This is a genomic window from Zwartia sp. (genome assembly GCF_049655405.1).
Taxonomy (GTDB): Bacteria; Pseudomonadota; Gammaproteobacteria; order Burkholderiales; family Burkholderiaceae_B; genus Zwartia.
The window spans coordinates 516893-573244 of sequence record NZ_JBASJR010000013.1 but is presented as its reverse complement, the minus strand read 5'-3'; the positions used below and the strand labels follow the sequence as shown (position 1 = coordinate 573244).

At 52.3% G+C, this 56352-nt stretch carries 58 protein-coding genes (2 of these 58 only partly in view); 42 read left to right on the top strand and 16 right to left on the bottom strand.

Going from position 1 to position 56352, the window contains the following annotated elements; all coding sequences use genetic code 11:
• The 12 genes from hisC to cysM all read left to right on the top strand — a co-directional run.
• Positions 1-829: the 3' portion of a histidinol-phosphate transaminase gene (hisC, locus tag WBJ47_RS14105; protein ID WP_422244294.1), read on the top strand. It extends 302 nt beyond the left edge of the window; the window shows 829 of its 1131 coding nt (coding positions 303-1131); its start codon lies off the left edge, out of view; its stop codon occupies positions 827-829.
• On the top strand, positions 826-1701 hold the full coding sequence (locus WBJ47_RS14100) for a prephenate dehydrogenase (RefSeq protein ID WP_422244249.1): 876 nt from the start codon (positions 826-828) through the stop codon (positions 1699-1701). The genes hisC and WBJ47_RS14100 overlap by 4 nt, the downstream gene beginning before the upstream one ends.
• Entirely contained in the window at positions 1698-3014 is a 1317-nt protein-coding gene (gene aroA, locus WBJ47_RS14095; RefSeq protein WP_422244250.1) for a 3-phosphoshikimate 1-carboxyvinyltransferase, read from the top strand. Before WBJ47_RS14100 ends, aroA begins: the two co-directional genes overlap by 4 nt.
• The gene (cmk, locus tag WBJ47_RS14090) at positions 3011-3670 is read left to right on the top strand and encodes a (d)CMP kinase (protein WP_422244251.1); all 660 of its coding nucleotides are present in this window, start codon (positions 3011-3013) and stop codon (positions 3668-3670) included. Before aroA ends, cmk begins: the two co-directional genes overlap by 4 nt.
• 58 nt (positions 3671-3728) lie before the next feature.
• Positions 3729-5441: a 30S ribosomal protein S1 gene (gene rpsA / locus WBJ47_RS14085; RefSeq protein ID WP_422244252.1), complete on the top strand. Its 1713-nt coding sequence runs from the start codon at positions 3729-3731 to the stop codon at positions 5439-5441.
• Positions 5442-5446: 5 nt separating this feature from the next.
• Positions 5447-5755 carry an integration host factor subunit beta gene (locus WBJ47_RS14080; RefSeq protein ID WP_422244253.1) on the top strand — a complete coding sequence of 103 codons (309 nt, stop codon included), beginning with the start codon at positions 5447-5449 and terminating at the stop codon, positions 5753-5755.
• A gap of 86 nt (positions 5756-5841) precedes the next feature.
• On the top strand, positions 5842-6159 hold the full coding sequence (locus WBJ47_RS14075; RefSeq protein WP_422244254.1) for a lipopolysaccharide assembly protein LapA domain-containing protein: 318 nt from the start codon (positions 5842-5844) through the stop codon (positions 6157-6159).
• 54 nt (positions 6160-6213) lie between these two features.
• Complete coding sequence (lapB, locus tag WBJ47_RS14070; RefSeq protein ID WP_422244255.1) at positions 6214-7437, top strand: lipopolysaccharide assembly protein LapB; 1224 nt, start codon at positions 6214-6216, stop codon at positions 7435-7437.
• Positions 7434-8363 carry a D-glycero-beta-D-manno-heptose-7-phosphate kinase gene (gene rfaE1 / locus WBJ47_RS14065; protein WP_422244256.1) on the top strand — a complete coding sequence of 310 codons (930 nt, stop codon included), beginning with the start codon at positions 7434-7436 and terminating at the stop codon, positions 8361-8363. Before lapB ends, rfaE1 begins: the two co-directional genes overlap by 4 nt.
• A complete protein-coding gene (gene rfaD, locus WBJ47_RS14060; protein ID WP_422244257.1) occupies positions 8360-9352 on the top strand; it encodes an ADP-glyceromanno-heptose 6-epimerase in 993 nt (330 codons plus the stop codon). The genes rfaE1 and rfaD overlap by 4 nt, the downstream gene beginning before the upstream one ends.
• A 158-nt stretch (positions 9353-9510) precedes the next feature.
• Complete coding sequence (locus tag WBJ47_RS14055) at positions 9511-10002, top strand: ComEA family DNA-binding protein (RefSeq protein WP_422244258.1); 492 nt, start codon at positions 9511-9513, stop codon at positions 10000-10002.
• A 51-nt stretch (positions 10003-10053) separates the two neighbouring features.
• Positions 10054-10974 (top strand): cysteine synthase CysM, encoded by a 921-nt coding sequence (gene cysM, locus WBJ47_RS14050; RefSeq protein WP_422244259.1) that lies wholly within the window; start codon positions 10054-10056, stop codon positions 10972-10974.
• Here the strand turns inward: cysM and mltB are convergent.
• Positions 10971-12113: a lytic murein transglycosylase B gene (gene mltB / locus WBJ47_RS14045; protein WP_422244260.1), complete on the bottom strand. Its 1143-nt coding sequence runs from the start codon at positions 12111-12113 to the stop codon at positions 10971-10973. The two genes, cysM and mltB, sit on opposite strands and share 4 nt — an antisense overlap.
• Before the next feature lie 210 nt (positions 12114-12323).
• On the opposite strand from mltB, the gene WBJ47_RS14040 reads away from it, so the two are divergent.
• From WBJ47_RS14040 to WBJ47_RS14030, 3 genes are all read left to right on the top strand, one after another.
• Entirely contained in the window at positions 12324-13073 is a 750-nt protein-coding gene (locus WBJ47_RS14040; protein ID WP_422244261.1) for an electron transfer flavoprotein subunit beta/FixA family protein, read from the top strand.
• 2 nt (positions 13074-13075) lie between these two features.
• Positions 13076-14002 carry an electron transfer flavoprotein subunit alpha/FixB family protein gene (locus tag WBJ47_RS14035; RefSeq protein ID WP_422244263.1) on the top strand — a complete coding sequence of 309 codons (927 nt, stop codon included), beginning with the start codon at positions 13076-13078 and terminating at the stop codon, positions 14000-14002.
• 117 nt (positions 14003-14119) lie between these two features.
• Complete coding sequence (locus WBJ47_RS14030) at positions 14120-15958, top strand: acyl-CoA dehydrogenase (protein WP_422244265.1); 1839 nt, start codon at positions 14120-14122, stop codon at positions 15956-15958.
• On the opposite strand, the gene WBJ47_RS14025 is transcribed toward WBJ47_RS14030, so the two are convergent.
• Positions 15959-17590 (bottom strand): thiamine pyrophosphate-dependent enzyme, encoded by a 1632-nt coding sequence (locus tag WBJ47_RS14025; RefSeq protein ID WP_422244266.1) that lies wholly within the window; start codon positions 17588-17590, stop codon positions 15959-15961.
• Positions 17591-17850: 260 nt separating this feature from the next.
• Here WBJ47_RS14025 and WBJ47_RS14020 point away from each other — a divergent pair, with 260 nt between their 5' ends.
• Positions 17851-18015 carry a hypothetical protein gene (locus WBJ47_RS14020; RefSeq protein WP_422244268.1) on the top strand — a complete coding sequence of 55 codons (165 nt, stop codon included), beginning with the start codon at positions 17851-17853 and terminating at the stop codon, positions 18013-18015.
• Positions 18016-18115: 100 nt separating this feature from the next.
• Here the strand turns inward: WBJ47_RS14020 and WBJ47_RS14015 are convergent, their stop codons facing one another.
• The gene (locus WBJ47_RS14015; RefSeq protein WP_422244270.1) at positions 18116-18988 is read right to left on the bottom strand and encodes an EamA family transporter; all 873 of its coding nucleotides are present in this window, start codon (positions 18986-18988) and stop codon (positions 18116-18118) included.
• A 147-nt stretch (positions 18989-19135) separates the two neighbouring features.
• Between WBJ47_RS14015 and rplS the strand changes: the two genes are divergently transcribed.
• Together rplS and WBJ47_RS14005 are read left to right on the top strand one after the other, a co-directional pair.
• Positions 19136-19513: a 50S ribosomal protein L19 gene (gene rplS / locus WBJ47_RS14010; protein WP_422244272.1), complete on the top strand. Its 378-nt coding sequence runs from the start codon at positions 19136-19138 to the stop codon at positions 19511-19513.
• A gap of 103 nt (positions 19514-19616) precedes the next feature.
• Entirely contained in the window at positions 19617-20345 is a 729-nt protein-coding gene (locus WBJ47_RS14005; protein WP_422244274.1) for a CoA pyrophosphatase, read from the top strand.
• 1 nt (position 20346) lies between these two features.
• Here WBJ47_RS14005 and rsgA read toward each other — a convergent pair whose 3' ends face one another.
• Positions 20347-21246, bottom strand: coding sequence for a ribosome small subunit-dependent GTPase A (gene rsgA / locus WBJ47_RS14000; protein ID WP_422244275.1), 900 nt, complete (start codon positions 21244-21246; stop codon positions 20347-20349).
• Positions 21243-22487, bottom strand: coding sequence for a M48 family metallopeptidase (locus WBJ47_RS13995; protein WP_422244276.1), 1245 nt, complete (start codon positions 22485-22487; stop codon positions 21243-21245). Before WBJ47_RS13995 ends, rsgA begins: the two co-directional genes overlap by 4 nt.
• A gap of 59 nt (positions 22488-22546) precedes the next feature.
• Here WBJ47_RS13995 and orn point away from each other — a divergent pair, with 59 nt between their 5' ends.
• On the top strand, positions 22547-23140 hold the full coding sequence (orn, locus tag WBJ47_RS13990; RefSeq protein WP_422244277.1) for an oligoribonuclease: 594 nt from the start codon (positions 22547-22549) through the stop codon (positions 23138-23140).
• On the opposite strand, the gene WBJ47_RS13985 is transcribed toward orn, so the two are convergent.
• From WBJ47_RS13985 to WBJ47_RS13975, 3 genes are all read right to left on the bottom strand, one after another.
• The gene (locus WBJ47_RS13985; RefSeq protein WP_422244278.1) at positions 23127-24530 is read right to left on the bottom strand and encodes an MATE family efflux transporter; all 1404 of its coding nucleotides are present in this window, start codon (positions 24528-24530) and stop codon (positions 23127-23129) included. The genes orn and WBJ47_RS13985 overlap by 14 nt on opposite strands.
• On the bottom strand, positions 24530-26266 hold the full coding sequence (locus WBJ47_RS13980) for an ArnT family glycosyltransferase (protein WP_422244280.1): 1737 nt from the start codon (positions 26264-26266) through the stop codon (positions 24530-24532). Before WBJ47_RS13980 ends, WBJ47_RS13985 begins: the two co-directional genes overlap by 1 nt.
• 103 nt (positions 26267-26369) lie before the next feature.
• Complete coding sequence (locus WBJ47_RS13975; protein ID WP_422244282.1) at positions 26370-26636, bottom strand: type B 50S ribosomal protein L31; 267 nt, start codon at positions 26634-26636, stop codon at positions 26370-26372.
• Positions 26637-26808: 172 nt separating this feature from the next.
• Here WBJ47_RS13975 and WBJ47_RS13970 point away from each other — a divergent pair, with 172 nt between their 5' ends.
• From WBJ47_RS13970 to pgsA, 7 genes are all read left to right on the top strand, one after another.
• Positions 26809-27582 carry a spermidine synthase gene (locus WBJ47_RS13970; RefSeq protein ID WP_422244284.1) on the top strand — a complete coding sequence of 258 codons (774 nt, stop codon included), beginning with the start codon at positions 26809-26811 and terminating at the stop codon, positions 27580-27582.
• 15 nt (positions 27583-27597) lie between these two features.
• Positions 27598-28569: an ABC transporter substrate-binding protein gene (locus WBJ47_RS13965; RefSeq protein WP_422244286.1), complete on the top strand. Its 972-nt coding sequence runs from the start codon at positions 27598-27600 to the stop codon at positions 28567-28569.
• A gap of 147 nt (positions 28570-28716) precedes the next feature.
• Entirely contained in the window at positions 28717-29481 is a 765-nt protein-coding gene (locus WBJ47_RS13960) for a pyridoxine 5'-phosphate synthase (RefSeq protein ID WP_422244288.1), read from the top strand.
• 12 nt (positions 29482-29493) lie between these two features.
• Positions 29494-29928, top strand: coding sequence for a holo-ACP synthase (acpS, locus tag WBJ47_RS13955; protein WP_422244289.1), 435 nt, complete (start codon positions 29494-29496; stop codon positions 29926-29928).
• The gene (gene nagZ, locus WBJ47_RS13950) at positions 29928-30992 is read left to right on the top strand and encodes a beta-N-acetylhexosaminidase (RefSeq protein WP_422244290.1); all 1065 of its coding nucleotides are present in this window, start codon (positions 29928-29930) and stop codon (positions 30990-30992) included. Before acpS ends, nagZ begins: the two co-directional genes overlap by 1 nt.
• On the top strand, positions 30979-32814 hold the full coding sequence (gene uvrC, locus WBJ47_RS13945) for an excinuclease ABC subunit UvrC (RefSeq protein WP_424585335.1): 1836 nt from the start codon (positions 30979-30981) through the stop codon (positions 32812-32814). Before nagZ ends, uvrC begins: the two co-directional genes overlap by 14 nt.
• Positions 32815-32831: 17 nt before the next feature.
• Positions 32832-33410, top strand: coding sequence for a CDP-diacylglycerol--glycerol-3-phosphate 3-phosphatidyltransferase (gene pgsA / locus WBJ47_RS13940; protein ID WP_422246230.1), 579 nt, complete (start codon positions 32832-32834; stop codon positions 33408-33410).
• 42 nt (positions 33411-33452) lie between these two features.
• On the opposite strand, the gene queF is transcribed toward pgsA, so the two are convergent.
• Positions 33453-34298: an NADPH-dependent 7-cyano-7-deazaguanine reductase QueF gene (gene queF, locus WBJ47_RS13935; protein ID WP_422246231.1), complete on the bottom strand. Its 846-nt coding sequence runs from the start codon at positions 34296-34298 to the stop codon at positions 33453-33455.
• 88 nt (positions 34299-34386) lie between these two features.
• Between queF and WBJ47_RS13930 the strand changes: the two genes are divergently transcribed.
• From WBJ47_RS13930 to WBJ47_RS13890, 9 genes are all read left to right on the top strand, one after another.
• Positions 34387-35358 carry a hypothetical protein gene (locus WBJ47_RS13930; RefSeq protein WP_422246233.1) on the top strand — a complete coding sequence of 324 codons (972 nt, stop codon included), beginning with the start codon at positions 34387-34389 and terminating at the stop codon, positions 35356-35358.
• Positions 35359-35366: 8 nt separating this feature from the next.
• The gene (ccoS, locus tag WBJ47_RS13925; protein ID WP_422246234.1) at positions 35367-35549 is read left to right on the top strand and encodes a cbb3-type cytochrome oxidase assembly protein CcoS; all 183 of its coding nucleotides are present in this window, start codon (positions 35367-35369) and stop codon (positions 35547-35549) included.
• A 105-nt stretch (positions 35550-35654) separates the two neighbouring features.
• A complete protein-coding gene (gene ccoN, locus WBJ47_RS13920; protein ID WP_422246236.1) occupies positions 35655-37124 on the top strand; it encodes a cytochrome-c oxidase, cbb3-type subunit I in 1470 nt (489 codons plus the stop codon).
• 10 nt (positions 37125-37134) lie between these two features.
• A complete protein-coding gene (ccoO, locus tag WBJ47_RS13915; protein WP_422246237.1) occupies positions 37135-37815 on the top strand; it encodes a cytochrome-c oxidase, cbb3-type subunit II in 681 nt (226 codons plus the stop codon).
• A complete protein-coding gene (locus WBJ47_RS13910; protein ID WP_422246238.1) occupies positions 37815-37997 on the top strand; it encodes a cbb3-type cytochrome oxidase subunit 3 in 183 nt (60 codons plus the stop codon). Before ccoO ends, WBJ47_RS13910 begins: the two co-directional genes overlap by 1 nt.
• Positions 37994-38944, top strand: a complete 951-nt coding sequence (ccoP, locus tag WBJ47_RS13905) for a cytochrome-c oxidase, cbb3-type subunit III (RefSeq protein WP_422246239.1) — start codon at positions 37994-37996, stop codon at positions 38942-38944. Before WBJ47_RS13910 ends, ccoP begins: the two co-directional genes overlap by 4 nt.
• Positions 38945-38966: 22 nt before the next feature.
• Positions 38967-40511 carry a cytochrome c oxidase accessory protein CcoG gene (gene ccoG, locus WBJ47_RS13900; protein WP_422246240.1) on the top strand — a complete coding sequence of 515 codons (1545 nt, stop codon included), beginning with the start codon at positions 38967-38969 and terminating at the stop codon, positions 40509-40511.
• Positions 40512-40520: 9 nt separating this feature from the next.
• Positions 40521-40751 (top strand): FixH family protein, encoded by a 231-nt coding sequence (locus WBJ47_RS13895; protein WP_422246241.1) that lies wholly within the window; start codon positions 40521-40523, stop codon positions 40749-40751.
• Positions 40752-40765: 14 nt separating this feature from the next.
• Positions 40766-41011 carry a hypothetical protein gene (locus tag WBJ47_RS13890; protein WP_422246243.1) on the top strand — a complete coding sequence of 82 codons (246 nt, stop codon included), beginning with the start codon at positions 40766-40768 and terminating at the stop codon, positions 41009-41011.
• Positions 41012-41014: 3 nt separating this feature from the next.
• On the opposite strand, the gene WBJ47_RS13885 is transcribed toward WBJ47_RS13890, so the two are convergent.
• Complete coding sequence (locus WBJ47_RS13885) at positions 41015-41476, bottom strand: MaoC family dehydratase (RefSeq protein ID WP_422246244.1); 462 nt, start codon at positions 41474-41476, stop codon at positions 41015-41017.
• Positions 41477-41603: 127 nt separating this feature from the next.
• On the opposite strand from WBJ47_RS13885, the gene WBJ47_RS13880 reads away from it, so the two are divergent.
• Positions 41604-42755: an acyl-CoA dehydrogenase family protein gene (locus tag WBJ47_RS13880; protein WP_422246246.1), complete on the top strand. Its 1152-nt coding sequence runs from the start codon at positions 41604-41606 to the stop codon at positions 42753-42755.
• 5 nt (positions 42756-42760) lie between these two features.
• Positions 42761-43777, top strand: coding sequence for an acyl-CoA dehydrogenase family protein (locus tag WBJ47_RS13875; RefSeq protein ID WP_422246248.1), 1017 nt, complete (start codon positions 42761-42763; stop codon positions 43775-43777).
• Positions 43778-43807: 30 nt separating this feature from the next.
• Here WBJ47_RS13875 and fnr read toward each other — a convergent pair whose 3' ends face one another.
• Positions 43808-44533, bottom strand: a complete 726-nt coding sequence (fnr, locus tag WBJ47_RS13870) for a fumarate/nitrate reduction transcriptional regulator Fnr (RefSeq protein WP_422246249.1) — start codon at positions 44531-44533, stop codon at positions 43808-43810.
• A 237-nt stretch (positions 44534-44770) separates the two neighbouring features.
• On the opposite strand from fnr, the gene clpB reads away from it, so the two are divergent.
• Positions 44771-47365 carry an ATP-dependent chaperone ClpB gene (gene clpB / locus WBJ47_RS13865; protein ID WP_422246250.1) on the top strand — a complete coding sequence of 865 codons (2595 nt, stop codon included), beginning with the start codon at positions 44771-44773 and terminating at the stop codon, positions 47363-47365.
• A 94-nt stretch (positions 47366-47459) separates the two neighbouring features.
• Here clpB and WBJ47_RS13860 read toward each other — a convergent pair whose 3' ends face one another.
• The 5 genes from WBJ47_RS13860 to WBJ47_RS13840 form a co-directional block, all read right to left on the bottom strand.
• The gene (locus tag WBJ47_RS13860; RefSeq protein ID WP_422246252.1) at positions 47460-48476 is read right to left on the bottom strand and encodes an ABC transporter ATP-binding protein; all 1017 of its coding nucleotides are present in this window, start codon (positions 48474-48476) and stop codon (positions 47460-47462) included.
• Entirely contained in the window at positions 48473-49525 is a 1053-nt protein-coding gene (locus WBJ47_RS13855; protein WP_422246254.1) for an ABC transporter ATP-binding protein, read from the bottom strand. The genes WBJ47_RS13860 and WBJ47_RS13855 overlap by 4 nt, the downstream gene beginning before the upstream one ends.
• The gene (locus WBJ47_RS13850; protein WP_422246256.1) at positions 49525-50418 is read right to left on the bottom strand and encodes an ABC transporter permease; all 894 of its coding nucleotides are present in this window, start codon (positions 50416-50418) and stop codon (positions 49525-49527) included. Before WBJ47_RS13850 ends, WBJ47_RS13855 begins: the two co-directional genes overlap by 1 nt.
• 16 nt (positions 50419-50434) lie before the next feature.
• On the bottom strand, positions 50435-51388 hold the full coding sequence (locus tag WBJ47_RS13845; protein WP_424585334.1) for an ABC transporter permease: 954 nt from the start codon (positions 51386-51388) through the stop codon (positions 50435-50437).
• 102 nt (positions 51389-51490) lie between these two features.
• Positions 51491-53167, bottom strand: coding sequence for an ABC transporter substrate-binding protein (locus WBJ47_RS13840; RefSeq protein ID WP_422243229.1), 1677 nt, complete (start codon positions 53165-53167; stop codon positions 51491-51493).
• A 361-nt stretch (positions 53168-53528) separates the two neighbouring features.
• Between WBJ47_RS13840 and WBJ47_RS13835 the strand changes: the two genes are divergently transcribed.
• The 4 genes in view from WBJ47_RS13835 to WBJ47_RS13820 are tightly spaced (at most 42 nt apart) and all read left to right on the top strand, a layout consistent with a single transcriptional unit that may run on beyond the window.
• Positions 53529-54272: an aspartate/glutamate racemase family protein gene (locus WBJ47_RS13835; RefSeq protein ID WP_422243228.1), complete on the top strand. Its 744-nt coding sequence runs from the start codon at positions 53529-53531 to the stop codon at positions 54270-54272.
• Positions 54196-55191: a DMT family transporter gene (locus WBJ47_RS13830; protein ID WP_424585333.1), complete on the top strand. Its 996-nt coding sequence runs from the start codon at positions 54196-54198 to the stop codon at positions 55189-55191. The genes WBJ47_RS13835 and WBJ47_RS13830 overlap by 77 nt, the downstream gene beginning before the upstream one ends.
• Positions 55192-55233: 42 nt before the next feature.
• Positions 55234-56220, top strand: a complete 987-nt coding sequence (locus WBJ47_RS13825; protein ID WP_424585340.1) for a glycosyltransferase family 2 protein — start codon at positions 55234-55236, stop codon at positions 56218-56220.
• 11 nt (positions 56221-56231) lie between these two features.
• Positions 56232-56352 carry the start of a ChbG/HpnK family deacetylase gene (locus WBJ47_RS13820; protein WP_422243226.1) on the top strand. 695 nt of this gene lie beyond the right edge of the window, so 121 of the gene's 816 nt are visible here — the first part of the coding sequence; the start codon lies at positions 56232-56234; its stop codon lies beyond the right edge, outside the window.

The following is a 56352-nucleotide window of genomic DNA, read 5'->3' as shown; positions in this document are numbered from 1 at the left end:
TATTCTCGAATTAGTCGCGTCTGCTTTACTTGAGCCGGGCAGTTCGGTGGTTTACTCACAGTTCGCTTTTGTGGTGTATCGCCTTGCAACACAGGCGCGTGGTGCCGAGCATATTGTGGTGCCAGCCAAGGATCATGGACACGACTTACCGGCCATGCTCGCGGCGATTCAGGACAATACACGCTTAGTGTTTATTGCAAACCCGAACAATCCTACGGGGACTTATTTATCCAATGACTCGATTGAGTCTTTTCTTGCCTCAGTGGCTGAGCGTCATGGCTCGCGCGTGACTGTCGTACTCGATGAGGCCTATAACGAGTTTCTCGAGCCTGAATTGCGCGTCGATAGCGTAGGTTTGGTCAAGCGCTATCCCAACTTGCTCGTGTCGCGTAGTTTCTCTAAAGCCTATGGTTTGGCAGGTTTGCGTGTGGGCTTCGGTGTGGCGCAGCCTGTCTTGACTGATTTGCTGAATCGGGTTCGCCAGCCCTTCAATGTGAATTCTCTCGCTCAAGCCGCTGCGATCGCAGCGCTTGGTGACACGGCGTTCTTAAAAGAAAGCTTTGAAGTGAATCGCGCTGGAAAGGTCCAATTACAAAGCGCGTTTGAAAAGCTCGGACTGACCTATTTGCCGAGCTTCTCCAACTTTGTATTGGTCAAGGTGGGAGATGCGGCACAGGTCAATCTTGAGTTACTCAAGCGTGGTGTCATCGTGCGTCCTGTCAAGGGTGATGGTTTGCCCGAGTGGCTGCGTGTGTCGATTGGGTTGCCTCAGGAAAATCAAAAGTTTATCGAGGCGTTGACAGCAATTATGGAGCAGTTGGCTGCATGAGTGCATTCAAAATTGAGACCGTTGCAGTCATTGGCGTGGGTCTGATCGGAGGCTCGTTTGCGGCTGCTCTCAAACACGCGGGAGTCGTGGGCAAGGTGCTGGGGGCGGGTCGTCGCCCCGAGACCTTGCAAGAGGCCGTGCGTCTCGGTCTGATTGATGAGGTTGTGAGTTTTAAAGAGGCGGCGCAACGCGCGGACTTGATTTTTGTTGCGGCTCCCGTTGGCGCCTTTGAGGCGATTTTCCAGGCACTCGCCCCTTGGCTGGGGCCCAAGACCATCATCACTGATGGCGGTAGCACCAAGCAAAATGTCATCGAAGCGGCACGGGCCGGTTTGCAGGCCCGCGTGGCCCAATTTGTCCCCGGTCATCCGATGGCTGGGTCGCATGAAAAGGGGCCGCAAGCGGCCGACCCTAAGTTATATGTCGGACGGCGGGTCATGCTGACGCCGCTGGTTGAAAACCATCCTCAAGATGTCGAGACTGTTCGAGCGGCTTGGCAAGCGTGCGGCGCCAATGTGGTGTCGATCGAACCTTCTCAGCATGATGGTGTGGTGGCGGCGATTAGTCACTTGCCGCATTGGGTCGCTGCGCTTTTTATGGAATATGTCACGCAAAGTGATGACGCTGCGCTTAAATTGCAGACTGCGGGCTCTGGTTTCAGGGACTTTACACGCGTCGCTCAAGGATCCGCTGAAATGTGGCGCGACATTTTTATCGCAAATCGTCCTGCTATGTTGGCAGAGCTGCAGTCGATGAAAGCTGTGTTCGAGCGGGCTGAACATGCTCTGCGTGAAAACGATGCGGATTGGCTAGAAGACATGCTGGATCATGCCTCTAAAGCGCGGCGGGACTGGCAGGATCAGGGATCATGAGTCGTTTAGCTTTTTTGGATCTTCCTTCCGCTCAACGTGCTCAGGGTACCGTGGCATTGCCGGGTTCAAAAAGTATTTCTAATCGTGTGCTGCTGTTGTCTGCGCTTGCGCAAGGGACGACACGTATCGAAGGCTTGCTGGCATCTGACGATACCGCGGTGATGCTTGCTGCGCTGAAACAGCTCGGGGTGCAGGTGGACACGCACTCGTCTGATTCTGTCAGCGTGACAGGTGTTTCACGTTTCTCTGTCGATGATGCACAGCTTTTTATGGGCAATGCTGGTACGGCCATTCGACCGCTGACAGCCGCGCTTGCGGTGATGGGCGGACATTACACCTTGTCAGGTGTACCAAGAATGCATGAGCGTCCCATCGGTGACTTGGTCGAGGGGCTACGAGAAATGGGCGCCCGCATCAATTATCTGGAACAGCCAGGCTATCCACCTATTGAAATTTTGGCACCTGAGCAGCTTGAAGATCGTGTGCGCGTTCAGGGGTCTGTCTCTAGCCAGTTTCTCACCGCTGTGTTGATGGCCGCCCCGCTCGCGGTAGCGCGCTCTGGTCGCGCCCTCACGGTTGAGGTGATCGGGGAGCTGATATCCAAACCCTACATTGACATCACTTTAAATCTGATGGCGCGCTTTGGTGTGGCGGTTGAGCGACAAGGCTGGCAGCAGTTTGTGATTCACGCAGACGCCGCCTATCGCTCACCCAGCAGTATCTTTGTTGAGGGTGATGCCTCCTCTGCTTCGTATTTTCTTGCGCTGGGTGCAATTGGTGGTGGTCCAGTCAGGGTCGAGGGTGTCGGCGCCCAGAGTATCCAAGGAGACGTTGCCTTTGCTGACGTGATAGAGGCCATGGGTGCGCAAGTGCGTCGCGAAGCTTCTTTGATAGAGGTGACAGGTTTTCATGTTGCCTCTGGTCAGCGGCTGAAGGCGTTTGATACGGATTTCAACTTGATTCCGGATGCGGCCATGACAGCGGCTGCGCTCGCCCTGTTTGCGGATGGTCCTTGTACTTTGCGAAATATCGCAAGTTGGCGTGTCAAAGAAACGGATCGAATCCATGCCATGGAAACAGAATTGCGCAAATTGGGCGCGCGGGTAGAAAGTGGGCCAGACTGGCTGCGGGTCTATCCCGTGGAATCAGGCCAATGGCAAGATGCGGCGATTGATACTTACGATGATCATCGAATTGCCATGTGTTTTTCTCTGGCGGCCTTTGGTCAGTCAAAAGTGCGAATCATGGATCCGGACTGTGTGAGCAAAACATTCCCCACCTATTTTGATGTCTTAAGTGGTTTGTTGACATGAGCTCTCTTGTACCTGTGATTACGATTGATGGACCAACGGCGTCTGGCAAGGGAACCGTGGCCCATCGTGTGGCCGCTGCACTGGGATGGGGCGTGTTGGACAGCGGCGCTTTATATCGCCTGACTGCTTTGGCTGTGCTGCAACAAGCAGTCGACCCAACAGACGCGCAAGCGGTAGCCCAAGTCGCGCAATCCTTGCAGGTTGAGTTTCATCCAAATGGCGTGCTGCTTGCCAATCAAGAGGTCTCAGAACTAATTCGGCAGGAGCAAGTCGGTAATTTAGCGTCCCGTTTGGCCCCCAACCCTATGCTTCGACAGGCTCTATTGGGTCGTCAGAGAGCATTCAGGCAGGGTGCAGGCTTAGTCGCGGATGGCCGCGATATGGGCACGATTGTTTTTCAGGACGCCAACTTAAAGATATTTTTAGTCGCTGACGTGCTGGCGCGCGCGCAGAGACGATGTAAGCAATTGATCGACAAGGGAATTTCTGCTAATCTAGAGGACCTGCTTGCTGATATGCGCGAGCGAGATGCGCGTGATATTGAGCGTGCTGTCGCTCCACTATTGCCTGCACAAGATGCGCACGTGGTTGATTCGTCTCATTTGACGATTGAACAAACTGTGCAAACCATCCTTGACCTGTGGTCAAGGGTTTAACCACTCCACCCGAATAGGGTGTGTTACCGGCTCCAAAGGCCATCTGGATCTTCCGTACATGTCAACTCAACAAACCTCAACCCAAGCCGGCGAAAGTTTTGCCGCGCTGTTTGCAGAAAGTATCGAAAAACAGGACATGAAATCCGGCGAAGTCATTTCCGCCGAAGTCGTCCGTATCGATCACAACTTTGTTGTGGTCAACGCAGGTCTGAAATCAGAAGCTCTGATTCCCCTCGAAGAATTCCTGAACGATCAGGGCGAGCTCGAAGTCAAACCGGGCGACTTTGTGTCGGTCGCGATTGATTCGCTCGAAAACGGCTACGGTGATACCGTACTGTCCCGTGATCGCGCCAAGCGCCTGTCGGCCTGGTTGTCGCTCGAGCAGTCGCTCGACAAGAACGAATTGGTCACTGGTACCATCACAGGCAAGGTCAAGGGCGGTCTGACCGTCATGACTGCAGGCATCCGTGCCTTCTTGCCAGGTTCGTTGGTTGATTTGCGTCCTGTCAAGGACACAACGCCCTTCGAAGGCAAGACCATGGAATTCAAGGTCATCAAGCTTGATCGCAAGCGTAACAACGTTGTGTTGTCACGTCGTGCCGTGCTTGAAGCCAGCATGGGCGAAGAGCGTCAGAAGCTCCTCGAAAACCTCCAGGAAGGTTCGATCGTCAAGGGCGTTGTCAAAAACATCACCGATTACGGCGCGTTCGTGGACCTCGGTGGTATCGATGGCTTGTTGCACATTACAGATATGGCATGGCGTCGTGTGCGTCACCCATCCGAAGTCTTGACAGTTGGTCAAGAAGTCGAAGCCAAAGTCCTCAAGTTCGATCAGGAAAAGAGCCGCGTTTCACTGGGCGTCAAGCAGCTTGGCGAAGATCCATGGGTGGGTCTGGCACGTCGTTACCCACAGGGTACGCGTCTGTTCGGTAAGGTCACAAACCTCACCGACTACGGTTCATTTGTTGAAGTCGAAGCTGGTATCGAAGGTTTGGTTCACGTCTCCGAAATGGACTGGACAAACAAGAACGTTGATCCACGCAAGGTTGTGACACTCGGCGAAGAAGTCGAAGTCATGGTTCTCGAGATCGACGAAGACCGTCGCCGTATCTCCTTGGGTATGAAGCAGTGCCGTCAGAACCCATGGGAAGAGTTTGCCTCTAACTTCAAGCGTGGCGACAAGGTTCGCGGCGCGATCAAGTCAATTACTGACTTTGGTGTGTTCGTTGGCTTGCCAGGTGGCATTGATGGTCTGGTTCACTTGTCTGACTTGTCCTGGACAGAAACAGGCGAAGAAGCGGTTCGCAACTTTAAAAAGGGCGATGAGCTCGACGCAGTGGTTCTGGGCATCGACACAGACAAAGAGCGTATCTCCTTGGGTGTTAAGCAACTCGAAGGCGATCCATTCAACAACTTCGTAGGCACCTACGACAAGGGCGCAGTTGTCCCAGGTACAGTCAAAGCTGTTGAGCCTAAGGGCGCGACAGTGACATTGTCTCATGAGGTTGAGGGTTTCCTCCGCGCCTCAGAGATCGCCACTGGCCGTGTCGAAGACGCAACGACAGCCTTGAATGTTGGCGACAACATCGAAGCCATGATCATCAACGTCGACCGTAAAACACGTCAGATCCAGTTGTCGATCAAAGCGCGTGATACTGCCGAAACTGCTGACACGATGCAGCGTATGACTGAAGCAAGTGCTTCTTCGGGCACCACGAACTTGGGCGCATTGCTCAAGGCTAAGCTCGACCAAGCACGCGACACTGAATAAACCCAGTGACTAAGTCAGAACTCATCGCTGCACTGGCGGCCCGCTACTCTCAGCTGGCCGCTCGTGACACAGACTATGCGGTTAAAACCGTTCTTGATGCAATGACCCAAGCCCTGGCTGAAGGCCAGCGTATCGAGATTCGCGGTTTTGGCAGTTTTTCTTTGTCCGAACGTGCACCACGAGTTGGGCGCAACCCCAAATCCGGCGAACAAGTGCTGGTGCCTGGAAAACAGGTTCCTCACTTTAAGGCGGGTAAGGAGTTGCGCGAGCGTGTAGACTTAAGTGAAGCGCCGGCTGCAGCAATTGCCGGTTAGTTCGAAACCGCCTAAATGGCGGTTTTTTTATGCGCGAGCCACTCTGCGCGCTTACAATCTCCTTTTGTACTTTTGGAGGATCAGCCATGCGCTACTTCGTCTGGGCCTTGCGCCTGATCGTTTTTCTCGCGGTGCTGTTGTTCGCACTCAAAAATACCAATCCGGTGTCAGTGATATTTTTTGACGGCTTGGTGATTCCAAATGTTCCGTTGATCGTTGTCATGCTGTCGACGTTTGTCTTGGGCACGATATTTGGCTTGCTACTGACCGTGCCTCCGGCCTTTAGACGCCGCCGAGAGCTTGCGAGGCTTCGTAAGGAAATTGAAAAACTTCAAGCCGCGGCGAACCCGCAGGCACAAGCAGGACTATCGCCTGATGCCTTGGTACCTTTATCGCCTATTTAATGTGCATTGCGCTTGTGCAGCGCGTTGCTCTAGTTAACTTTCTGGAATATAGCCGTGGATTTTGAAGCCTGGTGGCTGATTTTCTTGCCGTTATTGTTTGCCTTGGGGTGGATGGCGGCTCGTTTTGATATTAAGCAGATGCTGTCCGAAACACGCAACCTGCCAGACTCTTATTTTCGTGGTTTGAATTTTCTTTTAAACGAAGAGCCCGATCGCGCAATCGATGCATTCGTCGAGGTCGCCAAGCTGGATCCTGAGACGACTGAGTTGCATTTTGCACTGGGCAGCTTGTTTCGCAGACGTGGAGAAATGGAGCGTGCAATTCGTGTGCACCAAAGCTTGTTGTTTAGAGAGGACTTGCCAATTGCACAGCGTGATCATGCGCAACACGAGTTAGCCCAGGACTATTTAAAAGCCGGCATGCTGGATCGGGCCGAAGAAGCGTTTGCTGTTCTGAAAGACACAAGTTTTGCACTGCCTGCACTGCGTGCACTGATCCGCATTTACGAATCGGAGCATGATTGGGCACGTGCCATTACAGCTGTCCAAACCCTCAGAAAGCTTGTCGATGAGCCGATGCCCCAACTGGTGCACTATCACTGCGAACAGGCACAAGCATTCTTGGCGGAAAAACCGTCAAATATTGAGCAAGCTCGTGCGGCCCTCGCTCTGGCTGAGCAAGCCGTAGATCAAACGCAGATGAGTGGTCCTACACCTGCTTTTGTTCGGGTGTCCATGCTCAATGCCACTATCGCGGCATCTCAGCAGGATTTGATCCAACAACAGTTCTTCCTTGAGTCCGTTCTGAAGCAAGCTCCCGAATTTGCAGGCTTGGTTGCCGCGGAGCTGTTCAATAACTACATGGCCCAAGGTCAGGCTGCTGAGGGTCTCATGCGTCTTCAGGATCACTATCAACGTCATCCTTCGTTAGACTTGTTTAATGTGGTCTTTAGAGGTTTGCGGGCTCAGCAAGGCGTTGATCAGGCTTGGGCGTTTGCACGACAAGCTCTGCAGTCACATCCTTCTTTGCTTGGTCTGGATCGTTTGCTCGAGGCAGAGCTGGCACAAAAGCCTGCGAACGAACAGACCCCTTCGGAGAGTCCGATTCCAGGTGCGGATCTGACCCTTTTACGTCGACTCATAAATCGGCACACCCAGCGCCTTGATCGTTATGTATGCGGAACATGCGGATTTCAGGCGCGCCGCTATTATTGGCAGTGCCCTGGTTGTAACGCGTGGGAGACATACAAACCGCGCAGATTGGAAGAGTTGGAATGAGTCAATTTCCTAAAGAAGCTATCTCACGGTCACGTGTCCTTGTGGTCGGTGACATCATGCTTGACCGATACTGGTTCGGCGAGGTGGAGCGTATTTCTCCTGAAGCACCCGTGCCAGTGGTTCGAGTGGTCAAGCGTGAAGACCGGTTGGGTGGTGCAGCAAACGTGGCGCGCAACATTGTTGCACTGGGTGCGCACGCAACACTGGCTGGTTTTGTCGGAGAAGATGAGGCGGCCACAAGTGTGCGTCAATTGCTTTCCGAGGCAGGCATTCAGGCCCACATGATTACGGATGTGGCGCATCCCACAACGCTCAAAATGCGTGTGCTGGGTCGACAGCAGCAGTTGTTGCGCATTGATTTTGAGGAAAAGCCAACTGCAACCTTACTTGAGGCCTTACGCGATCAGGTAGAAAAATTGTTGGCTGGACATGATGTACTTGTCCTCTCTGATTACGCGAAAGGAGCTTTAGCTGAAGTCGACGTATTGATTGAGCTTGCTCGAAAAAAGGGTTTGCCGATTTTGGTAGATCCTAAGGGTACGGACTATCGACGTTATCGTGGTGCGAGCTTAGTGACCCCAAACCGAAGCGAGATGCAGCAGGCTGTTGGTGTCTGGAGTTCCGAGCAAGAACTCACCGATCGAGCTCAGGTCTTACGAGAGCAGCTCAGCCTGGATGCCTTGCTCGTGACACGCTCAGAACAGGGCATGACACTTTTCACTGGGCAGGGCCGCGAGCATGTCGAGGCCCAAGCACACGAGGTGTTCGATGTTTCAGGAGCGGGCGACACGGTACTGGCCACTTTGGCGGTGATGCGGGCGGTGGGCATAGATTGGCCTACTGCAATGCGTTGGGCCAATCGGGCGGGTGGTATTGTTGTCGGTAAATTAGGTACGTCCATTGTTACAGCGGGAGAGCTTTCATGATCATCGTTACAGGCGCAGCAGGTTTTATCGGTAGCAACATCGTGCGCGGGCTCAACCGGAGAGGCATCACGAATATTTTGGCAGTGGACGACCTGACAGATGGCGACAAATTCGTCAATCTGGTTGGTGCTCAGATTGCTGATTACATGCACAAGGACGATTTTCGTCGTCGTGTGTTAGAGGGATCATTACCTGCTGTTCGTGCAGTCTTTCACCAAGGCGCGTGCTCTGACACCACTGAGCGCGATGGTCGCTTCATGATGGATAACAACTACCGTGTCACGCTTGAGTTGTTTGAGTATTGCCAAGCGCACAAAGTCTCATTCATGTATGCCTCGTCTGCAGCGGTATACGGTGCAGGACCTGTTTATGTGGAAAGCCTTGAAAACGAGCGTCCACTCAATGTATACGGTTACTCTAAGTTTCTATTTGATCAGGTTGTTCGTGCGCGCAGTGCGTCGTTAACAGCCCAAGTGGTTGGGTTGCGATATTTCAATGTGTATGGTCCCCAGGAGCAGCACAAAGGACGCATGGCCTCTGTGGCATTTCACAATATGAATCAATTCCTCGCTGAGGGTTACGTTCGCTTGTTTGGTGGCTGGGATGGCTACGCCGACGGCGGTCAAATGCGTGACTTCATTTCAGTTCACGATGTGGTCGATGTGAACTTGCACTTCCTTGATCATCCTGAAACCTCCGGTATCTTCAATTGTGGAACGGGACGCGCGCAGCCGTTCAATGATGTGGCCGCTGCAGTCGTGAATGCGATGCGCGCCACACAAGGCAAAACAGCGCTACCACTGGATGATCTCGTCAAACAAGGATTGTTGCGCTACGACAGTTTCCCTGATGATCTAAAAGGGCGATACCAGAGCTATACGCAAGCAGATGTAACAGCATTGCGTCAGGCTGGCTTTACAGCACCGATGCGTGATGTGGAGACTGGTGTGTCCGAGTACGTGCATCAACTGTTTGCGCCGCAAAGCTAAACTTTCTCGATCCCTCCTCGATCCTTGCGTAAACTCCGCATGGATGAATGGTGTTTTTTTGCACCCTTAAGTTCAGTTTGCGCCTCAAGATAGCACTCGAGCAACAGACTCATTCCGAGTCTGTTCAAGTGTGTTCGTCTCTTGGAGCAAATACTTTTATGAACCCCTTTCTTAAAGATCCCGTTGCACAACCTCTGGGTAAGCAGACTGCCGCGCATTGGCGTAAACCTGTTAAACGTCAATGCGTTTCTAGCCTCTCTCGCCATGCCAGTTTAGCCATGATGGCTGCAGGGTTGACGGTTGGAGTGCCTGCGCAAGCGCTCGATGTGAATGCGGCATCCGTGACGCAACTTGAGAGCTTGCGCGGTATTGGCCCACGTACCGCAAAAATGATTGTTCATGAGCGCAGTCGTGCAGGTGCATTTGCCTCCATGGAGGATTTGTCTGACCGTGTAAAGGGGCTGGGAGAGCGTCGCGTCCGAGCGCTCAGTCAAGCGGGTCTTGAGGTCAAGGCCACGTCATCAGGCGTATCAATGACTTCGAACCAAGATGCTCTAGTCATGGATTTGCCCGGAGGCACCCGTCACACAAAACGAAAATCTCAGCCCATTGTTGCGAAACCTGAAATTATTGCCCCTCAGTCTTTCTAAGTAGTTCGTGAGGTGTTTGCAGACAGGTTGATAAACTTTTGGGTATGATCAGTGCATATGAAAACATATCCTTCCGTTGAAAATACCGTTGGCAACACACCTCTCGTGCAGCTCAAGAGATTGCCGGGTTCCATTGCAAATGAGCGCGGCAATATCGTCCTTGGCAAGCTAGAGGGCAACAATCCTGCTGGCTCTGTCAAGGATCGCCCCGCGCTATCGATGATCTTGGGCGCCGAGGCACGAGGTGAAATCAAGCCTGGCGATACGCTCATCGAAGCAACGAGTGGTAATACGGGCATCGCACTCGCGATGACCGCAGCCATGCGTGGCTACAAAATGATTTTGATCATGCCTGATAACCTTTCGGTCGAACGACGCGCGTCGATGGCGGCCTACGGGGCCAAGCTTATTTTGACACCAGCCAATCAGGGAGGCATGGAGCATGCGCGGGATCTGGCTGCGCGTATGCAGTCAGAGGGGCAGGGCAAGGTATTAGATCAGTTTTCAAATCCTGACAATCCGCTCGCGCATTTCAACACCACGGGTCCAGAGTTGTGGGAGCAGACGCAAGGGCGAATTACGCACTTTGTGAGTGCGATGGGTACGACCGGTACCATTATGGGTGTGTCGCGCTATCTTAAAAGTCGTAATCCTGCGATCACTATTGTTGGGGCTCAGCCTGCTGAGGGCTCTCAAATCGCAGGCATTCGTAAATGGCCAGAGGCCTATTTGCCGTCTATCTACGATCCCTCCCTCGTCGATCAGTTTGAGCAGATTGAGCAAAAAGACGCTGAAAATATGGCGCGTCGCTTAGCGGCCGAAGAAGGGATTTGTGCCGGGGTGTCTGCGGCTGGAGCACTCGTTGCAGCACTGCGCGTTGCGCAGACTGCGCGCAACGCGACGATTGCTTTTATTGTGTGTGATCGCGGGGATCGCTACTTGTCGACGGGACTATTCGACGAGCAGGTCTAGCGATTTTCCAATGCTTGCGCCAAGTCCGCCACAGAAGCCGCATAAAAATAGCTGCGGTTGTATTGGGTGATGGTAAAGAAATTTTGCGTCGCGGTGCGTAGTTCAACCCGACCTGCTGCTTCTTCGGGTAAATCGATGACACCGAGTGGGCCGCGTGACCAAGCGGTTTCCTTGGCACCGGGGGCGAGCTTAGCTCCAGCTGCTCGCAACTGTGGCCAGTCAAGATTAGGCTTGAGTCCGCCGTCTACTAGTTTGTCTGCCGAGATAGGGAGTGTGACCGGGGCAAACACTGGAAGCCCTCGCTGCCAGCCGTGTTCCACTAAAAAGTTTGCGACAGAGTCAATGGCATCCGGCATGCTGTTGGAGAGATCAATGCTTTTGGCACCAGAAGCGCTGACAGCAAACCGCTTGATGCTACCCGGCATAAACTGGGGAATACCAATCGCGCCTGCGTAGGAACCTTTGATGCTTCGTGCATCCAGGCGGCCAGTGAGATCGAGCTCAATCAGATCGGCGAGTTGTCCCCGAAACATCGCTGCGCGATCTGGACGTTTTGGATCAGGGTAGTCAAAGCCTAGTGATGCCAGTGCATCCAGAACGCGGAAATTGCCTTGGCTTTTGCCATAAAGTGTTTCCACTCCGATGATGGCAGCAATGATGGATTGTGGAACACCATAGCGTTTTGCGGCGCGATCAAGCTCTGGTGCGTACTGTTGCATAAAGGCACGACCTTGATTGATGCGGATCGGCTCGACAAAACGCCCACGGTACGTTGCCCAGCTCCGCGGCACCTTGGGTTGACCGACGGCGGGCGGGGTCACGATCCGGACGACCGTTGGGTTGTAGCGCGCATCCTCCACCAGGCTAAGGACACCTGTCTCGGAGAGCTGGCGAGAGGAGGCGAGCTCTATGCCAAATTGACGCAAAGCCGCACGCCGCGTTGCCTGTGTGTGACCGCCTGCGGGAGTTGTATTTCCGACATCTGGTGACTGTGTGCCCGTCTGATTGGCCGTCTGGCTGCTGTTAGGCTGGCCTGAGTGGCTCGCCGACCCAGAGTTGGGCGAGACCGCAGTGCCTGCACAGGCGCTCAAAAGCGCAGTCAGGCAGCTGATTTGCAGAACACGGCGGGGCAAAGACATAAATTTTCCTTATTAACAATTGTCGCTATGATACCTAGACATAGATCCCTCGTCACCGGCCGGCCATCTAGTCTTGGCGTTTCTTTCAAAATGACAGAGACGTCGTTTCACAATGGCATAGGGGTCGAGCAGAGTCGTATCCTCTATATCCGGTAAAATCAAACCCTGAAACGTCATTTAAATACTTGATTTATCTCTGGAGATCGTTGGATGAAGGTGCTTGTGCCTGTAAAGCGTGTCGTTGATTACAACGTCAAAGTACGCGTCAAATCGGATCAATCGGGTGTTGATATCGCAAACGTCAAGATGTCGATGAATCCTTTTGATGAAATCGCTGTCGAAGAAGCCACGCGTCTCAAAGAAAAAGGCGCAGCTACGGAGATCATCGCTGTCTCCTGCGGCGTCGCACAATGCCAGGAAACGTTGCGCACAGCGATGGCGATTGGCGCAGACCGTGGCATTCTTGTTCAGACAGATGTTGAACTCCAGCCTTTAGCCGTGGCTAAATTGCTCAAGGTTCTTGTTGAAAAAGAGCAGCCACAGTTGGTGATTCTCGGCAAACAAGCCATTGATGATGACGCCAATCAGACTGGTCAGATGTTGGCTGCGTTACTTGGCTGGTCTCAGGCGACCTTTGCCAGTAAAGTCGAACTCGGCGAAGGCGTGGCACGTGTGACCCGTGAAGTCGACGGTGGACTCGAGACGCTGGAGCTCAAATTGCCTGCGATTGTCACGACTGACTTGCGTTTGAATGAGCCACGCTACGTGACATTGCCTAACATCATGAAGGCGAAGAAAAAGCAGCTCGACACTGTGACGCCTCAGGATCTTGGTGTCGATGTCGCACCTCGCCTGAAAACACTAAAAGTAGCCGAGCCCTCAGCGCGCTCCGCTGGCGTAAAAGTCGCGGATGTTGCCGCGCTTGTCGATAAACTCAAGAACGAAGCCAAGGTGGTTTGATCATGTCAATACTTGTCATCGCTGAACACGATAATGTTCAATTAAAAGCTGCAACTCTGAACGTCGTGGCGGCTGCCTCCAAAATTGGCGGAGATGTGCATGTGCTGGTTGCAGGCGCTAACGCTGCTGCGGTTGCTCAGCATGCTGCAAAAATTTCCGGCGTCTCTAAAGTGCTGTTGGCAGAGTCTCCCGCCTTGGCGGACGGCTTGGCTGAAAACGTTGCCGAACAGGTCTTGGCCCTCGCACCTGCCTACAGTCACATTTTGTTCGCAGCGACCGCATCAGGTAAAAATGTGTCGCCACGCGTGGCGGCTCGTTTAGACGTTGCACAGATCTCCGAGATTCAGTCTGTGTTGTCGGCCGATACGTTCGAGCGTGCGATTTACGCGGGTAATGCTGTTGCGACCGTTCAGTCCGCGGACCCTGTCAAAGTGATCACTGTGCGCACCACTGGTTTTGACGCAGCGCCCGAGGGCGGAAGTGCTGCTGTAGAGTCGGTGACACCTGCTGCCTCAGCAGGTCTGTCCACCTTTGTGGGTCGCGAAGTTGCCAAGAGCGATCGTCCTGAACTTGCTGGCGCCAAGGTTGTGGTGTCTGGCGGTCGTGGTATGGGTAGCGCTGAAAACTTCAAAATCCTTGATCCGCTGGCAGACAAGCTGGGTGCTGCATTGGGTGCCTCACGCGCTGCCGTGGATGCAGGCTATGCGCCCAACGATTGGCAAGTGGGTCAAACAGGAAAAATCGTCGCGCCTCAGTTGTATGTCGCGATTGGGATTTCCGGTGCGATCCAGCACTTGGCGGGCATGAAAGACTCTAAAGTCATCGTGGCCGTCAACAAAGATGCAGAAGCGCCTATTTTTGGCGTAGCGGATTACGGTTTGGTGGCTGACCTGTTTACTGCCGTACCTGAGCTCGTCAACACGTTGTAATCCAGCACGTCGTCCTTTAGGACTCAGCAAACTTGACCCCCACTCATTGGATCTTGCATCCAGCGTCTGGGGGTTTAGCTTTTTTAAATTCAAGCGTACATATCCTATCGGTGCCCTATGACTTATCGTGCTCCTGTTGAAGACTTTAACTTTGTATTCAACGCTCTCGCGGATATGCCGGGTTTGCTGAAGCTACCAGCTTTTGCTGGGGTGGAGCTTGATTTGCTCGCTGCTGTTTTAGAAGAAAACGCAAAATTTACTGCTGAGGTGGTCGCACCGACTAACCGAACGAGTGATCGTCAGCCACCTGTATGCCAAGCTGGGCGTGTCAGCATGCCCGCTGAGATTCATGAGGCGTTTCGGCAATTCGTTCAAGGCGGCTGGCAAGGTCTTCGCCATCCCGAGCAGTGGGGAGGGCAGGGCTTACCGAAGTTGCTCGCGACGGCGACGACCGAAAATCTGTATGCAGCAAACGTAGCTTTTTCTTTGTGTCCAATGTTGACAGATGGCGTGATCGAAGCGCTCCTTCTGACAGGTTCTGATGTTCAAAAACAGACCTATATCAAGCCCCTCGTGAGCGGCAAGTGGACGGGCACGATGAACTTGACTGAACCGCAGTCAGGCTCTGATTTGTCCTTGGTGACGACACGTGCAGTCCCTCAGGCCGATGGCCAATACCGCTTGTTTGGACAAAAGATTTACATCACTTTCGGTGAGCATGATCTGGCTGAAAATATTGTGCATCTCGTCTTGGCGCGGACGGCAGATGCGCCTCCGGGCGTCAAAGGACTCTCTTTGTTTGTCGTGCCTAAATTTTTAGTCAATGCGGATGAGACGCTCGGCGCACGCAATGATGTGTGGTGTGCGTCGATCGAGCATAAGCTCGGTATTCATGGCAGCCCCACCGCTGTGCTGTTATTTGGTGATGACAAAGGTGAAGTCGGGGCAGGTGCGATCGGTTCGCTGGTCGGGCAAGAAAACCGTGGCTTAGAGTACATGTTCGTCATGATGAATGCTGCAAGGTTTGCTGTGGGGGTGCAGGGAATCGGGGTCAGCGAAGCTGCGACACAACGTGCGACAGCGTATGCGCGCGATCGGATACAGAGTCGTGCCATTGAAGGGTCAGCAGGACCTGTTGCCATTATTAAACATCCAGATGTTCAGCGTATGCTGATGACGATGCGTGCGCTCACGGAGAGCGCGAGAGCGATTGCTTGTGTGGCAGCGGCAGCAGATGATTTAAGTCTTGAGCACCCTGAGCCAGAAGTACGGCGGACTAATCAGGCACTCTACGATTATTTAGTACCCGTTGTAAAAGGATTTTCCACAGAGTGTTCGCTTGAGGTGACATCACTCGGCGTACAGGTCCATGGAGGCATGGGCTTTATCGAGGAAACAGGTGCTGCTCAGTTTTATCGTGACGCCCGAATTCTGACCATTTACGAAGGGACGACTGCGATACAAGCGAACGACTTAATCGGGCGAAAAACCATTCGTGATGGAGGCGCAACGGCGCATCGCTTGGTCTCGTCCATGCAACAGACCGTGCTCGAGCTGCGTGATGTTGCGATGCGTTCACCTGCTGAGCCACGTGAAGGTTTGTTGTTGATTGCGGACAATCTAGCGCGGGCGATCACGCAGTACGAGTCTGTCGTTTCTTATATGCTCGAGCACACGCAAGAAAACATCCGCGCAGCCTATGCAGGAAGTGTGCCTTATTTGATGCTGACGGGTTATGTGTTGGGTGGTTGGCAGATGGCACGTGCGGCACTCGCCTGTATTGGCGATCAGCCTGCCTGCTTGAGCGCTGGCGTTTCACCAGAGTTCATGTCCAATAAGTTTGCAACGGCTGTGTTTTATGCGGGAGTGGTGCTGCCTCGCACAGAGGCGCTTGGCCGCACCATTCATCAAGGTGTCGCGCTCAACCAGGCAGTTGAGCGCTCTACTTTGATGTGATCAGGGCAAAATGGCATCCAGGCTCGTATTGACCTCGATGAGCAACGGCTCGCGTGTCGCGAGTGCATTTTTGATCACGGCATCAATTTCAGACTTGTCTTGGATGCGTGCTGCTTTCATTCCAAAGCTTGTCGCCAAGGTGTAAAAGTCTGGATTGAATAATGACGTGCCGCTGACGCGACCGGGATACCCACGCTCCTGATGCAGACGGATGGAGCCGTAGCTGCTGTTGTTGGACACAATAAAGATGATTGGAAGCTTGCGCTCCACAGCTAGGATCATCTCGTTTCCAGTCATGAGAAAACCACCATCGCCCACCATACAAATGGTCGTGCGCTCAGGCTCTCGCATTGCGCAGGCGAGTGCGGCAGGTGTGCCATAGCCCATCGCTCCAGCGAGAGGGGCCATCAAACGCTGACCCGACTTAAAGCTGAAGTGACGATATACAGGTGCTGCGAAGGTGCCCGCATCCAGACAGATTGTGGTGTCGAGCGAGGCATTTTCAGCGACGGCGCGCACAACTTCTGTAAAGTTGACGCCTTGTTTGGCTTGACGATTGGGCCAGGCAGCGTAGGGTTGAGAGTGTTGACGCAAGGTCTTGAGCCAGTCTTGGCGGACGGTGTTGGGTTGCGTGGCGTTAGCCTGTGTCAACGCGCGCACGAGTGCGATTGGGTCGCACACCAGTGGATAATCCGCCACTGTGTCCCAGTTTACGATGCGTGAATCTGGATAGCAGTGGAGGAGTGTCTGTGGGGCTTGGGCGTAGCGAGGGAACTGGAAATTTTGGGTCGTGATGTCGCCTAGGCGTGTGCCGAGGGCTAAGACAAAATCGCTTTCTTGCAAGGTCGCCATTTGAGCGGCTTGGTTGGACAGTCCTAAATCGCCGACAAAGAGTGGATCATCATTGGCAAAAATGTCGTGGCGGCGAAAGGACACCATGGTGGGAAGTTGCCAGTGATGAACAAACGCACGCAGCGCCTCGCGTCCACCAGGGCAGTCAAACATTCCGCCCGCTATCACGACGGGTCTTTGTGCATCTGCCAGACGCTTGCCAATTTCGTCCATCATCGCTTGGTCTGGCAAACCAAAAACTTGGGCGTGATTTTTAAAGTTTGGTTTAGCAACTGTTTGTTGCTGAATATCTTCTGGAATGACGATCACAACAGGACCTGGAACACCAGACGTCGCCATACGAATGGCTTTGAATGCTGTTTCAGCAAGTTGTTCGGGGGTTTGGCATTCAAAGACCCATTTAGCGATGGAGCCATACATCTTTTGATAGTCGATTTCCTGAAATGCCTCGCGGCGCAAATCACGTGCTGCAATTTGTCCGACAATCAAGATCATTGGTACGGCGTCTTGTTGAGCGGTATGCACGGCGATGGCTGCGTGGGTGGCACCGGGTCCGCGACTGACGAGCGCAACGCCCGGGCGACGCGTCAGGCGGCCATCGGCAACGGCCATATAGCCCGCGCCACCTTCATGACGGCAGGTCACGACGTCGATCTGAGGAAAGTCGACCACAGCATCCAGGAGGCCCAGATAGCTTTCGCCAGGGACGAGAAAAATGCGGTCCATGCCGTGATCGGCAAAAACTTGAAAGAGTGCGTGACTTGAGGTGAATGGATTCATGAGTTGTGCGTCAGAAGAGGTCTAGGTTTCAGCGGTACAGGTTTCAGAATTGCGGTTTTTGATTGCGAAATGCTTCAATTATCTTGGATCAAGAAATTAGCATAAAGCGAGGTGTTGTAAAAAAGTGAGTAAACAAAAGACTGTTATTGCAAACAGTACTGATTTAATATACAGTACTGTTTATGCAATCAGTTTGTGCCGATTGCGAGAGACACAAGATTTGGTCTCATTTCATCTGGTTTTCCGCAAAGGAGCGAAAAATGACACGTGAAGTCCGCCACAATTACCCCCCAACATTTGCTGCTTATGCTGGCGACAGTCACTCGGCCACCACCAAAAACATGGTGTCTGATGTATTTTTACTGGCCTTTTGGGCTGCGATGGTTCCTGTCTCCATGTGGATTGGAAGCGCTGCTGGTTTCTAAGCTGCTGGTTTCTAAGCTGCTGGTTTCTAAACTACTGGCTTCTAAGCTGCCGAGTTCTAAGCTTGGTTGCATTTGCTCAGCTATTTGCTTAGCTATTAGCTCAGCTACTTGCCAGCATCACCACACCCGCGGCAATAAAACAGCAGCCCACGATTCTGCCCCATCCTACGGGTTCGCGCAAAAGATACAGTCCCGCTAGTGTGACCAGTAGCATAGACATCTCACGCGCAGGCGCCACCAGGCTGACTGGCGCGCCATTACGCAGGGCATACAGCACCAAAATATAACCAAGCGGTGAGAGCAGGCCGATCGCCCACGCGAGCGGCCAATATCCCCGCATTGCATTCCACGCGCGTTTCGGCTGTCGGGCCATATGTGGCAACATCAACATACTTTTCGAAGCCGAAGTCGCCCAGTCAAATAAAACGGGTGCAATGCCAAGCGCAATGACGCCGTAGGCATCGACCAGCGTATACGCAGCAATCAGCAAGCCAATCCAGAGCCCCCATCTCACGCCAATCATGGCCTCCGGTAGCAATAGACGTCTGATTTGGCCTTGGGTGGCAATCATCAATACCCCAGCGACCACCGCAAGCATGCCGCTAATGCCAAGCACAGTCGCGGGCTCCCGAATAAAAAGAATCGCACCAATGGTCGATAAAAATGGCCCCGTTCCCCTCGCAACTGGGTAGACCACGGATAAATCTGCGACCTGGTAGCCACGCTGCAGGCTTAGGCTATAGACCAGATGTAACGTTCCTGACAGCAAAATACAGCCTAATATCGACCAGCTCCAGGCGTTTTCCTCAAACACAAGAATCCAGATGACCCAGGGTGTAAAAAGGATCGTGGAGCACAGTCCATAGGCAAATACAAAGGCAGGACCGACTTGCGCGGCACGTTTGGCCAGCAAATTCCATGAGGCATGACAAATCGCCGCGACGATGACGAGCAGCAGGGCAGAGAGAGTCATGTGAGGATCATCAGTCAGCTAAAAAGGGCTAAAGTGTTGTAGAATAGAGAGCTTTTTATCACATCCTCTGCCCGGTAGCGGATTTCCGAATAGGTCGGATGTCCAGCCAAATAATATTGACCGAGAGCATGATGACTTGGAGTTTTTATGAATTTGATCGCAATTATTGAGCAAGAAGAAATTGCTCGTTTGACAGGCGGAAAGCCCGTTACAGATTTCGCGCCAGGCGATACAGTCGTCGTGAGCGTCAACGTTGTCGAAGGTACACGTAAGCGTACCCAGGCTTTTGAGGGTGTTGTGATTGCACGTCGCAATCGTGGCCTGAACTCAGCTTTCATCGTTCGCAAAATCTCCTCCGGCGAAGCCGTTGAGCGTACGTTCCAGTTGTACTCACCACAGATCGCTGGCATCGAAGTCAAGCGTCGCGGTGATGTGCGTCGTGCCAAGCTTTATTACCTGCGTGACCGCTCCGGCAAGTCCGCACGTATCAAGGAAAAGCTCGTTCGCAAGACAGTCGCAGCATAAATGTTTGTCGACTCAATGCGAAAGTAGAAAAAAGCACCCTGTTGGGTGCTTTTTTTTCGTCAAATAGTCATATCCACTCGCAAACTAATCGGTCCTCTCCACTATGTCCTCTGATTCTTCCGAAAGCCTGCGTCCTCGCAGACCTCCTGTCAGACCTTCTTTTGATCCGATGACACAGCCATGGACTCCTTCTGCGTTGCCTTTTGCCGCGGTGCCTGCTCATCGATTAACGCCATCTTCTTTGCGCAGTGTGCTGACAGGCTCCATTCAACGTCCGCTGGATATTCCCAACGAGTCACTCATCAGAATGCCAGGTCGTGATGGTACGCCGGTGGAGGCCGCAGTATTGGTGCCCATCGTGATGCGACCTGAGGGATTAACGGTTTTATTGACGCAACGAACCGCTCACTTAAATGATCATGCCGGGCAGGTGAGTTTTCCGGGCGGACGCGTTGAATCAAGTGATGTCGATGTACAGGCGACCGCTCTGCGCGAGACAGAAGAGGAAACGGGGCTATCCAGAGCGTTTATTGAATGCCTGGGTGGACTGCCTCGCTATGTCACTGGGACGGGCTTTGCCGTCAGTCCAATCACGGCTCTCGTGCGCCCTGGTTTTGAGCTTAATCCTGATACGTTTGAAGTGGCAGAGATTTTTGAAGTGCCGCTGTCCTTTTTAACTGATCCTGCAAACTACCGTTTTCATCGGGCTGAGCTCGCGGACGGGCGTGTTCGGCAGTACTACTCAGTGCCTTGGAAGCAGTTTTTTATCTGGGGGGCGACTGCCGCCATGCTGCTGGGTATGTGTCAGATTTTGTCAGAAGCTGGCGAATAATCTAATAACTTTCGTGGTCTTCTTTAGCCTGAATCAAGCGCAGGTAAAGCGCATGGCGGGCGGGGTTAATTTCCTTGCGCGCGAGAGCGGCTAGCACTCCGCAATTTGGCTCGTGCTGATGCGTGCAGTTGTAAAACCGACAGTGCTCTCTGTGAGCGCTGAACTCTGGAAAACCACGTTCGATTTCTTCGCGACTCAAATGCAACAAGCCAAAACCTTGAAAGCCGGGGGAGTCAATGAGATCTCCGCCATCCTCGGGCAGGTGATACAGACGTGTGCTTGTCGTGGTGTGTCGGCCAGCCCCTAACGCCACAGAATGCTCCTGAGTTGCAGCTTGGGCTAAAGGTGCAAGCGTATTGAGCAAGGTCGACTTGCCCATGGCGCTTTGGCCTAGTAGCAGAGAGGTTTTGTCCTTGAGGAGTGGCAAGACCTGCGTCTGGACACTGACGGGATCACGCGCGCAAATTTCAATGATCGGCACTCCGAGTGAACGAAAGGGTGCAAGCCTTGCTTGTGCCGCAGGCATGCCCGCCACCAGATCAACTTTGTTCAATAAGATGATGGGCGAGATATCTGCAGACCACGCGCCTGCCAAGGAGCGACCAAGGAGGTCATCCGAAAAGGCAGGCTCCACCGCAATGACAATCAATAGTTGATCGACATTAGCGGCAAACTGCTTGCTGCGCGATTCGTCGGAGCGAAACAAGAGATTTTTGCGCTCCAGAATCGACTCAAGCGCACCTTCATCCTGACCTTGGCGGGAAATGGCGACATAGTCACCCACAGCCGCATCATTCTTTTTACCTCTGGGAAAGCACTTGATTAAGGTGCCTCCCTCGACTTCGACGCTGTAATGTCGCCCATGGGCTGCAATGACGCGACCGCGCAGACGTTCTGTCATGACGCCAACAGTTGACGAATACGAGTCGCAACAGGAGGATGGCTATCGTAAAAGGCTGAGTGAAGCGGATCTGGAGTAAGCGTTGATGCATTGTCATCCACGAGCTTGATGAGCGCGGATACCAGCTGATCTGCGGAGCTTTGATCGCTGGCAAAGCGATCCGCTTCAAACTCATCCTTGCGAGAAAACCAGCTAAACAAGGGGGTGAGACCGAAGGTAAAAACGGGCACCACCATAAAGAACAGAATGAGCGCCATGGCATCATTGCGTCCGCCCAGTTGCGGAACAACGCCGAGGTCTGTGTAGAACCAGACCTGCTGCGCGAGCCAGCCCAAAATGGCGAAAAATATCAAGGATCCAGCAAAGCTGAGGGCGAGGCGTTTAAAGATGTGATTGTGTTTGAAGTGACCTAACTCATGCGCTAGCACTGCAATGATTTCATCTGCACTCAAGCGAGCGAGCAGGGTGTCGAAAAATACAATCCGACGGGCGCGACCGAAGCCCGTGAAATAGGCATTGCCATGGGCCGAACGTTTGGAACCATCCATCACAAACAGACCGTTCAGAGAAAATCCACAACGCTGTGCAAGTGCCTGAATTTGTTGTGCAAGCGCTTGGTCTTCGAGGGGGGTAAATTTGTTGAAAAGTGGTGCGATCCAAGTCGGGAAGATGAACAGAACCAAGAGGTTAAACACTGACCAGAGCCCCCACGCCCATGCCCACCAGAAATCACCAGCCTCAGCCATCAGCCATAGCACTGCAGCGATCAGAGGTAAGCCGAGTACGGCGCCGATCAAAATGCCTTTGACGGAATCTGCGAAAAAGAGCTTGGGTGTCATGCGGTTAAAGCCAAACTGCGCCTCAAGCTTGAATTGACGGTAAATGGAGAAGGGTAAGCCGAGCGCGCCGAGCAACGACATGACCGCCACAATCAAGAGCACCTGACGCAATAAGTCATGTGTCGTGAGTGTGCTGACCCACAGGTCGATGTGCTGGAGTCCGCCAAGCAAGGTCAGTCCTACTAAGATCGCGGCATCAAATACCAACTCAACCATGCCCAAGCGAACCTTAGCGGCGGTGTAGTCCGCTGCTCGCTGGTGGCTCGGTAGTCCGATGCGGGAGGCAAACTCTGCGGGAACCACTTCACGATGGCTAACAACATGCCTGAGTTGGCGGCTTGCTAGCCACAAACGGGTGCCGATCGTCGCAAGTAGGAAAGCAATAAAAAGTATCGTAAGCATGGGTCAAGATAGCCTTATGGCAGCATGTGAGAAAATCACGTTTTAACTGGATTGATTATATGGCTAACCCCCCCTCTCAGAAAGCATCTCCCCAAACTGCAAAAACAGTCCTGAATGAGTTCCGACTTGTGTGGCTCGACATGGAAATGACAGGGTTGGATCCTGAGAAAGAGCGCATCATCGAAGTCGCTGTTGTGGTGACTGAGCCTGATTTGACGATCGTGGCGGAGGGGCCAGTGCTGGTGATTCATCAGCCGGACAGTTTGCTGGATGCTATGGATAGCTGGAATCGCTCCACGCACGGTAAAAGCGGCCTGACAGATAAAGTGAAAGCGTCTACCTTGACTGAAGAACAAGCCGAGACCCAACTCATTGCGTTTCTCTCCCAGCACGTGCCTGCAGGCAAGTCTCCACTGTGTGGCAATACTGTGAGTCAAGACCGGCGATTTATGTTTAATTACATGCCAAAACTTGAGCAGTTTTTTCACTACAGAACTGTTGACGTCAGCACGATTAAAGAGCTCGCACGTCGTTGGAGACCCGAGTTACTAAAGGGCTTTGAAAAACGCAGCAAGCACGAAGCGCTTGCTGATATTTACGAGTCGATCGATGAGCTCAAGTATTACCGTGAGACTTTCATCAAACTGGCTTGAAACCTTTGATGATGTGGCGGTACCAGCCCTGTAACAAGATGGCAGAGATCGCGAGTCCAATCGTAGCCATGAGCCACATACTGCCTGCACCGACGGGAGAGCCGGCCAACAGTTGATTGCGCAGAGGCTCGATGAGGCCTTTGCCTGGCCCAAAGCCTAACCACCATCCGCCGAGCAGTCCCACGACCATCAATGCAAAGATTTGCAGGCATAGTGGGACGACGGCAACCTTGTGTGCCCGCAATAAATAGCTATTGATGCATTGCATCGCATCGACCACATGAAAGAACGGTAGGAGTGCCAGCAGCGATAGTGCGATCGTGGCCACAGCAGGATCGTTGGTATACAGCGCCACAATAGACTCGCGCCCAAAATAAAGACCACAGGCGGTAATCAGTGCGCCGCCCAGTCCGATCACCAAGCCCATCATGCTTGTGCGATGCGCTTGGTGCATTTGCCCGGCTCCAATGGCTTGTGCGGCCAGAGCTGCCGTCGCCACACCAATCGCCATCGGCATCATATAGGCGAGCGCGGCCAGATTAGAGGTAATCTGATGACCGCCAATGACTGCGGTGCCCTCTTGGGCCACCAGCAGCGCCATAAAGGTAAAGGCGCTCACTTCGACCAAGTAGGAGCCTCCCATCGGAATGCCGAGGCGCAAAATGCTCCATATTTCTGACCACTGAGGACGCCCCAGTTTTAAGTGAAACTGTTTGAAAAATGGCGTTCGCGTCACGATCCACATCCCGATTGCAAGATTGATCCAAAACACAATCGCGGAGGAAATGCCTGCTCCAGTCGCACCCAAGGCCGGTAAGCCCCAATTGCCAAAAATGAGTAGCCAGTTAAAAAATATTTTGAGTGCAATGCCGACTAAGTTGATCGTCATGATGAGCTTAGGGCGCGAGACAGCATTCGCGAGGGAATATACGGTGCGAAACATCAGCGCGGCGGGCAGTGCGCACGTTAAGGCAAGCAGGTAACTTTTAATGTTGGCGCGCACGAGTGGATCAATGTCGCCGGAAAAGCTCAGCCAAACATCAGGAAATAAAAGAACCGCGCCACCCAGCACGGATAAGAGCAGCGAAACCCAGATGCCTTGCCCCCATGTTTGCCCGACACGCTCGAGTTTGCCTGCGCCAACATATTGCGCCTGAATGGGAATCAGCGCATGCATCACGCCCGTCAGTCCAATAAAGACAGTGATATAAATGGAAATGGACAATGCCATCGTGGCAAGATCGATCGGGCCCGCATGGCCCGTCATCGCAGTGTCTAGCACGCCAAAGGCCATGCTCGCCCATTGACTGATTAAGATAGGCCAGGCTTGCTTAAAGATGGCGCGGAGCGTTGCACCAAAAGAGCGTGCTGAGGTGTCGACGACACTCATTATTTGGAAAGACGCAGAATGCGGTAGCGATCAAAACGGTCGGCTCCCCGTGAGCCTTGCCAAAGGACCTCGGCGCTATCACTAAAACCAGCCTCGCCACTTTCAAGTTTTTTTCGCGTCGTTTGCTGCAACACAAAAGGACATTTTGTGTCGTAGACTAATTCAATATGCTCAAACACGTAAAGCGAAGCGCGCGGGCCGAGAGCGAGACCTTGTTCTCTTAGGCAGGCAAGCTCTCCGGGTGTTTCTGACAAACCCTCGAGTGTTTGGCGAATCTCAGCTGACATGGGTCGATAGCTGCGAACGTAATCCACGGCAGGAAGCCAAAGCAACACCAGCATGATCCACGTAATGGTCAGTCCACCTGCAGCCAAAAGAGAACCACGCCACAAAGCGTTCGGGTTTGCTTTGACTCTCCATAGGATCATTGCACCCCAAGAAAGCGTACAGACTATCGCAAGGCTCACAGCCCACCAAACAATTTGTGGTTCGTAGCCGGTCGTCTGACGGGCGATGTTGAGAGAGATTTGTTTGGGGATGCCAAAGTGAAGTGCAAACCAGCCGATCCAGACGCACGCTACCGCGACTGAAAAGCTCATTAAGGCAAACCAGTCCAAGGTGTTGATGACGCCCCGACGCATCGTGGGAATAGCAAAGGCTGCCAGAACGGCTAGAGGACACACAAATAAAACATACTCAGCCTCATCAGACTGAGGAGAAATCAACATCATCAGCAACGCAGCGAGGACAAACGAGAGCGGGATCCAGATGTGAGGCGCAGTCGTCCAGCGACGCCATTGCCAGAGCGCTAAAAGTGCCAGAGGCCATGTCGGCCAAAGAAACCATGGCAAATCACGTAGGGGACGCACCGCATTTTCATACTCTGGCAAACCAAAGCTGAGTTGGTTCCAGTACAGCCATTCCTTCATCCAGGCAGGATGAAGGCGCATGGTCGGTATCCACCAACTCGCAATCAGCAGTGCGGCCAGCACAATCGCGACCAACGCGTAATATCGCGAGGGCCAAAGAACAGAGCGTTTTTGAAAGGCGATGGGTAGTGTGAGCAAAAGTGGCACGAGACCAGGCCAGGCCCGGGTCAAGAAGGCACCAGAAAGCGCGAGTGCCAGCATCAACATGCCCATTTTCGGCTTGTCCATCATGCGTGCAAGAGCGTAAAAACCTATGGCTTGAAATGCGAGGTTCGCCGGGACATTAGAGGTTTCATGAAAGCGTAGTAGTACTCCACCCGTGGCAAGAAATAAAAGTGCCGCGACGTCCGCGATCAGTCGACCGTAATCCTTGACGGTAGGTTCTCCGCCAAAAGGCAACGCGAGAGGTTGTGCCTCGTTTCGACGTCCAAGCAGGTAGGTGCCATACCAGACACAGCTCAGCGTGATTCCAAACCACAACAGGTTAATGAGGCGCGAAGCACCTATCTCCCCAAGTAAGGGACTAAACAAATGAATCAGAATCGCGCCCACCCACATTGAGAGTGGACCATCTTGCGTAAGCTTGAGATCTCCAAGGTGCGGAACAAGCCAGTCTGCCCCTTGAGACTCAAGCGCAGACAGCATGGTGGCCAAACTTAGTACATCATCTGTTTTCCATGGGTCGCGGCCGTACAGGCCTGCCAACACGTAGGCAACCGCCAGTATGAGCAGCACGAGCCTTGGTAGCTTGGCGGAGGCGTTGGCAGTGAGTCTTGCCGGTGTGGATTGGGTAGAGGAGGGCGACACGCGCGGACTCAAACCTTTAAATTGAGGGGTGTAAGACTAAGTTACCAAAAAAAAGGCAGCCTGGAGGCCGCCTCTTTTTGCGAAAACTGACCTAAGAAGCAGATCAGGCAGACGCCTTTTTGGTGCCAGAGGTACGGGCAAAACGGGCACGGAACTTTTCAACGCGGCCAGTTTCGACGATACGTGTTTGAGCGCCGGTGTAGAAAGGATGAGATTCTGAAGTCACGTCGCACTTGAACAGAGGATAGGTTTTTCCATCCATTTCAATCGTTTCGCGGCTGTTGAGTGTCGAGCGGGTAATGAATTTGTTGCCTGTTTGCAGGTCAACGAACACTACGTCGCGGTAATTTGGGTGAATCTCGTCTTTCATTTTAAATCCTCTGGGTTGGACGGGTCGCCAGCTGCAACTGAAGCACTACTTCTTTCTAATACAGCCACGTATCCTAATCTAAGTCCGTCATTCTACAGGCAAAGATGAGATTTCGCAATGTGAGAGTGCTATTCTGACAGCAGAATTTGGAAAAAAAAGGTGTTTTTTAACAATGGCTTGGAAAAAAAATACAGCTCCGCTGCATGAAGTACCCACAATTTCAGAAGGAGGTGGCATTCGATACTTGCACTTCGGGACTGAGTGGGTACAAGGCGCAATGTGGGTGTCAAAACCCGCTGAGCTGGTCCTCGAATACACGGCCCAAATGATGGCTTGGCTCCTGTTTTTGGCTCCCCCGCGCCAGCAAGCGATTGGCATGCTGGGTTTGGGAGCGGGGTCCTTGGCACGCTTTTGCTTAAAACATACGACCAGCACACTCCGAGTAGTCGAGTGGAATCCGCTCGTGACCTCGGCATGTGAGTTGTATTTCAAACTTCCCAGACCCAATAGAATGTTGATTGAGCATCTTGATGCAGGTGCGTGGGTGGCTGATGCCCACAATCGGGAGTCATGCGAAGTGCTGATGGTTGATCTGTATGATGGCGAGGCGGCAGGTCCCGTTCGCGATTCGCTAGAGTTTTATCAGCAATGCCACAGCGTCCTCGGAGAGGTGGGGGTGGTGACCATTAATCTTTTTGGTGCGCATGCGAGTTTTGAAAAAAACATACGACGCTTAAGCGAGGCCTTCGGGGGGCGGTTGCTGAGTTTGCCCCAGATTGATGCTGGCAATCAGGTGGTGTTGGCTTTTAAGGGCCCGCCGATTGAGATTGCAATTGAGCAGTTACTCGCTCGCGCAGAGGTGGTCGAGTCACAATATGGTCTGCCCGCAAGAAAATGGGTACGTTCCATGCAGGGCCGCACCAAAGACGGCATATTGATCGTTTAACTGATATTAATTTTGATGAAAATACGTATACCGGGTGTATGTTGGCTAGCGTTAGGGCTAGGGCTGCTACTCGTCAATGTCGAGTCCTCAGCTCAAACAAAATCTGTATCGATTTTGTCCTATCAGAAGGATGAGTCCTCTGTGGAGATGGTGGACGGCATTCGAGAGGTGCTAAAAAGCGCGGGTTTCCGCGAGGGGCGTAATCTCAAGCTCAGAGTGGTGGATGCACAAGGTGAGCCTGAACAAGTTCAGCAACTGGCTTTAGAAATGATCAGGGGTCGGCCCGATGTCATTGTCAGTCTGTCATTGCCTGCCACACAAGCGGTTGTTTTACATACAAAACAAATTCCTGTTGTGTTTGCTGGCATCACCGATCCGGTGGCCGGTGAGGTCGTCACAAGCATGGGGCCCTCAGGCAACAACATCACTGGCGTGTCGGATGCGTTGTCATTGCAAAAGAGGGTGGCGTTGCTCAAGCAGCTTTTCCCCAAGGCACGCCGCGTGGGTGTGCTGTACAACCCCTCCGATGCAAGCTCGGTGGCGCAAGTGCGTGAATTTCAGGAAAATTTGAGCGGGTCGGGTTTGATCGCGATTGAATTAACCATATTGCGTCCGCTGGATGTTGGCTCAGCCGCCCGCAGTTTGATCGAAAAGGTTGATGTCTTCCAAACCTTAACAGACCGGACTGTGAGCCAAGGTTACGCATCGCTCGTCCAGGTCGCGAACGATGCTCGGATTCCGCTTGTTGGGTGGGACGTCAGCGATGTCCGCGCGGGCGCCGTCGCGGCGGTTGATCTCACCGATCAAGATATTGGGTCTGCGGCAGGACGCTTGACATTGCGGATCTTGCGAGGCGCCAAGCCAGGCGCTATTGCGCCAGAGGTCGTTGCAAATCCGCCTATCTATACGAATTTGCAAGCTGCACTCAAACAGGCGGTCACTTTTACACCAGCATTTTCAAAAGTGGCCCGACCGTTGGTTCAATAGAATTTTCCAACGAAATCCCTCACTTTGAAACGACCTTATGCGCGGAATGACGATTGATCACAATGCGCATGATAATCTCACATTGAGCAGGTTATCGCTTCATACATACTGCGCAGTCAACCGCACAACACTTTAGAGAACTTCACCATGATTGATCTTGGCGTCAATATTGATCACGTCGCAACACTGAGACAACAGCGTCACACGACGTATCCCGATCCAATCAAAGCGGCCCTGCTGGCCGAGGATGCCGGTGCAGATCTGATTACCCTGCATTTGCGCGAGGACCGGCGCCATATTCAGGATGCGGATGTGTTCGCCATGCGGCCGCAGTTACGTACACGCATGAATCTAGAGTGTGCGATCACGCCTGAAATGTTAGCGATTGCGTGCAAAGTTGTCCCTCAAGATGTTTGCCTTGTTCCCGAGAAGCGAACTGAACTGACGACCGAAGGTGGTCTGGATGTACTGGGCGGTTTTGCCACAGTTAAAGCAGCTGTCGAACAGCTTCAGGCGAGCGGTATTCGCGTGTCTTTGTTTATTGATCCAGATGCGCGCCAGATCGGGGCGGCAGTCGACACCGGCGCGACCGTGATCGAACTCCATACCGGCGCCTATGCTGAAGCCAAAACCGCTGAACAGGCCGCAGCCGAGTTAAGCCGTTTACAAAAGGCTATTGCTGTGGCGGTTTCTCAAGGCTTGCGAACAAATGCAGGCCATGGTTTGCATTTTGGTAATGTCGCACCGATCGCTGCACTCCCAGGTATTGCTGAACTCAATATTGGTCATGCCATCGTGGCGCAAGCGATATTCGACGGTTGGGAAAATACCATCCGCAATATGAAAGCATGCATGATTGAGGCAAGATTAAACGCACAACGAGGCATCTCGATGCCAACGCTTAAAAATTAAAGGTAGGTCGACTTGAGTGCAATTGCTGGTATTGGCACGGATCTAGTCAAGATGGATCGTATCGATCGGGCTTGGCAGCGTCACCCTGAGCGATTTCCAGAAAAAATTCTGGGTGAAGATGAGTTGCGCGTGTTTAAAGCCCGAGCCGCGCGCGATCGCGGTCGTGGTGTTCGCTATTTGGCGACACGCTTCGCCGCCAAGGAGGCTTTTTCAAAGGCAGTGGGTTTGGGCATGCGGATGCCTATGTGGTGGACACGCATGCAAACCTTGAACATGAAAGGTGGGCGACCTGCCATTGTTTTATCTGGGCCATTAGCCCAGTGGTACGAGTCCCGCTTTGGGCCTGCCCATGTTTCTCTGACTGACGAATCAGAGTATGGCGCGGCTTATGTCGTGGTGGAAACCCGCCCAGAAGCGTCAATGAGCACAAATTTTTCTGGAGAGTAATGAACATGACCGAAGCAAGCAGACCCTCTATTCCTCGAGGCCCTTTGGTGGTCGATGTCGCAGGCACTGTCATGACGGCCGCGGAGGAGGCACGGTTGCTTCATCCGCTAGTAGGCGGCGTCATTCTTTTTGCACGTAACTTCAGCTCGCGTAAACAGCTTGTTGCCTTGACCAAGCGCATTCATGAATTAAGAACGCCAAGCTTATTGATTGCGGTCGATCACGAAGGCGGTCGTGTACAGAGGTTTCGTACAGACGGCTTTACAACACTTCCTTCAATGCGCAGCCTAGGCGTTGCCTGGCTCAAGGATCCTATGAACGCCATGCGCATGGCAACAGATGTGGGCTATGTGTTGGGTGCTGAGTTGCGCGCCTGTGGCGTCGACTTGAGCTTTACACCGGTCCTGGATTTAGATTTTGGTGTGAGTAGCGTGATCGGAGATCGCGCTTTTGATGGGGACCCGCGAGTGGTTGCGATGCTTGCGCGTGCCTTGTCCCAAGGACTGGCCCAGGCCGGTATGGGGGCGTGTGGCAAACACTTTCCGGGTCATGGCGCGGTTGCAGCAGATTCGCATCATGCCGTGCCACGCGATTCACGGTCGCTGAAAAAAATTCTGGAACACGATGCTGCGCCATATCAATGGCTAGGCGACCAAGTGATTCCTTCCGTCATGCCCGCACACGTCATTTACACCAAAGTAGATCCCATGCCCGCTGGGTTTTCAGCAAAATGGATCAAGGAAATTTTGCGTAAAAAGCTCAGCTATGACGGCGTGGTGTTTTCAGATGACCTCACCATGGAAGGCGCAGCAGTAGCGGGTGATATTTTGGCGCGTGCGCGTGCTGCGCTGAATGCAGGCTGTGACATGGCCTTGGTCTGCAATCGCCCTGATCTGGCAGATGATTTGCTTTCGCGTCTGAATTGGACGTCGACACGCCACTCTCTTGCACGCATTGAACGACTGATGCCAAAAACTGATGCCCCAGACTGGAAATCCTTGCAAAAGCAATTGGCTTATCTTGAGGCCTTGAAATCGGTACAAGCGCTGCATGAGCGAGCCTGAGCCAATCGCTTTTGATATCAAGGCGTTTCTCGCACAACTGCCGCATCTGCCTGGCGTTTATCGGCATATTGATGCGGCAGACGAGGTTCTGTACGTCGGTAAAGCGCGCGACCTAAAAAAGAGGGTATCTTCTTATTTCCAAAAGACCCCCTCAAGCCCTCGTATCGGGCACATGGTGGCGCGTGTCGTAAGGATTGAGGTCACAGTCACGCGCTCTGAGGCTGAGGCGCTGATTCTCGAAAACAATCTGATTAAAAATCTTCGTCCTCGCTATAACATTCTGTTTCGCGATGACAAGTCCTATCCCTATTTGATGCTGTCAGGCCATGTGGCGCCACGTATCGCGTATTACCGCGGATCTACGCAAAAGAAAGGGCAGTTTTTTGGTCCGTACCCAAGCGCTTGGGCTGTTCGCGAGACGATCCAGATTTTGCAAAAGGTATTTCGCCTGCGCACCTGTGAGGACACGGTTTACGCCAACCGTTCCAGGCCTTGTCTACTTCATCAGATTGGACGCTGCTCTGCACCGTGTGTCGATGAGATTTCCGAGGCGGATTATGCCGAGGATGCGACGCGTGCCGCCCGTTTTTTAAACGGTGAAACGCAAGAAATCATGGGCGATATAGAGCGACGCATGCAACGCGCCGCTGAGGCACTTGAGTTTGAACAGGCCGCGATGCTGCGTGATCAGATGGGGGCGCTTGCGAAAGTTTTGCATCAACAAACGATGGAGGACTCGGATCAGAGCGATACAGACATCATTGTGGTGGCCTCGTCCGGTGGCAAAGTATGTGTCAACCTCGCCATGGTGCGTGGCGGACGGCATTTGGGAGATCGCGCGTTTTTCCCCACCCATACCGATGGCGATTCAAGTGCAGAGGTATTAGAGATTTTTATTGCACAACATTATGTGGATCATCCTTTGCCTGCTGTGATTGTGGGTTCGCATGCTTTGCCGGATGCAGAGCTGATTGATTTGATTGCAGAGTCCAAGTCAACTAAGTCTCGCTTTATTAGTCGCCCGCAGGGTGTGCGTAGAGCGTGGCTTGAACAAGCGACGCGCAATGCGGAAATGGCACTCGGGAGTGCATTGCTGGAGTCTGGCGCGCGAAGTGCTCGAACCCTAGCACTTGCTGAGGCGCTCGATCTTGACACCGACCCGGTTGCGCTCGAAGGCTTGCATATTGAATGCTTTGATATTAGTCATACCGCTGGCGAGGCCACTCAAGCCTCTTGTGTCGTGTACGCAAATCACGCCATGCAGCCATCGCTGTATCGTCGCTACAACATTGCAGGCATTACGCCGGGAGATGATTATGCGGCGATGCGGCAGGTACTCACCCGTCGGTTTGGCAAAGTGGCGGATGGTGAGGCACAAATGCCAGGTCTAGTGCTGATCGATGGCGGCAAAGGGCAGGTTGAAATCGCTCGTCAGGTTTTTGCTGAGTTGGGGTTGGATACCGAGGTGTTGGTCGGGGTCGCTAAAGGTGATCGTCGCAAGGTCGGATTGGAAACCTTGATTTTCCCAGACGATAGAGCCCCAATGGTGTTGGGCGAGGCCTCCGCCGCACTGATGCTCATTGCACAAATTCGGGATGAAGCGCATCGTTTTGCCATCACGGGAATGCGCGCCAAACGCGCGAAGACTCGTAATGTGTCACGCCTAGAGGACATTGACGGGATTGGTGCCAAACGTCGTCAGCGTCTGTTGGCAAGATTTGGCGGGTTTAGTGGTGTAGCCAATGCCAGCATCGAAGACTTGGCCTCGGTCGAGGGAATCTCCCCAGAGTTGGCCGAGCGTATCTATTTTTCTCTACGCTAACTGGGTTAGCATAGCGTATGCCTTTAAATATACCCATCATCCTGACATGGCTGCGTATCGCCATGATTCCGCTCCTAGTCGGGCTTTATTACTTGCCCGAAGCTTGGATGAGTATCCCTGTCCGTGACACCACGGCAAGTCTGGCTTTTATTTTTGCCGCATTAACCGACTGGTTCGATGGCTGGCTTGCGCGCCGTTGGAACCAGACTTCGTCATTCGGGGCTTTTTTGGATCCCGTCGCGGACAAATTGATGGTGTCTGCTGCGTTGTTGGTTTTGCTGAATCTTGACCGCGTCGACGTCATGATTGCGCTGGTTATTATCGGTCGCGAAATCACTATCTCGGCTTTGCGCGAATGGATGGCGCAGATCGGCGCGAGCGCAAGTGTGGCCGTGCATTGGCTTGGCAAGTTCAAGACAGCCGCTCAGATGATCGCGATTCCTTGTTTGCTTTATTACGACACGCTTCTTGGCATACCTTTCGCTGCGATCGGTCGTGTGCTGATTGTCATCGCAGCGATTTTGACCGTCTGGTCGATGTTGTACTACCTCAGGCGAGCATGGCCTGTGATCCGAGAAAAGACCGCAAAAGATTAAAGCCTGGGTTGTTCTTTCCCAGGCTGTCTCCCCTTGAATGACCTATTGCTGCGCGCTTCTCTGAAGGGCGGGGGCGGGCATTCCTGGGGTCGCACGCCAAGGGTTGATATCTAAGCCCCCACGACGGGTGTAGCGCGCATAAACCGATAGCTTTTGTGGCTTGCACTTTGCCATGATGTCCTGAAATATCGTTTCAACACATTGCTCGTGAAACCCATTATGCATCCGGAATGAAACGATATATTTCAACAAACCTGCATGATCAATCTGATGGCCGGTATAGTCAATTTTGACACAGGCCCAGTCAGGCTGGGACGTTACCGGACAGTTAGACTTGAGCAGTCTAGAAAAAAGGGATTCGTGGACAATGCTGGATGTCCCTGATTGCTTGGGGGCCAGACAAAGCAGATCTGCGTTCGGCTCGTAGCAATCGATCGTGAGTGATTGCGAGTCCAAATCAAATCCGTCAAACTCTTTGATGTGTAAAGCTGCAAAATCCTTAGGTAGAATCAACTCCACCTCGACCTGAGCACCTGCAGCATGCGATAAATCAATGCGCAGGGTGTCTAGCATGCGTTCAGTTGAAGCAAAGGCAGCTTGGTTGAAACTGTTTAAGTACAGTTTCAGTGACTTGGACTCAATAATGTTGGGACTTTGACAGTCCACTTTGAGTCGCAATATGGCAACCTGAGGCATCCCTTGAGGGGTGAGCCAGGACATTTCGTAGGCGTTCCACAGATCCCAGCCCATAAAAGGCAAGGCTCCTGATTGAATACCGATCTCTAGGCGTGCCTCTGCTCTCGAAATTGGAAAAAGAAGAGTCGGGTCATAGGCGGTTGGATAGGCAACATCCTGACCAAGAGGTAGATCGCGCAGAGGAAGTTTCATCAGATAGCATCTAAAAATAAACTCGATTTTACCTAGTTGATCTAAATCAAGGCGTTGATACACCTACACCGCCTAGAATTCACCCACTATGGCCAAATCAATTTTCGCACTCAATCGACCTTTGACCCCCAGCGAGATGAGTGATCGCAGGCGCAGCCTTGTTCGATTAGGCTTGGCCTGGCTTGCCATGATGCAAGTGATGATGTTTGCGTTGCCAGGATATCTGAGGATTGAAGCAGGTCCGAATGACAGCCTCGAGGTCCTTGATTGGGCCATTTTTCTGATGAATTGGGCCAGCCTGGCACTCACTGTGCCAGTGGTCATATACGCGGCTTGGCCAGTTTGGCAAGGCGTGGCTCGCTCTTTCTCCGAGCGCCGCGTCACGATGGATATTCCCGTGGCAACGAGTATGGTGGCTGCTTTTATTCCAAGTGCGACAGCAACCCTATCAGGTCATGGCGAGGTCTATTTTGACTCTGTGACGATGTTTATCGCATTTTTGTTGACGGCGCGTTATTTTGAAACGCGTGCGCGACAGTCCGTTGAGGCTGCTCAAGGTGGGGCACAACTCGAGGCGTTATGCAGGCCTCTCATTGCCCAATCTGATCGCGTTGCGAGCATTTTTATCCTCACACAATTAGGCGTTGCTTTTGCGATCGCTGCTTTTTGGTGGTGGACACAACCTGAGCATGCTTTGTCGATCCTTGTTGCTTTATTGGTGATGAGTTGTCCTTGTGCGCTTGCACTTGCCGCACCGATGTCTCTTGCCGCCACGCATGCGAGCTTGGCGGCTTATCCGGATATGAGCCAACAACAACGAACTGCTTTATTTACTCGGACACGACGCATCACACGAGAAAATTTATACGGTTCACTAATTTGGCATGTGTTGACGATGCCGCTTGCGGCCGTGGGGTGGGTGACACCTTGGCTCGCAGCCTTATTCATGTTTGTATCTTCTGCAGCAGTCGTGCTCAACGCTTGGCGGCTTTACTCCATACCCGCTGATTCAGGTTGCGTGAATATGCCAAAAGGGCTCAGTCCCAAGACGCTAGCCTAGGAATCGATTTGGAAATTCTATATCTGCTCTTGCCCCTTTCACTTGCCGTCATCGCGCTTGTGGGCGGCATGTTGTGGTGGGCTGTGTTTTCAGGTCAGTATGACGATCCCGATGCGGCAAGCCAGTCAATTTTGCTTGACGATGATCGGCCGGCTTCTGTTGCAAAACCGTCAAATCCAGATCGTCACTAAAAGAACAGTGCTTAAAAAAGGGTTGACTTGATATGGATCAAGTGCGAATCACCCTTGGTTTGGCATGATGTCACCATCAAGAGATATTTTTAACAAGGAAACAATATGGCTCGCTCAAATGTGGTGACGGCCGAGACCTTTAACTACGGAGTCGTCAGGCAGTTTGCCATCATGACGGTTGTTTGGGGTGTCGTTGGGATGTTGGTAGGTGTCATACTTGCCGCGCAATTGTTATGGCCCGAGCTGAATTTGGACATTCCTTGGTTGACGTATGGTCGAATTCGGCCCTTGCACACGAATGCGGTCATTTTTGCCTTTGGCGGTAGTGCCTTATTTGCGGCTTCATATTATGTGGTGCAGCGAACCTGTCAGGCGCGTTTGTTTGGTGGTTTTTTGATTCCCTTTACGTTTTGGGGTTGGCAGCTCGTGATTGTGGGCGCAGCCATCACGCTTCCTTTGGGCATCACAACCAGTAAAGAGTACGCAGAACTTGAATGGCCGATCGATATTTTGATCACTCTTGTCTGGGTTGCGTATGCGATTGTGTTTTTTGGCACGATCGTTAAGCGAAAGAGCAAACATATCTATGTCGCAAACTGGTTCTTCGGCTCCTACATCCTGACTATTGCTATTTTGCACATCGTCAACAATATTGAAATGCCAGCAACAATGTGGAAATCTTATTCCGCTTACGCAGGTGTGCAGGATGCAATGGTTCAGTGGTGGTACGGTCACAATGCCGTCGGTTTCTTTTTGACCACGAGTTTTCTGGGCATGATGTATTACTTCATTCCCAAGCAAGCTGAACGACCCATCTATTCCTATCGCTTGTCGATTGTGCACTTCTGGGCACTCGCATTTACGTATATGTGGGCAGGTCCTCACCATCTTCTTTACACGTCATTGCCTGACTGGACACAGTCTCTCGGCATGGTGTTTTCTCTGATTCTCTTGGCGCCATCTTGGGGCGGCATGATCAACGGCATCATGACGTTGTCAGGTGCCTGGTACAAATTACGCACCGATCCTATTTTGAAGTTTATGGTTGTATCGCTGTCTTTCTATGGTATGTCGACCTTCGAAGGCTCCATGATGTCCATCCGTACGGTGAATGCCTTGTCGCATTACACCGACTGGACTGTTGGACACGTGCACTCCGGTGCGCTGGGCTGGGTTGCGATGATTACGTTTGGCATGCTGTATTACTTGATTCCCAGACTTTGGGGGCGTGACAAGATGTACAGCACCAAATTGATTGAGGTGCATTTCTGGATCGCCACGATCGGCGTGGTGTTGTATATCGCCTCGATGTGGATTGCCGGCGTGATGCAGGGTCTGATGTGGCGTGCCACTGAACCCGATGGCTCTCTCACATACAGCTTTGTCGAGTCAGTGAAGTCCTCGGTACCTTTTTATGCGATTCGTCTGTTAGGAGGTTTGTTGTATTTAGTTGGTATGTTGGTGATGGCCTACAACGTCTTCAAGACTGTGATGGGTGAAAAAGCTGTCAATCCTGCCATCCCTAATGACATCACTCAACAACCTATGCCCGCAGTTGCTGCGGCGAAAGCCTGAGGAGGAAATCATGGCAAATGAAAAGCAGAGTTTCTTCTCGCATGAGACCCTTGAGAAAAATATCGGGTTGATGATTATTTGTAGCATTGTGGTCGTGTTGTTTGCAGGTCTCGTTCAGATCGTTCCCCTGTTTTTTCAACATTCGTTGACTCAACCTACACCTGGCGTCGAACCTTACGATCCACTCAGACTGATGGGGCGCGATCTTTATATCCGGGAGGGGTGTGTAGGATGTCACTCTCAGCAGATTCGGATGTTGCGCGCTGAAGTACAGCGTTACGGCTCCTATTCGCTGGCAGGGGAGTCTGTGTTTGACCGTCCATTCTTGTGGGGCTCCAAGCGTACGGGGCCTGATCTTGCCCGGGTGGGTGAGCGTTATTCCGATGAATGGCACCGCGTTCACCTGCGCAATCCAAGATCGGTTGTGCCAGAGTCCAACATGCCCGGTTATCCCTGGCTTGCCCAGCGTCAGCTGACTGATACGGATATTCAGGACCGCATGAAAGCGTTGCGTATTTTGGGTGTGCCCTATACGGAGGCGCAGATCGAGAGTGCGCCAGCCGCGCTGAAGGGTAAAACAGAAGAAGACGCCATGATCGCGTATTTGCAGGGGTTGGGCACAGGCGCGCGTAAAGCGGCTCAAGCTGCTGGGTCAAATCAAACACCATCAGCCGCACCGGGAGTTCGATAATGCTTGCCTATCTCAATGCAATTGCAACAGTGTTAGCGATGCTGACATTTTTCGGAATTATTTGGTGGGCCTTCTCGAATGGGCGCAAAAAAGCAAATGCAGAAGCTGCCAATCTTCCGTTTGTTTTGCCAGATGAAGGCGTTCAAGAGCAGAAAGAGCAGAAAGAGGAGCCACGTCCATGAGTGATTTTTTCAATGGTTTTTGGGGCTATTACATCGCGATTATCGCGGTGGGTGGGATTGTGTGGTGCTTGTGGTTGTTGTTTTCTCAGCGCAAATGGTTGATCAATAAAAAACCTGGTGTTGTTGAGGATACAGGTCACGTTTGGGATGGCGACCTTCGCGAGTTAAATAATCCTGTACCCAGATGGTGGACTTTTATGTACATCATCATGTGCGTGGTCGGTTTGGGTTATTTGGTTCTGTATCCCGGGCTCGGTGCCTATCAGGGTGTGCTTGGTTACACAACGGCTGTCGAAGTCAAAGATGACCAAACTAAACTCAACGAAGAGGTCAAGCCAGTCTATGCGCGTTTTGCGGCGATGGATATTCCCGCTATCGCGGCAGATCCTGATGCGCGGATCATTGGTCAGCGACTGTTTTTAAACAATTGTGCCCAATGTCATGGCTCTGATGCGCGAGGAGCAGTGAGTTTTCCTAATTTGGCTCAAGGGGATTCAATGTACGGCCGCACACCAGAGGCTTTACATATTTCCATTGCTAAGGGACGCAACGGTGTGATGCCTCCGATGAGTGCCAATATCAGCCCCAAATCAGCGGGCGAAATTGCGCAATATGTTCGCTCAATGTCGGGCTTGGCACATGATCAAATTCGTGTGATCCCAGGTAAACGCGAGTATCTCAATAACTGTGTCGCCTGTCATGGCGTAGACGGCAAAGGCAACAAAGCACTTGGCGCACCTAACCTGACCGATGACGTTTGGCTTTATGGCAGCTCAGAAGCGACGATCGTAAACAGCATTCTAAATGGCCGTAACAATCGGATGCCCGCTCAGGAGCATGTCTTGACGCCCGAACAGATTCGATTGTTGTCAGCCTGGGTGTGGGGATTGTCGGGCGGCAAAGATGTGACAGTTTCTGCAGCGATGTCCGGCAACACGGCCAAGTGATCGATGATAATTCAGCGAGGGGATGCGCATGACCTCTGATTCTCAGACTCCCAAGTCAGATGAGGTCGCGCCACTGGCTTGGCGTCCGCTTGGCAGTCAACCTTTGCCGCCAGGGGCGGAGTTACTTGAACAAACTCTGGCGGATGTTCGCCAAAAAATTTATGCGCGTTCAGTGATGGGTGTATTTGCGCGTTGGCGTATCGCACTGGTGTTGCTGACTCAAGTCCTCTTTTACGGTTTACCTTGGTTAAATTGGAATGGTCGACAAGCGGTTCTTTTTGACCTAGGTGCGCGTAAGTTTTACATCTTTGATATGGTGTTGTGGCCTCAGGACGTGATTTACCTGACCCTATTGCTCATCATCTCTGCATTAGGCTTGTTTTTATTTACAGCGATCGCGGGCCGGTTGTTTTGTGGCTATGCCTGCCCTCAGACTGTCTACACTGAAATTTTCATGTGGATTGAGCGCAAGGTTGAAGGCGATCGTGTTGCTCGCATTCGCTTGGACGAGTCGCCTTTCTCTTTGCGCAAGGTCCGGATCAAAGCAACTAAGCATGCGCTTTGGCTTGTCGTTGCATTCTGGACGGGCTTTTCGTTTATTGGGTACTTTGCTCCGATCAGAACGTTAGCCACTGATTTACTAGCGTTTACGCTGGGTCCTTGGCAGTGGTTCTGGTTGTTTTTTTACAGTTTTGCAACGTGGGGAAATGCAGGGTTTTTGCGTGAGCAAGTCTGTAAATACATGTGTCCATATGCGCGATTCCAGAGCGTCATGGTGGATCGCGATACTTTAGTCGTGACCTACGATACCGCGCGCGGCGAGCCTCGCGGCGCACGATCGCGCAAGGTCGATCACCGTGCGCAGGGAATGGGGGATTGCGTCGATTGCAGTATTTGCGTGCAGGTTTGTCCAACAGGCATCGATATCCGACAAGGACTCCAGTACATGTGTATTGGTTGCGGTGCGTGCGTAGACGCTTGTAATCAAGTCATGGATAAGCTTGACTACCCCCAGGGTCTTATTCGCTACACTTCTGAAAGAGGTGTTTTGGAGAAACTGTCACCTAAAGCTATACGTAAAAGCCTACTGCGTCCCCGGGTACTGATTTACTCAGTGTTGATGTTGGTGTTGGTCTCGGTGTTTATTGGCGCCTTGGCGACTCGCACTACTTTACGCGTGGATGTGATCCGCGACAGGGGAATGTTGGGGAGAGAAGTGGCAGGTGGCTTGATCGAAAATGTCTATCGTATTCAGCTGATCAATGCTTCCGAGCAACCTCTCGTGCTCTCTATCGCTGTAGAAGGGGTCCCTGGCATGTCTGTTGCTTTGGCTGATCGAACTTCGGTGCCCTTGGCGGGCGCACAGCAGAGTGAGACGAATCAGACTGCATCCCTGTTCAACGTTCCCAGTGCATCGAATCGCCTGATTGCAGTGGTGGTGAGAGCACCCGTAGAAGCAGCTAAACCTGGCCCACAACCGATAAAATTTATTACAAAGTCGCTTGGCGCTGACGGTGCCGTGCTGACTGAGATTACTGAAGCTTCAAGCTTTATTTTTCCGAACTAAGGAAACACCATGAACAGCGCACACCAAAAAATAGAAATGCCGCGTCCGACACCCTGGTGGCGAGAACCATGGCCTTGGATACTGATGGCTGGACCCGCTTTGGCGATTGTGGGGTGTGCGATTACGATCGTGCTAGCGGTGAGTAGCTTCTCAGATCAGCCCATACTTGAGGGGGGCATGAAACGGGGTTTGGTGGTGGAGAAAGCTCCTGGCAAGCCGCCATTAAACGAATCGCGATAATCAAAGGAGCTGCTATGAAGTGGCATTCATTGATGTGGATATTGTGGCCATCATTTTTGATGGCAGGGGTGGCGAGCGCAGTTATTTTTGCGTTGGTAGATCCGCTAGACGTCGCGATCTTTGGTTATATCCGACCAGACCGTCAAGTTTTGTATGCGGCTGGTTTTTTCTTTTTTTGGTCGATTGCGGCCTTGTCGAGTTTTTTGACCATATTCATGGCCCCCAAAGATAAAAAAGAAGCTGACGCTGTCACTTTTTAGCGCTTAGTGCCTCTCTCCCGCGAGCATTCTCACCGCTGTGTATGTCATGACATCCACATTGTCCTGGTTTTTAACATCGACACGTGAAGTCACGACTGCGCGATTGTTTTTGGACGTTGGCTTGATGGCGGTGACCTCCACCTCGGCCCAGATCGTATCGCCTGCAAGGACGGGCTTGAGAACTTTTTTGTGTACCTCAAGCAGTGCAAGCCCAGTCCCCTGAACCATACCCTGCATCAACAACCCCTCGATCAGTCCATAAGTCAGGCCTCCCGGGACAGGGCGACCCTGCATGGCACCATGGGAAAAGGTCTTGTCGATAAAAATTGTTTCGAGCATCCCTGTGACACTGATGAAATTAATAATGTCCGTCTCAGTGACCGTACGACGATAGGTTCTGAATTTTTGACCGACAGCCAGTTCCTGCCAGATATATCCTGACCCTAAAAGCTTAGTTTCTGTCATGTCTTCCTCTGCGAATTGGCTGTTATCGTGTCAAACAAATACAATCTCCATAGTATAAGACGATCTTAAATCGCCGTAACCGAGGCGCAGCAGTCATATCCTGCCGCCTCATCCAGACAGGTTAAATATGCTGACAGCACTTGAATTTACAGAAGTTCCAGACGATGAGCTCGCCTTCCGCGCAGAAATTCGTGCGTTTTTAAATGAGGAAATGCAAGGCGTACCCAATCACATCAAAGCGCGCTCTTGGATGGGGGTGAGCGACTCTTTTAGTAAAAGCCTGGCAAAAAAAGGCTGGTTGGGCCTGACGATTCCCAAAGAATATGGAGGCTCTGGCAAGGGATTTTTCTCGCGCTTTGTCTTGTCCGAGGAGCTATTAATTGCTGGGGCGCCTGTCGCCTCTCACTGGATTGCAGATCGTCAGAGTGGCCCGTTGATTTTAAATTTTGGCACCGAAGCGCAACGGCGCTTTTACATCCCCAAAATCTGTCGCGGCGAGGCTTTTTTTTGCATTGGTATGAGCGAGCCTAGCTCTGGTTCGGATTTGGCGAGTATTCGCACGCGCGCGACCAAGACCCCAGACGGCTGGTTATTGAATGGCAGCAAGATCTGGACCACTAATGCCCACGGTTGTGATTACATGATTGCGTTGGTGCGAACCTCAGGAGAAACCACAGATCGTCAAAAGGGCTTGTCGCAGGTCATCATCGATCTCAAGCTGCCCGGAGTGACCGTGCGTCCAATTCGGGACATGGCGGGAGATGCGCATTTTTCTGAGGTGTTTTTCGATAACGTCTCACTCGCACCTGAGGCACTCGTTGGGGTGGAGGGCCAAGGCTGGGATCAATGCACGGCTGAACTCGCTTTTGAACGAAGTGGCCCTGAGAGGATCTACTCCAGCATTGCCCTGTTAGATAGTTGGATGGATTGTTTGCGCGAGCAGAATGTGACAGATCCCGAAACGTGCGCCTTAGTTGGGTCTTTAGTAGCTGAAATGGCCGTCTTGCGTGCGCTTTCACTTGCCGTGACACAAAAGCTGGTCGATGGCGAGAGTCCTGCGACGGATGCTTCTGTCGTCAAAGACTACGGTACCGATTACGAACAAAAGCTGATCAGACAGATTAGTGCCTGGCTGGGGGCTCATCCTGATTTTGTGGCGAGTACAGACTTGCTGCAGACCCTTGGATATTTAGAGCAAATGGGGGTGACATTTTCACTACGAGGCGGTACGCGTGAAATTTTGCGCGGCATCATCGCCCGCGGCTTGGGATTGAGGTAATCATCATGCAAAATTCTTTCTACGACTCTGCAGACCGTTTCTTTGCTCAGGAGTGCACACCTGCGCAGCTCCGCCTCATTGAACAGGGGAGCGACCCCAAACCGCTCTGGGAAACACTTTTATCCGCTGGCTTTGCGGATGGGTTGCTTCCAGAAAGTGCAGGGGGGGCCGGCCTGACATTAAATGATGCTTGGCCGATTATGTTTTGCATGGGACGACACGCGTTGCCCCTGCCGTATGCGCACACAATGTTGGCGCGGGCCTGGTTAAGTCAACACGCCAAGGCTATTCCTGAGGGATCAGTGACGTTCGCTCCTTTTCAGGTTGCCTTAGATCACGCGGGGCTGACGGCGCATGCTGTGAGTTTCGGACTAGTGGCTGAGTGGGTATTGGTCCAACATGGCAAGCAAGTCTGGCTGTTGCCGGCGGCCGAAGCCATCGTGACACCTTCCGGTGGTCACGGAACGCTCGATGCAAATTTAACGTGGTCAGAGGCCGTTGTGCAACGCTCACAACTTGGCACTTGGGATGAACCTCAATTTCGACACCTGTTGGCCTTGTCTGTAGCGGTTTTGATTGCAGGCGCAGCTGATCGCGTGTTCGAGATGACGCTTGCACACGCGAATCAGCGCGAACAGTTCGGTAAGCCGATCGGACGTTTTCAGGCCTTGCAACAACAGATCAGCGAAGTCGCTGAGTTAGTCTTTGGTGCGCGCATGGCAACCGAAATGGCTTGTCGAAGTCAGGACTGGCAGCCGACGCCGATGCTGGCTGCCTTGGCTAAGTCACAGACTAGTCAAGCTGTTGCGCGAGTATCGGCTGTCGCGCATGCCGTGCATGGCGCGATTGGCGTGACGCATGAATACGATTTGCAGTTATTCACGCGCAGGCTCAATGAGTGGGCGCGTGTGGGCGGGGGGCAGTCGTATTGGGCCGAGCAGCTTGGTCGAGAGGTCTTGGCTAGCAAACAGAACACTCTAGACTTTGTGCGATCGGAGCTGTTTTTAGAGGCTAAGCGCTAAGTGTAGAGAGGCTCGTCAGGCAACCCTGCTTTAACAGGGTTTGCCGACGAGCTCATTGAGGGCGATCATGTCTAAAATTTTGATTTCACGTTGACTGACGCGAATCACACCATCTCTTGCAAACCTTGAAAACAGTCGGCTGACTGTTTCCAAGGTGAGACCAAGATAGTTACCGATTTCCTCGCGACTCATCCTCATGATGAACTCAGTCGAAGAGTAGCCAAGAGCGGTGAGGCGCTGAGATAAGTTGATTAAAAACGCTGCGAGTCGCTGCTCAGAGCGCATCGAACCGAGTGCCATCAGTACCTGATGGGATCTTGCGATTTCCTTGCTCATCAAGCGTCTGACCTGATGCTGAAGAGATGGGACGTAACGGCTGATCTCGTCGATATCGCCAAGCTTGACGACACAAACCTCAGAGTCCTCCATTGCGACCGCGGTCGAGCTGTGAATACCATCCATCATGCCATCCAAGCCTACGATTTCACCCGGGAGGAAAAAGCCCGTAATTTGTTGCTGACCGGATGCTGCGATAATTTGGGTTTTGATTGAGCCCGTGCGTAGGCCAAACAGTGCATCCAAGGGCGTGCCGTGCTCAAAAAGAGGTTGGCCTTTTTCCACACGCAGCCGTTCTTTGACAAGGTCATCTAGCTGAGCGACTTCATTTGCAGGCATGCCAACGGGCAAGCATACGCTTCCCATCATGCATGTCGAGCAATGCGGTGATTCCGATGTAACCGGCACACGTTTAAGCATGAGCTCTAGACTCCTTAACCTGCTGAGGCAAATTTAATACTTAAGATACGTGCCTATTGTATATCCCCTATGAGTAACCCTTGACTTATGTCAAGTTATTCTAGGGCAACTTAGGCTAGTCTAGGTATAAATGACAACAAAATCATTGATCAGCCATTGAAATTCAGCAAAACGCCCACATTTGATTCATAACGTAATTTGGCCACAAGCCACACTCACAATGTTAGGAGCGACACCATGCGTTTTGACAAGTTAACGACTAAATTCCAGCAAGCACTGGCCGATGCACAGAGTTTGGCCGTGCGTAACGACCACCCCTATATCGAACCTGCTCATGTTTTGTCTGCGCTTCTTGCCGACAGCGAAAGCGGTGCGGGTAGCCTATTGGCCCGAGCGGGTGTAGCGATTAATCGCCTTCAGCCCGCCTTGGACCTGATCGTCAAAGGTCTACCTCAAGTTAAGGGCGGGGATGGCAATATTCAAATCAGCCGTGACTTACAGTCCGTTTTTACGCGCATAGACAAAGAAGCTGCCAAGCGCGGCGATACGTATATTCCGAGCGAGCTGTTCTTGCTTGCCCTGTCTGATGACAAAGGCGATGTTGGGCGTGCGCTCAAAGAGGCTGGTTTGCAACGTCAAGCTTTGGATGCTGCGATTGATGCGGTGCGCGGTGGCGCGCCTGTGCAAGATCAAGATGGCGAGTCCAATCGCGAGGCGCTCTCTAAATACACCATGGATCTGACTGAGCGTGCGCGTCAGGGCAAGCTCGATCCTGTGATTGGTCGCGATGACGAGATTCGACGTGCGATTCAAATTTTGCAGCGTCGGACCAAAAACAACCCCGTATTGATTGGTGAGCCTGGCGTGGGTAAAACCGCGATCGTCGAGGGCTTGGCTCAACGGATCGTCAATGATGAAGTACCAGAGTCCTTACGAGGCAAGCGCGTGCTGTCTCTTGATTTAGCAAGCTTGTTAGCCGGTGCAAAGTTTCGTGGAGAGTTCGAGGAGCGTCTCAAAGCCGTCCTCAAAGAGCTTGCTCAGGACGACGGCAGCTACATCATTTTTATTGATGAAATTCATACGATGGTAGGTGCCGGCAAAGCCGAAGGTGCGATGGATGCTGGCAATATGCTCAAGCCCGCACTGGCGCGTGGTGAGTTGCATTGCATCGGCGCAACGACGCTTGACGAGTATCGTAAATACATTGAAAAAGATGCCGCACTTGAGCGTCGTTTTCAAAAAGTACTCGTGGACGAACCCAACGTGGAGTCGACCATTGCCATTTTGCGTGGTTTACAAGAGCGCTATGAGTTGCACCACGGTGTAGAGATTACTGACCCTGCGATTGTGGCGGCCGCTGAGCTTTCACATCGTTACATTACGGATCGTTTCTTGCCGGACAAGGCGATTGATCTGATTGATGAAGCCGCGTCCCGCATTCGCATGGAGATCGACTCCAAGCCAGAGGTGATGGACAAACTCGATCGACGCATTATCCAGTTAAAGATTGAGCGTGAAGCCGTTAAAAAGGAAAAGGATGAGGGTTCCATCCGTCGCTTCCAAATCATTGAGGAAGAGCTTGAAAAGCTTCAGCGCGAGTACAACGATTTTGAGGTGGTTTGGAAAAGTGAAAAAGCCGCAGTGCAGGGGACTCAGTCGATCAAAGAAGAGATCGAGCGGGCACGGGCTGAGATGGCTGAGCTTCAGCGCAAAGGCCAATTCGACAAGTTGGCTGAGATTCAGTATGGCACCTTGCCAGAGCTTGAGTCTCGCCTGAAAGCCGCTGAGGGCTCTGCAGTGGCGAACGCTCCCGGTGAGCGGCCTAAGTTATTGCGTACCCAAGTCGGTGCAGAGGAAATTGCCGAGGTTGTCTCGCGCGCAACGGGTATTCCTGTTTCGAAAATGATGCAGGGCGAGCGTGACAAGCTGCTCAAGATGGAAGAGCGTTTACATGACCGTGTGATTGGGCAAGACGAGGCTGTTGGGTTGGTGGCGGATGCCATCCGCCGTTCGAGGGCGGGTTTGTCGGATCCTTCACGCCCCTATGGTTCGTTTTTATTCCTTGGACCTACGGGCGTAGGCAAGACGGAGCTGACGCGTGCGCTGGCAGACTTTATGTTTGATTCGGATGAGCACCTGATCCGTATCGATATGAGTGAGTTTATGGAGAAACACTCCGTGGCTCGCTTGATCGGAGCGCCTCCAGGCTACGTGGGCTACGAAGAAGGTGGCTATCTGACCGAAGCCGTTCGCCGCAAGCCTTATAGCGTCGTTTTGCTTGATGAGGTGGAAAAAGCGCATCCGGATGTATTTAATGTCTTGCTGCAGGTCTTGGACGATGGCCGACTGACGGATGGTCAGGGTCGCACCGTGGATTTCCGCAACACAGTGATTGTGATGACCTCTAATTTAGGCTCGCAACACATCCAGGCCATGGTGGGTAAGCCTTACGATGCAGTCAAAGAAGTGGTCTGGGAAGAACTCAAACAGCATTTCCGTCCTGAATTTTTAAACCGGATAGATGAAATCGTAGTGTTTCATGCATTGCAAAGTCAGCATATTGAAAAGATCGCAGGCATACAGATCAATCGGTTGGCAAAAAGAATGGAGCAGCAGGAAATGCGCTTGGAGGTATCGGATGCCGCATTGGCTGAGCTGGCGCGCGAGGGCTTTGATCCAGTGTTTGGTGCTCGGCCGCTTAAGCGTTCGATTCAGCAGCAGTTGGAAAACCCAATTGCCAAGCTGATACTTGAGGGCAAATTCGGTCCAAAAGACGTTGTCCCAGTCGATTGGCGCGAGGGTAAGTTTGTCTTTGAACGGACGCTTCAGTAAATAGACTTTGTGTGCAATTGATCTATTCAGCAAAAGGCCCACCCTATAAAAAAGGGTGGGCCTTTTGCTTGGGTCCGTTAGCCTTTAGTGGCGCTTAGACTGCAACGTCCGTTTGATCCGTTCGATGGCAGCGTGCGCTGTGATCAGGAGTGAGTTTGACAATCTCAGGAACGCTTTGGCGACATGAGTCGAGTGCCAAGCTACACCGATCCGCAAACACGCAGCCTGGAGGCAGATTGCTCAGATCAGGCGGAGAGCCAGGAATGGTTTCGAGTCGTGTGCCTTTTGCCACGTTGCCATGCGCCAGGCTTTTGAGCAGGGCACGGGTATATGGATGCCGTGGTGAGCGCATGAGGGTTCTGGTGGTCCCTTCCTCAACGATTCTGCCCGCATACATCACCGCAATGCGATCGGCGACCTCGACTGCCGCACCGATATCGTGTGTGACAAAAATCACTGACAGACCGAGTTCGCGCTGAAGCTCGCGCAGCAGCAGCAAAATCTGAATCTGAACCGTGGCATCTAGCGCAGTAGTAGGTTCATCGGCAAGCAAAAGCTGAGGATGGCTGGCCAACGCCAAGGAAATCATGGCACGCTGCCGCATTCCGCCAGACATTTCATGGGGATATGCATCTAGCCGGCGCTCTGGACTGGGAATGCGAACGCGTTCAAAGAGCGATAAAGCTCTGGCACGCGCAGCCTCTTTACCGATGGACTCGTGGCGGAGAATGGCTTCGATGATTTGTTCCCCAACGCTGTAGACAGGGTCCAAGGCCAATAATGGCTCTTGAAAAATCATTGAGGCGACCTTGCCTCTAAAGCTTGAAAGTTCTGTGTTGGATAATTTGACGACATCTTGGTCGCCCACCAAGATCTGGCCTTCAAGTTTTGACTTGTCGGGATTGTGTAGTCTCAAAATAGAGCGCAGAGTCACGCTTTTTCCTGAGCCTGACTCGCCGATTAGCGCGACAACTTCGCCGCGCTTGACAGACAAACTCACGCCCGAAACCGCTCGGACAGGTTTTCGGCCGCCGGTAAAGGTGACATTCAGGTCTCGGATGTCGACAAAAGGTTTTTCATCAGTCATAGTGGGACTAGTTTGAGTGGTCATGCTGCCTCCTGAGCCGCTTTGGGCGCTTCGGTATGGCCACTGTTGACAACATGCATCAGGCAGGCGACGCCGTGTCCATCTTTGGCCGTCGCGAGTGGGGGCATTTTTTCAGAACACACTGGTTGGGCATGCACACAACGCGTGTGAAAACGACAGCCAGAGGGTGGATTGATCGGGTTAGGTGGATCACCCGCGAGAGGAGGCTCTTCCGTACGATTGTCTGGGTCCATGGATGGTACCGAGGACAGCAACGCGCGCGTGTAGGGATGTTGAGGTGACTCAAACAGCGTTTCGCAGTCTCCAATTTCCACCACTTGTCCCAGATACATCACCATCACACGATCAGAGATGTAACGCACGACGTTCAAATCATGGCTGATGAAAACATAGGTCAGACCAAAATCTTCCTTCAGATCCAGCAGCAAGTTCAGCACTTGAGCTTCAACAGATTTGTCCAGCGCTGAGACAGCTTCATCTAGGATGATCAAGCGAGATTGCAAGGCCAGTGCGCGTGCAATGTTCACACGTTGACGTTGACCGCCTGACAGCTCATGCGGATAGCGTTCAGCAAAACGCACAGGATCAAGACCCACGCGTCTGAGCAGGTCGCGGGCACGTTCAATCGACTCATCTTTCGATACACCATGCACTTGAGGCGCAAAGGCAATGGAATCCTCAATGGTCAAGCGCGGATTCAGTGAGGCATAGCTGTCTTGAAAGACCATCTGTGCCTGGCGACGAAACTCCTTGAGAGACAGATCGCGGCCACCCACGGACATGCCATCAAAAATAATGTCTCCGTTGTCGGGCGTGATGAGATTCATCAACAAACGAGCCGTAGTTGATTTTCCACAGCCAGACTCCCCGACCACACCAAGTGTTTCGCCTTTGCGGACCATAAAGTCGATGCCGTCGACTGCGCGCACCACACCACCACCTCGACCCAGCATATCTTTTTTAAGTGCAAAATGCTTGATCAAATTTTTAACCATCAGCAGAGGCTGTGCCTGACCGCCGACATCGGTATCGTTTTTCACAGTTGTCTTCATTAGTTCTTGATCTCCATGGCGTTACGCAGGCCATCCGAGAGCAGGTTGAAAGCAATCGAAGTCACAAAAATCATCACGCCTGGCAGCGCAGCGATCCATGGTTGAACATAGATGGCGGTGCGAAGTGTGTTGAGCATCAGGCCCCATTCAGGCTCAGGTGGTTTGACGCCCAAGCCGAGAAAGCTCAGTCCTGAAGCCAAAATCATCGAGACCGCGATCAAGCTAGTGGAATAGACAAAGATCGGACCCAGCACGTTGCCCAGCACATGTACACGGACAATCGTGAAGGCATTGGCACCAGAAGCACGCGCAGCGTCGACAAAATCCCGACCTCGAATTTGTGTCGTCACACTTTCAGCCACCCGCGCGATGGGGGGGATGAAGACGATAGTCAGCGAAATCAGGGAGTTGGTGATACCCGCTCCCAAGACACCAGACAATGCAATCGCCAACAGCACGGAAGGGAAGGCGTAAAACACATCGATCGTACGCATGATCACGGTGTTGATTTTGCCACCTGCATAGCCAGCCACCAGACCGATGACAGAGCCAATACCAAACGCCAGAATCACAGGGGTAATACCCATGAATAGCGAAAGTTTGGTGCCGACGATGAGACGGCTGAGCATGTCGCGACCGAGCTCATCGGTGCCCAGCAAGTGATCTGGAAAGCCGATCGGTTTGAGTCTTTTCATAATCGATGACTGGAATGGATCGTGTGGCACGAGCCATGGTCCAAAAACCGCCATGATGAGTAAGATCAAAATGACGATGCCAGCAAAGACAGCGACCTTGTCTCGCATAAAGCGCTGACCGACGTTTTTCCAATAGCCGGTGGATCTTTCCATCGCGACTGCTGGAACCTTAGAAGGATCTACGGTGATATTAAGCATATGTGTTCCCTGTTCCTTAGCTACGCGCAATGCGTGGATCGAGCAGGGTCTGAATGACGTCTACGATCATGTTGAGGACAACGAAAAACATCGCAAGCACAAGAATCGTCCCTTGCAACAAGGGGAGATCACGTTGAAAAATTGCGGCATTTAACAGGAATCCTGTGCCTGGCCAGGAAAATACGGTTTCGATCAGAATGGAGCCACCCAGCAAATAACCGAGCTGCAAGCCCATGACGGCCAAGGCAGTCGGTGCGGAGTTCTTGACCACGTGCATAAAAATACCCACATTGGTCATGCCTTTGGCGCGCAATCCGACGATGAATTCCTGAGCCAGGATATCTGCCACCAGCGCACGAACTGTGCGGGCGATGATACCCATCGGAATCACACTCATGGTGACAGCCGGTAAGATCAGATGCTTGACGTGTTCCCAGTTCCAAATCCAGTCTGCTGAGCCACCTGGGCCAGCGCCTCCGGGTGGAAGCATCATGAGGGTTGAGCTGAAAATGATGACCATCACCATGCCCAGCCAGTAATGGGGGACGCTGACGCCTAGCACTGAAGTCAGTGAAGCAGCCTTATCAATCCAGGAGTTCTGAAAGTAGCCAGCAACAAAGCCAAACAAGCTGCCAAAAATAAAGCCAATAATAGTTGCAAAGACCGCTAGGCGCAGTGTGTTGCCAACTGCTTTGATGACCTCTTCCGTGACGGGACGATTGGTCGCAATCGAGGTGCCAAGATCACCTTGGACAGCGCGTGCAACCCAATGAAAAAATTGTTCCGGATAAGAGCGATTGAAACCGTATAGCTCCATCAGTTGATCTCGCAAATCCTGCGAGGCATCTGGAGGCAAAATCGCCATGAGCGGATCGCCGGGGGCCAAGTGAACGAGTGAGAAACAGACGAGTGCTACGCCAACCATGATTGGGAGGGTGTAAATCAGACGCCTCAGTAAAAAGCTCAGCATTAGAGGAGGTCTCAGAAAAAGGGTTGTCAGTCGAAACAGAGGCTTCAATACGCACAAAAAAAAACTCGTCACATCCAAGAGATGTGACGAGTGTGGACTACTTTACTGAACGTTCATCGTTGCAATGTCAATAAACCAGTTTTGTGGCTGAACGACATCTTTGACTTTCTTGCTCATCGCGCGTGGACCTGCGTCATGGGCGATCCAGACGAAAGGTACATCGTTGACGATCTGAGTGTGAAGGTTGGCAAGCGCCACATCACGCTCTTTTGCATCAAAGGTTGTGCGTGCTTTTGATACGAGTGCTTCCACTTCTGGGTTGTTGTAGTAACCCCAGTTGTTTGACACAGGTGGGAAGGTACCTTTGCTGCTGAAGCGCACCATGCCAAAGAATGGATCCATTGCTGAGAAGCTAACGTTAGTGGCATTCGCACCGTTCGCCGAAGGATCCTTGGCACCTTTACGCCAGTTTGTAAACAAGGTGTTCCACTCAATGACGTCGAATTCAACGTTAAAGAAACACTTTTTGAGTGACTCTTGGACGAATTCGTTCATTGGCAGTGGTTGCATCTGACCAGAGCCCGAAGCTGAAATCTGCACTTTTACTTTCAAAGGCTTAGCAGCTGAAAAACCTGCATCCGCCATCAGCTTTTGTGCAGCTTTTGGATCGTATTTCACGTCAAAGGAAGGCTTACCAAACCAGGGGTGATCAGGCGCCATGGTGCCTTTTGGAATACCCATGATGCCACCTAGCAAGGTTTTCAGGCCTTCGCGGTCTACACAGAGATTGGCTGCTTGACGCACGCGCTTGTCCAACCAAGGTGAGCCTTCGGCAAATGACAGCTGCCAAGGCCAGACGTGTGGCTGTGGGTTGCTGTAGATTGTGAAGCCACGCTGTTTGATTTGTGGCATAGCATCAGGTGCGGGAGCTTCGATCCAGTCGACTTGACCTGAAAGCAAGGCTGCAGTGCGTGCGTTGGCTTCAGGAATCGGCAACAAAACGACACGATCAATCTTAGGGACACGCTTTGGGTCCCAATAGTCTTTGTTTGCGACCATTTCGAGACGCTCACGCGGAACAAAACGCGCCATCTTGAATGGACCACTGCCTGATGCGTCCGCAGCAAAGGCTGCCCACGCTTGCTTGGCGCGCTCTGCAGAATTGGTCACTGAAGCTGGCACGGCGGCAAGCTTTTTGTTCCATTGCGCGGGCGATGCGATAAACAGGTTAGTCAGGTTGATGGGCAGAAACGCATCGGGTTCGCTGGTGGTCAACTCGACAGTCAGATCATCAATTTTTTTCGCGCTGCGCAATGTTGGCATGCGCGAAGCGGTCACACCCACTTGGGATGCGTCAAATTGAGGGGCGTCTTTATCCAACACCTTTTGAACGTTCCAGACGATCGAGTCTGCATTGACCGGAGATCCATCGTGAAACTTAATGCCTGGACGTAATTTGAAGACCCATTTTTTCTTGTCATTGGCATCAACTTCCCAAGAAGTTGCCAAGCCAGGAATCACTGCGCTCGGTACGTCTGCTTTGGAAAGGTCCCACTGCGTGAGTGAGTCGTACATCGGGATACCCGTGAAACGATTGCCCTCAAAGCCCTGATCAGGCTGACCCAGTGTGCGTGGAATATCAGCAGCCGTCATGCCAATGCGCAGCACTTTTTCTTGTGCAGAGACACTCGCAGCTGCACCCAAGGCGAGGGCGGCGGATAAAACGGTCAGGCCCAGTGGCTTGCCTACCAGTCGGGAAATCAACGCGTGTTGTTTCATGGAATCTCCAGTAATTCGGTTGTAAAAATATAGCTAACAGGTTTTGCTGCAAATCTGATACTTTAAGACCGGTCTTTGTTGTCTACCTCCAGCTCAATTGAGCCAACGTGACCGATGTATGACCAGTGGTACGTTTCACGTATTGAGATACGTTTTTTTATAAAAGCAAAAATCGTGCCACCTTTCGCATGAGATATTTTCTACATTTTGCGAAAAACAGTGATGATTTATTTAGTTCTCTTTAATATTGCTGAGTGCCGATGCTCCATACTGGTGTCTCATGTTCATTTTGGGGCATTTTTGTCCAGTTTGGTGCAAGCGATTTGTTTCAATAGTAACCAAGGTAAACCAATAAGACACGATGAAACTACTTCTCATAAACCCTAATACGTCCTCAGCAATGACTGCTGCGATTGCGCAAGGTGCGCAGGCTGTTGCCAGTCCTAATACTGAGATTATTGCAACGCAACCAAGCTTCGGTCCTTTGTCGATTGAAGGGCACTATGACGAGGCATTCGCGGCCGCAGGTGTGGCGGAACAAGTCAAATTAGCCTCCGCCTGGGGGCCAGATGCCGTGGTGCTTGCCTGCTTTGGCGATCCGGGCCTTGAGGCTGCGCGTGAGGCAACGTCTGCTCCTGTGCTGGGAATCGCAGAGGCAGCGTTTCATGCCGCCAGCATGCTTGCAACCGGTTTTTCAGTGGTCACGACGATGACGCGTACATGCATCATTGCAGAGCGCTTGGTGCAGCGTTATGGTTTTGAGCATCAGTGTCGAGGTGTGCATGGCACTGACATTGCCGTACTGGATCTAGAAGATGGTGGCGAAGAAATCATCAGTCAAATCGAACATGCCGCACGCGAGGCGCTGAGCCGAGACCGAAGCGGTGCCATTGTGCTTGGGTGCGCTGGGATGACCACTCTTTGCCATACGTTGACGCAACGACTGGGTGTGCCTGTGATTGATGGTGTGGCTGTGGCGGTCAAGTTTGCAGAGGCTCTCAGTGCTTTGGGTCTCGGAACAAGCAAACATGGTGACTATGCAACACCACTCCCCAAGGTTTATACGGGCTGGGCCGCGCCGCTTGGCTGGCCTAAAGGCCGTTGATGCACTTCACAAGCTAGAGCGCGGCTTGCTGACGCGAATTCAGTCGCTTTTTGCGATTCATCTTGTTGCGATCCTGTTTGGTGCAACGGGGATTTTTGGTGCCCTCATTCTGGCCGATGCATGGATGATCACTTGGGGGCGAGCAGTGTTTGCAGTGCTCACCCTAGTATCCTTTAGCCGTCTTTTTGCGGCGATAGGGCGTCAGCATCATCACGATGACGTCTCTTGGCGCTTACATTGGCTAGCCTTCGTGCTGAGCGGGGGCATGCTTGCTTTGCATTGGGTGACATTTTTTCATTCAGTCAAACTCGGTGGCATTGCCGTGGCAACCCTAGGATTTGCGAGCTTTCCGGCTTTCATCACATTAATAGAAGCATTCTTCCTTCGTGAAAAGGTTGGCTGGGCCGAATGGCTTCGGTTGTTACTCGTCAGCATCGGCCTCGTGTTGATTACCCCCTCATTTAAGTGGGCGGATCAAGGCACGGAGGGACTTCTTTGGGGCATATTGTCTGGCGCTGCTTTTGGTGTCTTGGCTGTGATTAATCGGCGAAAGCTCAGCCGCGTCAATGCTTTCCAAGTGGCGGGTATTCAAAATGGTCTTGTTTTTTTACTCTTGTTGCCTTTGATACTACCCACCCTAAAAACAGTGGGTATGCGTGACTGGCTATTGATTGCTGCTCTGGGCATTGTTTGCACGGGCCTTGCTCATTGGTTGTTCGTTTCTAGCCTGAGGCAATTGCCGGCTAGAACGGCGGGACTCGTTGTTGCATCCGAGCCCCTTTACGCCATACTGTTTGCCTGGATATTGTTTAGTCAAGTGCCTACCGGCAGAATGCTGGTGGGGGCAGCGGTCATGATGGCTGCAATTTTTAGCGCAAGTTTTGCTGTTCATCAGAAGAACACCGAATTGATCAGCTGAAGTTATGATGTAGGGATGAATTCAAATCTTCCATCAAACACTATGAAAGCAGAGAGTCCAACGCTACAACCTCGACATTTGACGCGGTCAATGGTCAGTTGTGTGGTGCCTGCGTATAACGAACACGACAACTTGGGTCTGTTGTTGCCCAGATTACAGGCTGTTTTGACGCAGACCGGTGCCGATTGGGAAATCATCGTGGTCGATGACGGGAGTCGCGATGCCACGGCGATGCTGATGTCAGCCTGGACACAAAACCCAGGTTTTCGCTACGTTCAGCTTTCACGCAACTTTGGCAAAGAGCCTGCTATTACTGCGGGGATCGAGGCTGCGGCCGGAGATGCTGTGCTGATTTTGGATGCGGATCTACAGCATCCGCCTGAGTTGCTGCCCAAGATGCTAAGTCGTTGGCAAGCAGGCGTCGACATGGTGTATGCCGTACGCGAAAACCGAGATGACGAAAGTGTGGGCAAGCGTCTCGGCACCAAGTTGTTTTATTCACTTCTTAAAAGTTCACGCGGTGTTGAAGTGCCTCCGCACGCGGGAGACTTCAGGCTGATGGACCGCTCAGTTGTCGATGCTTTGTTGCGTTTGCCGGAGCGCAACCGCTTCATGAAGGGTCTTTACGCTTGGGTGGGTTTCAATACAGAGGCCATCCAGTATGTGCCAGATGCGCGGTTGCACGGTGAGTCGAGGTTTAACGGATTGACTTTACTGCGCCTGGCACTTGCGGGCTTGATGTCATTTACAACCTGGCCGTTGCGTTTGGTGAGTCTGCTTGGCTTCATGGTGTCGATCTGTTCATTTGTCTATGGACTTTTTATCGTGATCGAGTACCTTCTTTATAAAAACCCAGTCGACGGCTGGCCGACAATTGTCACCGTTCTGCTCTTCTTTTCTGGCATTAATCTCATGTCGCTTGGCGTCGTGGGAGAATACATCGCCGGAATTTTTGACGAGGTCAAAGGTCGGCCTCTTTATATTGTTCGACAGGCAGTCGGACAAGCGTTTAAAAATACAAAATCTTGAGGCTTGCGCCAATGAGCCCAACCATTCGTCCTTTTGTTGTGTGTGCCGATGACTTTGGTATCGAGCCGGGAGTTGATCAGGCCATTGTCGCACTGGCTCGCGCAGGACGCTTGAGTGCGACAGGTTGTTTGG

Bases quoted from the DNA above. Each gene is read 5' to 3' on its own strand.
- WBJ47_RS13825 (WP_424585340.1), top strand. From the start codon at position 55,234: ATGAAAGCAGAGAGTCCAACGCTACAACCTCGACATTTGACGCGGTCA.
- rfaD (WP_422244257.1), top strand. From the start codon at position 8,360: ATGATCATCGTTACAGGCGCAGCAGGTTTTATCGGTAGCAACATCGTG.
- WBJ47_RS13830 (WP_424585333.1), top strand. From the start codon at position 54,196: ATGGTGACTATGCAACACCACTCCCCAAGGTTTATACGGGCTGGGCCG.
- WBJ47_RS13860 (WP_422246252.1), bottom strand. From the start codon at position 48,476: ATGACCACTCAAACTAGTCCCACTATGACTGATGAAAAACCTTTTGTC.
- WBJ47_RS14030 (WP_422244265.1), top strand. From the start codon at position 14,120: ATGACTTATCGTGCTCCTGTTGAAGACTTTAACTTTGTATTCAACGCT.
- rfaE1 (WP_422244256.1), top strand. From the start codon at position 7,434: ATGAGTCAATTTCCTAAAGAAGCTATCTCACGGTCACGTGTCCTTGTG.
- pgsA (WP_422246230.1), top strand. From the start codon at position 32,832: ATGCCTTTAAATATACCCATCATCCTGACATGGCTGCGTATCGCCATG.
- WBJ47_RS14005 (WP_422244274.1), top strand. From the start codon at position 19,617: ATGTCCTCTGATTCTTCCGAAAGCCTGCGTCCTCGCAGACCTCCTGTC.
- WBJ47_RS13845 (WP_424585334.1), bottom strand. From the start codon at position 51,388: ATGCTGAGCTTTTTACTGAGGCGTCTGATTTACACCCTCCCAATCATG.
- WBJ47_RS13970 (WP_422244284.1), top strand. From the start codon at position 26,809: ATGGCTTGGAAAAAAAATACAGCTCCGCTGCATGAAGTACCCACAATT.
- WBJ47_RS13840 (WP_422243229.1), bottom strand. From the start codon at position 53,167: ATGAAACAACACGCGTTGATTTCCCGACTGGTAGGCAAGCCACTGGGC.
- WBJ47_RS13880 (WP_422246246.1), top strand. From the start codon at position 41,604: ATGCTGACAGCACTTGAATTTACAGAAGTTCCAGACGATGAGCTCGCC.
- ccoG (WP_422246240.1), top strand. From the start codon at position 38,967: ATGCGCATGACCTCTGATTCTCAGACTCCCAAGTCAGATGAGGTCGCG.
- rplS (WP_422244272.1), top strand. From the start codon at position 19,136: ATGAATTTGATCGCAATTATTGAGCAAGAAGAAATTGCTCGTTTGACA.
- cmk (WP_422244251.1), top strand. From the start codon at position 3,011: ATGAGCTCTCTTGTACCTGTGATTACGATTGATGGACCAACGGCGTCT.
- WBJ47_RS14075 (WP_422244254.1), top strand. From the start codon at position 5,842: ATGCGCTACTTCGTCTGGGCCTTGCGCCTGATCGTTTTTCTCGCGGTG.
- uvrC (WP_424585335.1), top strand. From the start codon at position 30,979: ATGAGCGAGCCTGAGCCAATCGCTTTTGATATCAAGGCGTTTCTCGCA.
- queF (WP_422246231.1), bottom strand. From the start codon at position 34,298: ATGAAACTTCCTCTGCGCGATCTACCTCTTGGTCAGGATGTTGCCTAT.
- WBJ47_RS14035 (WP_422244263.1), top strand. From the start codon at position 13,076: ATGTCAATACTTGTCATCGCTGAACACGATAATGTTCAATTAAAAGCT.
- clpB (WP_422246250.1), top strand. From the start codon at position 44,771: ATGCGTTTTGACAAGTTAACGACTAAATTCCAGCAAGCACTGGCCGAT.
- WBJ47_RS14100 (WP_422244249.1), top strand. From the start codon at position 826: ATGAGTGCATTCAAAATTGAGACCGTTGCAGTCATTGGCGTGGGTCTG.
- orn (WP_422244277.1), top strand. From the start codon at position 22,547: ATGGCTAACCCCCCCTCTCAGAAAGCATCTCCCCAAACTGCAAAAACA.
- WBJ47_RS13875 (WP_422246248.1), top strand. From the start codon at position 42,761: ATGCAAAATTCTTTCTACGACTCTGCAGACCGTTTCTTTGCTCAGGAG.
- WBJ47_RS13910 (WP_422246238.1), top strand. From the start codon at position 37,815: ATGCTTGCCTATCTCAATGCAATTGCAACAGTGTTAGCGATGCTGACA.
- fnr (WP_422246249.1), bottom strand. From the start codon at position 44,533: ATGCTTAAACGTGTGCCGGTTACATCGGAATCACCGCATTGCTCGACA.
- WBJ47_RS13960 (WP_422244288.1), top strand. From the start codon at position 28,717: ATGATTGATCTTGGCGTCAATATTGATCACGTCGCAACACTGAGACAA.
- WBJ47_RS14055 (WP_422244258.1), top strand. From the start codon at position 9,511: ATGAACCCCTTTCTTAAAGATCCCGTTGCACAACCTCTGGGTAAGCAG.
- WBJ47_RS13965 (WP_422244286.1), top strand. From the start codon at position 27,598: ATGAAAATACGTATACCGGGTGTATGTTGGCTAGCGTTAGGGCTAGGG.
- WBJ47_RS13995 (WP_422244276.1), bottom strand. From the start codon at position 22,487: ATGCTTACGATACTTTTTATTGCTTTCCTACTTGCGACGATCGGCACC.
- aroA (WP_422244250.1), top strand. From the start codon at position 1,698: ATGAGTCGTTTAGCTTTTTTGGATCTTCCTTCCGCTCAACGTGCTCAG.
- WBJ47_RS13885 (WP_422246244.1), bottom strand. From the start codon at position 41,476: ATGACAGAAACTAAGCTTTTAGGGTCAGGATATATCTGGCAGGAACTG.
- WBJ47_RS13835 (WP_422243228.1), top strand. From the start codon at position 53,529: ATGAAACTACTTCTCATAAACCCTAATACGTCCTCAGCAATGACTGCT.
- WBJ47_RS13895 (WP_422246241.1), top strand. From the start codon at position 40,521: ATGAACAGCGCACACCAAAAAATAGAAATGCCGCGTCCGACACCCTGG.
- WBJ47_RS13975 (WP_422244282.1), bottom strand. From the start codon at position 26,636: ATGAAAGACGAGATTCACCCAAATTACCGCGACGTAGTGTTCGTTGAC.
- nagZ (WP_422244290.1), top strand. From the start codon at position 29,928: ATGAACATGACCGAAGCAAGCAGACCCTCTATTCCTCGAGGCCCTTTG.
- WBJ47_RS13930 (WP_422246233.1), top strand. From the start codon at position 34,387: ATGGCCAAATCAATTTTCGCACTCAATCGACCTTTGACCCCCAGCGAG.
- WBJ47_RS14025 (WP_422244266.1), bottom strand. From the start codon at position 17,590: ATGAATCCATTCACCTCAAGTCACGCACTCTTTCAAGTTTTTGCCGAT.
- ccoP (WP_422246239.1), top strand. From the start codon at position 37,994: ATGAGTGATTTTTTCAATGGTTTTTGGGGCTATTACATCGCGATTATC.
- mltB (WP_422244260.1), bottom strand. From the start codon at position 12,113: ATGTCTTTGCCCCGCCGTGTTCTGCAAATCAGCTGCCTGACTGCGCTT.
- WBJ47_RS13855 (WP_422246254.1), bottom strand. From the start codon at position 49,525: ATGAAGACAACTGTGAAAAACGATACCGATGTCGGCGGTCAGGCACAG.
- rpsA (WP_422244252.1), top strand. From the start codon at position 3,729: ATGTCAACTCAACAAACCTCAACCCAAGCCGGCGAAAGTTTTGCCGCG.
- ccoN (WP_422246236.1), top strand. From the start codon at position 35,655: ATGGCTCGCTCAAATGTGGTGACGGCCGAGACCTTTAACTACGGAGTC.
- rsgA (WP_422244275.1), bottom strand. From the start codon at position 21,246: ATGACAGAACGTCTGCGCGGTCGCGTCATTGCAGCCCATGGGCGACAT.
- ccoO (WP_422246237.1), top strand. From the start codon at position 37,135: ATGGCAAATGAAAAGCAGAGTTTCTTCTCGCATGAGACCCTTGAGAAA.
- WBJ47_RS14020 (WP_422244268.1), top strand. From the start codon at position 17,851: ATGACACGTGAAGTCCGCCACAATTACCCCCCAACATTTGCTGCTTAT.
- WBJ47_RS13890 (WP_422246243.1), top strand. From the start codon at position 40,766: ATGAAGTGGCATTCATTGATGTGGATATTGTGGCCATCATTTTTGATG.
- WBJ47_RS14040 (WP_422244261.1), top strand. From the start codon at position 12,324: ATGAAGGTGCTTGTGCCTGTAAAGCGTGTCGTTGATTACAACGTCAAA.
- WBJ47_RS13985 (WP_422244278.1), bottom strand. From the start codon at position 24,530: ATGAGTGTCGTCGACACCTCAGCACGCTCTTTTGGTGCAACGCTCCGC.
- WBJ47_RS13850 (WP_422246256.1), bottom strand. From the start codon at position 50,418: ATGCTTAATATCACCGTAGATCCTTCTAAGGTTCCAGCAGTCGCGATG.
- WBJ47_RS14015 (WP_422244270.1), bottom strand. From the start codon at position 18,988: ATGACTCTCTCTGCCCTGCTGCTCGTCATCGTCGCGGCGATTTGTCAT.